Source organism: Streptomyces xiaopingdaonensis (assembly GCF_000262345.1).
Lineage (GTDB): Bacteria > Actinomycetota > Actinomycetes > Streptomycetales > Streptomycetaceae > Streptomyces > Streptomyces xiaopingdaonensis.
This window is the reverse complement of the sequence record NZ_AJTQ01000248.1, coordinates 1-56,137: the sequence shown is the minus strand read 5'-3', so window position 1 is coordinate 56,137 and position 56,137 is coordinate 1. Positions and strand designations below refer to the sequence as shown.

Here is a 56,137-nt window from a genome sequence, read left to right as displayed (position 1 = left end):
TCCACGTCGGCGAAGACCGGAACCGCGTTGACCCCCAGCACGGTCGAGGCCGACGCCGCCCAGGAGAGCGCGGGCACGATCACCTCGTCACCCGCGCCCACCCCGCATGCTTCGAGCGCCGTCATCAGGGAGGCGGTGCCGCTGGCGGTCGGGACGCAGTTGCCGACGCCGAGGTATGCCGCGAACCGGGCCGCGAACCGCTGCTCGTGCGTCGGATTCCCGTCGTACGGGCTCGCGATGGACCAGCGTCCCGAGTGCAGGACCTCCAGCAGAGCCTGCTCGGCTCCCGCCGAGGGACGCGGCCAGCGGGGCCAGGGCCGGCCCGCGCGGAGCGGGGGGCGGCCGTGCGGCGCCCGTGTTGTGCTCATCAGTGGTCTCCTTGCCGGACTGTGGACGGGAGGAAGGGTCAGAGCAGGCCGCGGATGGTGCCGCCGTCCACCCCCCAGACCGAACCGGTGACGAAGGAGGCGGCGTCGGAGGCGAGAAAGGTGATGACCCGGGCGACCTCGTCGGGGGCACCCATCCGCCCGAGCGGCAACTGACGTCTGCTCAGCTCGTGCTCCACCGCCTCGCGTGCGTCGCGGCCGTGGACGTCACCGAGCGTGTCCGCGAAGCCTCCCGGGCGGGTCCACAGCGGGGTCCACACCGGGCCTGGTGCGACGGCGTTGACCCGGACCGCCGGCCCCTCCGAGAGCGCCAGACCCTTGGCGAGGCTGACCAGCGCGACCTTGGAGACCTGGTAGTCGGCCGGTCCGGCCTCCGGCTGGCGGGCCAGGTCGGAGGCGTTGACGACGATGCTTCCCCGGCCGCGCTCCCGCATCCCCGGCAGCACGAGCCTGGTCGCTCGTACCGCGCTCATGAAGTTGATCTCGAAGGTGTCCAGCCAGTCCTGGTCGCTGAGTTCGTCGAAAGTCCGGGCCCGGCACTGGCCGACGTTGTTGACCAGGACGTCCGCACCGCCGCCGAGCTCCACCAGCGCGGCGTCGACCGCCTCCTGGACGCCCCTTCCGGTCGAGAGGTCGCCGGTGACGGCCACGACCTCCGCCGTCCCTTCCAACTCGGCCTGCACACTTTTGAGTTCGGTCTCGTCCCGGTCGAGCAGGGCCAGCCGTGCTCCCTCGGCCGCCAGCGCCCGCGCCGTCCCGGCCCCGATGCCGCCGGCGGCTCCCGTGACGACGACCCGCCGTCCTTCGAGTCCGAGCTTCACCTGACCCCCACCTCCGTGCGAATGACCCTCAGCCGTCGCTGCGCGTGCGTGTTGTCGACGGTGGCGACGTAGCGGGGCGGCACGGCCACCGAGAGCCCGGCCACCCCCCGGTACTCCTCACCGTCGGTGCCGATCGCTGCGCTGCCCTCCAGCACGTGCAGCACTACGGAGCGGTCCTGCGGCACGTCCTCCTCGATCCGTCCGCCCGGCGGGACCTCCAGCAGCCGGAACTCCCTCCAGTCGCCGGTGAAGTGCGGCGTCAGGTCCACGCGGGCGACACGGTTGCCCCCCTGCGGGGCGAGCAGCTCCGGTACCCGCACGACCGCGGGTTCCGCGGCGGGGCCCGTACCGGGGAACACCTCGGTGACGAAGAAGTGCATGTCGGTGTCGCCGCGGTTGGCTATGGCGTGGGCCGCGCCGATCGGGGTGGTGACGAGGTCGCCGGCGGACACCTCGGACTCCTCCCCGTTCATGGTGAGAAGGGCGCGGCCGGAGACGATGTAGTAGATCTCCTCGGTGCGCAGGTGGACGTGTTCACCGACCGAGCCACCGGGCTCGATCACCACGTACTCGACGCAGTTCCACTCGCCCTCCAGGTGCATGCCGTTCATCAGCATCTTCCAGCGGCACACCCCCTCCCCGCCGACCTGGCGGTGGGTGACCGCGGGGCCGGAGACGTCGTTGGCGATCGGGCCGAAGGGGCGGCGCTCGCCGCGTACCACGGTCGCCATCTCAGGCCACCACCAGGGAGCGCTGGTCGTGGAGAACGGACTCGATGCCTGCCCGTACCGTCTCCTCGTCGACCTGGGTGATCATCCGGCCGCCCGGACGGTGTGCCCGGCCCGGCGCCTCCAGCAGGATGTAGTCCAGAGTCCCAGGGGTGCCGGGCAGGTATCCCCGCTTGTTGTCCCGTCGCACCACTTCGACCAAGGCGTCGGTGAGCAGGCCCGGTGGCAACTGCGTCGGTGCTCCGTTGCGTTCGAGGAGCTCGCGGTGGGCGTGCTCGTCGGAGAGGTCGAGGACGCCGAGCCGCCGGGACATGCGGGCGGCGGCGAGCATGCCGACTCCGATCGCGTAGCCGTGTCTGAACCGCCCGCCGGTGAGAAGTTCCGCGGCGTGCCCGGTGGTGTGACCGTACTCCAGGATCAGGGCCTCCCCCTTCTCCTGGTGATCGCTGCGCATGACGGCGGACTTGGCGTCGACGCACAGGTCGATGAAGCGGCCCAGTACCTCCGGGGTGTAGTCGGCGTCGGTACGCAGCAGGGAGGCGACCTCGTCGTAGTGCTCCGGGACGATACCGAGCACGTTTTTGATCGTCTCGCAGAGCGCGGAGCGTATTTCGTCCGCCGGCAGCGTCCGGAGGAAATCGAGGTCGTTCCACACCATCACCGGGGCATGGAAGGTTCCCAAGTGGTTCTTCCCGCAGGACGAGTTGACGGCCTGCTTCAGGGAGAGCACGGAGTCGGACATGCCGAGGAGCGTGGTGGGCATGTGCACCAGCCGTATTCCGCGGAAGAGCAGCGCGGCGAGCAGGCCGGCGAGGTTGCCGACGACTCCGCCGCCGAGTGCGACCACGACGGACCGGCGCGTGATGCCGCTTTCGAGGGCCTGCTCGGCGATACGGTCCAGAGCGGTGAGGTTCTTCTCCGACTCGGCCGCCCGGGCTCTGACGACCGTGGTGGGGGCGACGGTGCCGAGGTTCAGCTCGACCGCCTGCATCAGCTCCTCCGGGAGCCCGGTATCGGCGACGAGCACGAAGCGATCCGCGTCCAGCTCGGTCAGGCGGGTACGCAGGTCGCTCCGTCCCGAGGTGCCGGAGCGGACGTGGAAGTCGTACTGGACCTCTCCGAAGCGGACGGTGCGGTCCAGGCCGACGGCCTGTTCGGACGACCCGTTCATCTCAACTCCAATAGGAAGGACGTTCACGGTCTGGCGACGTGGCACCGGGGCGCTGAACTCCCGCGCCGGGCCGTCGAGTTCGGGTGGTTCTGACGCGCGCGCCGACGGTCCGGGGCGAGGACCCGCCGCGCAGTGGCTGGGGCGACGGTCGCCGCTCCCACGGGGCCGGGGGATCGGACGCCGACCGGCTCCGGGCGTCGGCGCTCAGTCGATGTCACCGGCGACGGCTCCGAAGGCCCGCCCGACGGCAGGCCGGTGCCGGACGGATCGGCGACCAGGAAGGTCAGGGCGCGGGCAACCGACGTCAAAACGGGCCACGACGCGGACGATCATGCTCATTTTCTCTCCGGGCGGAAGTCGTGAAGGGAACGCGCGACAGGTGCGCGCTTCCCCTGCGGCGCCTGCGGCGAAAGGGCCGACGGGAACGGGCTCGTGGGGCAGGTTTCGTGCTGACCGGCGGTCACGCTAGTGCACGGGCATCCTGTTGGCAACAGTTGCCAATGATCGTCAATGTTGAGCTGCTGAGTCGTTCCCTGGGCCTTGCATTCCTGGAGGGGGCGGGCAAGGTGTTGTCGAAATTTGGGTAAGTGGATACCTTCGGGCAGGACCAGAAGCTCCCGTGGGTGCCGAGCCGCGTCGCCTGTGCATCGGCGTGCCGGTGCCGCCCGTCGGCAACTGGGCAGTGCGGCGCGGAGCCGGAGTTGACCTGTGGCAACACGGTCGGCGGCATCCGTGCTGAATCAGGCGGGCGGGATGATGGCTGCCGGGCGCGTCGGCATGTTCCGCGTCTACTGTTCGTCCAGCTTTTGTCCGGTCGGCGTTGACTTACGGCTGGATGCGTTGCTCGGCGGCGTCGAACGCGGGCGCGAGCAGCGCGGCGCGGAATTGGTAGGACAGCGAGCCGGAGGGCGCGACAAGTCCTCCGGCGTCGCCACTCGCGGCGACCCCTGCGTTACCGGTCGGTCTGAGCCGGCCGTCAAGCTCCTCGAAAGGCGCCGGGGGCAGGCCTACCCCGACATGGCACGGGAACCCGAGGCCGCCTTCGCGGCAGTGGCGCAGTGACAGGTCAGCGTTCCCGGCCTCACTGGCCGCGGGCCGGTTGGTCAGCGATGAGCAGGGTGGTACCGGCGGGGCGGAAACCGAGGCGGGCGTAGATGCGGGCGACTGCCTCTTCTGCGTAGGCGAGGAAGACGGTGCGCACGCCGTGGTCGCGGGCGTGGGCGACCAGGGCTGCCATGACGGCGGCGCCGAGACCCTGGCGCCGGGCGACGGCGAGGGTGCCGATCCCGCCGATCTCGGTCGTGTTCTCCGCCGGGTGGTAGTGGCCGGCGGCAAGGGGGGTGCCGTCCGGGGCGAAGGCGGCGACGAGGACTTTGTGGCCGGCGTGGAGAGAGGGCCGCGTCGTCGCCACCGTGCCGTCCGCTGTGAGGTCTGCGGCCGCTGCCGCCAACTCCGCGCGGCCTGTCGCCCCCACCGCCGTGCCCTCGTCCGCGAACGCGAGTCCCGGGAGGGCGAGTACGGCCGGCAGGGCCGGGTCGTCGGCGTCCAGGGCCCGGACATCGACGCCGTAGGGCACGGGCTGCGGGGCGAGTCGGCGGTGCGGGTCGAGGACCATCAGCGGGCGCTCGGCCACGGAGAGGCCCGCCTCCGCGAGGCGGCCGCGCAGCGACGGCGTCGTCTCGGCGAGCCACTCGAAGGATTCCGGCACGCCCAGCTCCCGCTGCCGAGCACGGACCAGGGCGATGTCGTCGGCAGTGGGCGCCACGGCGGCTGCGGTGGGGCGGGCGTGGTTCGGACCGCCGTAGTACGGCCTGCCTGCTCTCCTGCGGACGAAGAGGCGCAGGCTGCCGAACGCCTCGGCCTCGGAGAACAGCAACGGCACGCTCGCGTAGTACCGCTCGATGCGGTCACGCAGAGACGACTCACTCATGCGGCGCGTCCCACCACGAGGGCCGCGGCACTGCCTCGGAGTAAGTGGGCGTCGGGCCTTCTTCGGCTCGTTCGGGACAGGTGGACGGACATGGCGGCCATCCTACGAAGAAGCCAACGACCCACTGTCGCGACCAGTTGACGAAGCCTCCGCGCGGGGCCTCGGTCGTCGAGCCGTTTCGTTGCGCTGCACTTCCAGGTGTCCCGGCCCGCGCCTTCTGCTGAGCGAGACGGTGCGTGGAGAGCGCAGTCGAGGGAATGCGTCGAGTCCTTGCCGGCCCCGGCGGCACCCGATCGAATCGGTTCGCAGCGGTCGGGTGCGAGGCTGAATTTCCTCTCAGGATGGAGTGCGAAAGGAGGGCCTCGTGATCTCGGCACTCAACCACCTCGTGGACCTCGTGGAGGAGCACCTCGCCGAGGAGCTCGACGTCCACGGGCTGGCCCAAGAGCTCGGTACGACCGGGTACCACCTGCGGCGGATGTTCTCGTCGTTGGCCGGCATACCGCTGTCGGAGTACGTGCGCCGTCGCCGGATGACCGTCGCCGCTGCCGAAGTGGTCCGCAGGGAGGGCGACTTGCTGAGCATCGCCGTCCGGTACGGATACGGGTCGACCGAGGCTTTCGGACGGGCGTTCCGTGCCGTCCACGGCACCGGTCCGGGCGACGCGCGCCGCGACGGAGGCCCTCTGCGTACGCAACCGCAACTCAGGTTCCGCCTGACCGTCGAAGGGAGCGTCCCCATGGACACCCGCATCGTCGACCGCCCCGCGTTCCGTCTGATCGGACACGCAGTACGTGTTCCCCTGATCCACCACGGCATCAACCCGCACATCGAGCGGCACGTCAGTGCACTGCCGGAGGAGGAGCACCTCCGGCTGAAGACCCTCAGCGACACCGAGCCCGGGGGCCTGCTGCAAGTCTGCGACGACGTCGATCCCGACGGCACGGAGGGCACCCGGTTGACCTACCTGCACGGGGTCGCCGTCTCGGACACCACGCCGACCCCCGAGGACCTCGACGCGCTCGACGTACCGGCCGGCAGGTGGGTGGTCTTCCGCACCTCAGGACCGCATCCGCAGACCCTGCAGGAGACTTGGGCCGCGACCGCGACCGAGTGGTTCCCCTCCAACCCGTGGCGTCTCCGGCCGGGCCCCTCGATCGTCGCGGTACTCGAGCACGCGGACGACTTCAGTACGGCGACCTGCGACCTCTGGTTCCCCGTCGAGCCGGCGTGACGGGTTGCGACTGGGGCTGAACAGTCTGACGGCGCTCGCGCCCGACGTGCATGTCCCGAGCCTGCAACTGCGAGTGCTTTTCCGGTTGTTGCCCGCACCCACGTCGATGGCCGCTCACCCGCGAAAAGGCGGGCGAGCGGCCATCGACGATTCCTCGCGGTACGGGGAGCGGAATACGTGTCGGCCCGTCCGCTCGCGTACCGCCGTGAACTCCCTAGAGAATCTCGATCGCCTTGACCTTCGGTGGGCGGTTCGGGTAGCTGATGGTCTTGCCTCGATTGATCTTCACCACGTCGCCGTTGGCGTCGTAGTACTTCACGTTGTTGTTTCCGGTGGAGATCTTGTCGACCCACCAGTTTCCGAAGTTGGTCTTTCCTCGGTTTGCGTAGCAGTCCACGCTGTCACGACCGTTCAGATGCGACCAGATCTTCAAGTACCCTGCGCCGGGGTTGCAGGTGACCTTGTTGATTGCGGACGCGGTCGTGGCCGGCCCCGTCATGGTGAAAGCGGCCGCTGCCGCGAGCGCCATCGCCATGGTGCGCGCGACATTCTTCGGTGGTGAGATCACGGTTCTCCTGGAGTCGAATGTGGAACGAGAATCCACGCATTCCACGGAACCCACTTCGCCGACCGTGGGCCCCGCGGTGCTGAACAATCATTGTGCGGGGCGAGTCCCCCGGGCAAGAGCGCCCGGAGGGAATCACCTGAAAGTGCGCTGCCGTCCTTGCCTTCCTCCTGCCGTGCCGCGGAACTCGTACAGTCCGTATACGCGGAGAATCCAGTTCGACTTTTTCGGGAGCACCGTCGGTCGGGTCAACTGCGTGTTTACGCGCGGAAGTTCGCCGCGTCGAAGCCGTCCGGCGCGGGTCGCCCTCGTGCCCGCATCGGGACGGCCGACGGCAGGTGCGGAGTCACCCACGGCACCGAACCGCTGCCTCTCCGTTGTCGCGCACCGCCGCCCCGCGGCCGCCCTCCCTCCGCGTGGCCGAAGCGCGCGGGCCGGGGGACGATGGTCGGGCACCCGCAGGAGGGAGAACCATGACGACCATCGAGACCGTCTCCCTGGAGGACGCCCGCAGGGTGATCGCCGCGGGCGAGAAGCAGGCGTCGGAGAACGGGCAGCCGAGCAACATCGCCGTGGTCGACCACGGCGGCAACCTCGTCGCGCACGTGCGGATGGACGGGGCGTGGATCGGCAGCGTCGACATCTCCATCGACAAGGCGTTCTCCGCCCGGGCCTTCGACACCTCCACCTGGGAGCTGGGCGGGAACGCGCTGCCCGGCGAGCAGTTCTACGGGATCAACGTCTCCAACCGGGGACGCGTGATGACGTTCGCCGGCGGGGTGCCGCTCTACCGCGACGGCGCGGTCGTCGGCGGCGTCGGCGTCAGCGGCGGCTCGGGCGACCAGGACCAGGACGTCGCCCGAGCGGCGGCCGAGGCCCTCTGAGGCGCGTCAACTCGTCACGGTCCGACGCGGGTTGGCGCCGGCGGCAGGGTCCGGTTCACGCCTGCCGGACCGGGACGGCGAGGAAGTCGAGGATCTCGCGTGCGACCCGCTGCGGGGCGTCCTCCATGACGAAGTGTCCTGCGCCCGGGACGACGACGAGTTCGGCGCGGGGGATGTCGCGGCTGAGCCGTTCCGCGTAGCCGACCGGCTGCCAGCGGTCGTGCTCCCCCCACAGGATGCGCACGGGCATGGTGAGTTCGCCGAGCCGGTCGGCGATCTCCTCCGTGTACGTCGCGTCGTAGTGCCGTACCTGGTGCTCGAAGAAGGAGGCGCGTCCCAGCGCCGACCGGTGCGGGGCGAGGTACGCGTCCAGCACCTCGCCCGCCATCAGCCCTTCGGTCTCGACGGTCATGGCGAGTTGCCGGGTGAGCAGCGCTTCGAACTCTTCCTGTGAGAGGCCGGCGTACTCGTCCATCCGCTCGTCGATGATCCTGCGCCACGTCGCGGACGGCCAGGAGTCGTAGCTGACGGTGTCGACGAGCATCAGGCGCCGCACGCGCTCCGGCCGGGCGAGGGCGAACCGCTGGCCGACGGCGCCGCCGATGTCGTGGGCGACGAGGTCGACCTTGTCCAGGCCCATTTCGTCGAGGAGCGACCCGAGGAGTTCCGTCTGCGCGGCGACGGAGGTGTCGCGGTGTGCCGGGCGCTCGGAGAGGCCGTAGCCGAGCAGGTCGTAGGCGAGGGTGCGGTGGCCGGCCGCCTCGATCCGCGGCGCGACGTCCCGCCACTCGCCGGAGTGCGAGGGGGTTCCGTGGAGCAGGACGACGGGGTCGCCCGCGCCGCGGTCTCGGTAGGCGAGGCGCACCCCGTCGACGAGGAGGTTGTCGGTCAGGAACGTCATGATGATCTTCCTCGGGTCCTCGGCTGTTCTCGGTCGGTAGACCGGTCTGTCTACTCGGTTGAGTGTACAGATCGGTTTAGTCGTGAGCGTCGGCGCGTAGGGCCCGGTCGAGGAAGGAGCCGACGGACTCCGCGAACGTCCGCGGTGCGTCGGCGTGAAGCCAGTGGCCGCAGCCGGGGAGTTCGACGAGTTCCGTGCGCGGACGCGTGCGGGCCATCAGGCGGGCCGTCTCTCCGGTGAGGACGAAGCTCTCGCCCGCCCGCAGCAGGAGCGCCGGCTGGCGCGAGGCGGCCCACACCTCCCCGAAGTCCCCGACGAGGGCGCGCTGCGAGGCCATCATGTCCGCGGTGTCGAAGAGCAGCCCCCACCCGTCGTCGAACTCGACCGCGCTGTCGAGGAAGTACGAGGCGTCCGGGACGTCCGCCTCGATCGCCGAGCGGAGCAGCGCACGCGAGCCGGCCCGGTGCGGCCAGGCCGAGACGTCGAGGACGGGACGGGTCTCGGGCTCGTGGTTGCGCGTCGTCATGTCGGCGACGACGAGCGCCGAGACGAGGGCGGGATGGCGGGCCGCGAGGAAGTAGGCGACCGCGCCTCCCATGGAGTGGCCGACGACCGCGGCGGGGGCGCTCTCCAGCCTGCGCAGGAAGGCAGCCGCGTCCTCCGCGTACTCCTCGGGTGCGAAGTCGCCGCCGTTCTCCGAGAGGCCGTGCCCCCGCTGGTCGAGCGCGACGACCCGGTAGCGGCCGTGCAGCGCCTCGGCGAGCGGGTCGAAGAGCGTCGCCCGGCCGAAGTGCCCGTGGAGCGCGAGGAGTACGGGGCCCGGGCCGCCGTGGTCGACGTAGGCGAAGCGGCGCCCGCGCAGGCGGACGAAGGACGGTTCGGGCATGGTCGGGCTCCCGGCGGCGACGGTGCGGAGACGGGAGCGTATCCGCGGAAGCGTTCCGGTGCGGCCCGGTTCTCCGCTCAGCTCCCGGGTGTGTGGGGCGCGAGCCAGAGGCCGACCAGTGCGTCGGTGAGCCAGGTCGCGTACTCGTCCCAGCTCGACCCGGAGGCGTGGCTGTCCTCGGCGAGTTCGCGTTCGCGCTCCGCGAGCGAGTGGGTGAGCAGGAGGCGTGCCATGCTGCTGCGCTGCATGCGCACCGGCAGCGGGAGGTCGGGCAGGCAGCGGTTGAGGCCGTCGACGGTGTGCTGGACGGACGGGCCGAAGGTCTCGTCGATCACGATCTCGCGCAGCCGCGGATCGGTCATCACCTGCGCGGCGAACCGCCCGTACCACGTGGGGCAGCCGAGCGAGGCGAGGTGGTCGACCCCGGGCCGGACGAGGCACGCGACCCAGTCACGGATCTCGCAGGTGTCGCCGATCTCGGCGAGCATCGCGTCCCGACGGTCGTCGATGGGCTTCGCGTGCCTGCCGACGATGGCGCGTACGAGGTCGGACTTGGTGCCGAAGTGGTAGCCGACGGCTGCGTTGTTGCCCTGTCCTGCCGCCAGGCTGATGTGCCGGTTGGAGACGGCGTAGACGCCGTGCTCGGCGAAGAGGCGCTCGGCGACGGCGAGGATGGTCTCCCTGGTGCCGCCCCCGCGTGTGTCGTGTGTCCTGCCGGGCACGGTCAGCACCCCTCGGGCGCGGTGCGCGGGCCGCGGACGACGGGTCCCTCGGTGGGCTCCAACTCTTCCTCCGTTACGGCGAGTTCCAAGCGGCACGTCGGCCGGCGCCGCCCGCGCCCCGGGTTGCATCGCTCCGGCGCGGGTGCCGCCGCGCCGCTCGCGGCGGGCGGAGTCGGCGTCGGCATTCTCTCGCAGGCGGCGAGCGCCGGCGCGGCCGGGCCTGCGTACGCACCGGTTGCGGTGCGGGCCCCGCGTTCAGTGAACGCCCTTCGGTCAACACCGGTCAAGCAAGTGACTTAGCCAGTGGCCGGTCCCGAACTCCGCGCCGGGGTCTCTTGCGGAGGGAAGTCCGGGCGGCGTGCCGCCGGCACGTGGCCGGGCGGTCGGTGCCGCGTCGTGCGCCTCGCCCGACTCCGTCAGTCGAGCACCGAGCGGTAGACGGTGAGGGCCTCGTGGCGCTTGTCGAGGAGCAGCCGCGCGGGTGCCGGTGCCACCTCGCCGTCGTAGGCGAGGTGGGAGCCCTCGGGTATGTCGCTGATCACCAACTGCCGCAGCCGCGCCGTCGTGTGGACGGGGGAGCGGTCGACGGCGCTGGTGAGCGCGGCGACGAGGAGCCGTAGCCGCGGCCAGTTCCCCGCGTCGACGAGGCGCACGTCGAGCTGCCCGTCGGTGAGGTCCCGGCGGCGGACGGGCGCGAGACCGGCGCGGTAGGCGCAGTTGCCGGCGAAGAGCAGCCAGAGGGTGCGGTATTCGCCGCCGAGCCCGGCGTGGACGGGGCTGCCGGTCCGCAGGACGTGGACGGCGGCGAGCACCCCCGCGGGCCACGCGCCGAGCCGCGGCGCCCACCGCTCCCTGGTCCTGACGAGCTCGGGGTAGGTGCCGAGGCTGAACGTGTTGAGGAAGTACCCGTCCCGTGCGCGGTCTTCGCCTTCCGCCGCCCCCAGGTCCCGGAAGCACCCGAGGTCGACGCTGACCGCTTCGCCCGCCTGCACGGCCCGGCAGGTGTCGACCGGCGTCTCGACGCCGAGATCCTGGGTGAAGTGGTTGCGCGTACCGCCCGGCACGACGGCGAGCGGGACGCCGGCGCGCAGCGCGGCACCGGCCGCGGCGTTGAGGGTGCCGTCCCCGCCGTGGACGCCGAGCGCGCCGCCGTGTGCGGCAGCCCGCCGCGCCGCCCGTTCCAGCACCTCGCCGAGGTCCTCCTCCGACGGGTCGCAGACGATGACCTCCGCCTCGGGCAAAAGCTGCCGCACGGCCCCGAGCTCGGTCGGCTCCCCGGGCTGCCCTCCGGCGCGTCCACCGGAGCCGACGTTGCCGACGAGCACCAGCCCCGCTCCCGAGGGCAGCGCCGGGGCCTGCGCCAACGGGCGCCCCGGCGCCGGAAGTTGGGAGCGGGTGGGCGCTATGCCCCGGACGGCGAGCGCCGCGCAGACGCCGATCGCCGAGCCGGCGAGCACGTCGCTCGGGTAGTGCACGCCCGTGTACACGCGCGAGAAGGCGACGGCCGCCGCGAGCGGCGCGACGGCGGCGCCCCACCGCGGGGACTCCAACGCCACCCCGGTGGCGAAGGCGGCGGCCGAGGCCGCGTGCCCCGAGGGGAAGGAGCTGGTGAACGGCTGCCGCTTCAACTGCCGTACGAGCGGCACGGTTTCCAGCACCGGCCGGGCCCTGCCCACGTACCGCTTGCCGAGCGGGGTGACGACGGCCGAGGCGAACCCGATCGAGGCCAGCCCGCGCACGGCGCTCCGTGCTCCGCGCGGCGAGCGGCTCGCCGCGATGCCGGCGGCCACGCCCAGCCACAGCCTGCTGCGGTCGGCGGCGCGGCTGAGACGCGGCAGCGTGCTCTCGGCGCCCGGCCAGTCCCGAGCGGCCACGGCGCGGAAGAGCCGCCGGTCGATCTCGGGGAGCGTCCAACGACGGGCTCTTTCCGGCCGGTTCGCACCGAGCCCGCGTGCTTGCGCGGCCCCGCGCAGCAGCGCGTCGCCCAGCGCCCGCTCGGCCCCGCGCGCGGCCCTGCGCAGCGCTCTCCCGCGCGAGCGTCCCGTCGACGCGGCGGACCCCTGCGGTCCCAGCAGCTCCACTTCGGCTCCCTCCGTGGCGTACGGCCTGGCGCGGCCCACGTGCAGGAGGGGCTGTTACCCAGCCGCCCGCGGGCCACGCCTGCCGAACGCGCCGTGGTGCGCCGGTGTCAGCCGATGGGCTCGGGCATCGGCACGACGTCGTAGGCGAGTTCGATGACCTCGCCCGTCGCCGGGTCCGAGAGGCGCACGCGCCAGGCGGCGGCGAACTGGTCGACGTCGGGGAGCATCGGGATCGTCCCGGAGATCAGGACGGTCCCGGGCTCCAACTCGCCCCGCTCGCGCAGGACTTCGGACCAGTACTCGGGCGTGAGGAGCTCGGCCGCCGTGCCGTCCTGGAGCAGCCGCTCGGCGCCTCCGGCGTCGGTGACCCACGCGCTGAGGCGCAGGTCGTCGATGCGTTCGGCGACGTCGGCGAGGCGCCAGGCCTGCTCGGCGAGGACATCGGGACCCGCGTTCTTGCTCCAGGCCACTCCGTGGGCCTCCAGCTCGCGGTCGGTGTGGTCGCAGGCCGCCGTGAGGAGGAGGTCGCCGGTGTCGTCGACGACGAGCGCCCACTCGGCCTCGCCGGAGGTGCGCGCGTGCTGGACGCGCACGGTGCCGGTCTGCTGCGCGAGGTAGGGGGAGACGGGGTAGAGCGCGGGTGTCGTCGCCGGCGCGGGGACGCCGATCTCGGCGAGCTCGGCGACGTGCGCCGCGACGTCCTCCTGGCTGCGGCCCGCGTACCCGGCGTTGAGGAGCCTGACCGCCGTGGCGGTGCGGCGGCTGCCGTCGGGGAGCGTGAAGGTCAGGCTCGGCATGGGTTCCTCCAGATCAGGCCGGGTTTCGGAGGGGTAAATTCCGCGTCCCTCCGGTTGCGCATACGACCTGTATACAGCAAGTATGCTGCTGTACGACAGCAGGTTCGTGACCGTTAGGGGACCTTCCCGTGGAGCAGAACCAGCCAGTCCGGGCAGCCGCGGATGGCTCGCCGGGACCGGCCGAACCGGACCGCAAAACCCTTGTGCGCGCCTTCACCGCCAGCCTCACCGGCACCTCGCTGGAGTGGTACGACTTCGCGGTCTACTCGGCCGCCTCGGCGCTCGTCTTCGGCAAGCTCTTCTTTCCGTCCGAGGACCCGCTCACCGGGACCCTCCTCGCCTTCTCGACGTACGCGGTCGGCTACGTCTCGCGCCCGCTCGGCGGTTTCGTCTTCGGGCGACTCGGCGACGTCATCGGGCGCAAGCGGGTACTCGTCGCGACGCTCGTGCTCGTCGGTGCCGCGACCTTCCTCATCGGGTGCCTGCCGACGCACGCGGTCGCCGGGCCGATCGCGCCGATCCTGCTGGTGCTGCTGCGGTTCGCACAGGGCGTCGGCGTCGGCGGCGAGTGGGGCGGTGCCGTCCTGCTCACCAGTGAGTTCGGGAACGCGCGGCAACGGGGCTTCTGGGCCTCGGCGGCGCAAATCGGCCCGCCCGCGGGCAACTTGATGGCCAACGGCGCGCTCGCCGCGCTCGGTGCCCTGCTCACCGAGGACCAGTTCCTCTCCTTCGGGTGGCGGATCGCCTTCCTCCTCTCCGGCGTGCTCGTCGCCTTCGGGCTGTGGATACGCGTGCGGCTGGAGGAGACGCCCGTCTTCAAGGGGATGGAGGCCGTCGGGGAGCGCCCCGAGGCGCCGATCCGCGAGGTCTTCACGACGCAGCGCCGCCCGCTCGCCGCCGCCGTGTTCTCCCGGGTGGCGCCCGACGTCCTCTACGCGATGTTCACGGTCTTCGTCCTCACCTACGCCACCGAGGAGCTGGGGATGGCGCGCAGCAAGGCGCTCGGTGCCGTGCTCATCGGCTCCGCGCTCCAGATCTTCCTCATCCCGCTCGCCGGTGCGCTCTCCGACCGCCTCAACCGGCGCCGGCTCTACCTCGGTGCGGCGGTGGCCGCGGGCGTCTGGCCGTTCGTCTTCTTCCCGATGGCCAACACCGGCTCGTGGGGACTGCTCGTGCTCGGTGTGATCGTGGCGCTCGTGATCCACTCCGCGATGTACGGGCCGCAGGCGGCGTTCGTCGCCGAGCAGTTCACGCCGCGGCTGCGGTACACCGGGTCCTCGCTCGCCTACACGCTCGCCGGCGTGATCGGCGGCGCCGTGGCGCCGCTCGTCTTCACTGCGCTGCTCGGGTCGTTCGGGCTGTGGCTGCCGCTCGCCGGGTACATCCTCGTCACCGCGGTGCTGACGGTGATCGGCGTGCTCGTGGGCAGGGACCCCGACCACGGTGAGGACGACAGCTACCGTCGCCTCGTCGAGGGCGCGGGCGCCGAACCGGAGGACCGCGCAGGCGCCGGTCGGCCGTAGGGCCTTCTCCGCGGGCGGGGCGCAGGAACCCGGCCGCACGAGCGAAAGGAGTCGCAGTGACCACGTTGCGTATCGCGCTGTGCCAGTTCACGGCGGGAGGCGACCCGCAGGAGAACCTGCGGGCGGTGGACGAGTTGGCGGGCCGCGCTGCCGCCGAAGGGGCGCAGCTCGCCGTCTTCCCCGAGGCCACCATGGTCTGTTTCGGCGTTCCGCTCGGCCCCGTCGCCGAGCCGCTCGACGGGCCGTGGGCCGAGGGCCTCAGGGAGCTCGCCCGGCGCCACGGACTCACCGTCGTCGCAGGGATGTTCACGCCCGCCGAGGACGACCGGGTGGCCAATACGCTGCTCGCCACCGGTCCCGACGCCGAGGTCTTCTACGACAAGATCCACCTCTACGACGCCTTCGGCTTCCGGGAGTCCGACACCGTGGCGCCGGGGCAGCGGGTGGTGACGCTCGACGTCGCAGGCGTCCGGACGGGCCTCGCCACCTGCTACGACGTGCGCTTCCCCGAGCTCTTCCGCGCGCACGCCGACGCGGGCGCCCAGCTCAGCGTGGTCCCGGCCTCCTGGGGCGCGGGCCCCGGGAAGCTCGACCACTGGTCGCTCCTGGCGAGGGCCCGCGCGCTCGACGCGACGGTCTGGGTCGCCGCCGTCGACCAGGCGCCGCCGGACCCGGAGGCCGACATCGAGGAGCGCACCGAGGCACCGACGGGCATCGGCCACAGCCTGCTCGTCGCCCCCGACGGAAGCGTGCGGCAGGAAGCGGGGACGGCGCCCGAACTGCTCGTCGCCGACGTGGACGTCGACGAGGTGGAGCGGGTGCGCCGGGCGGTCGCGGTGCTCGACAACCGGAGGTTGTGACGGGTGCCGTGGCGTACGGCCGGTGCGGGGCGCCGGCCGTACGGGTCAGCCGTCGGTGAGGATGCGGCGGGTGGCGGCGATGTGCTCGTCGATGGCGGTGCACGCCTTCGCCGCGTCTCCCTCGCCGAGCGCCTCGACGATGCGCCGGTGCTCGGTGAGGACCTCGTCCTGCCGTCCGCCGGAGCGGTAGAGCGCGTCGACGCCGGCGCGGATCTGCCGGCTGCGGAGCGCGTCGTACTGCTTCGCCATCAGCTCGTTGCCCACGGCGCCGATGAGCGTGGCGTGGAACCGGTGGTCGGCGGCGATGAACTCGCGGGCGCTGTGCTCGCCCCGCAGCGACTTCTGCTCGCGCAGGACGCGCTCCATCCCCTCCACGGGCGTGGTGTCGCGCTCGACCGTGCACCGCGCCGCGTGCCGCTCCAACACGGCGCGCATCTCCATGAGTTCGGCGATCTCGCGGCCGGAGAGGGGCGCGATGTAGGCGCCGCGCTTGGGGACGAGGCTGACGAGTTCCTCGGCGGCGAGGAGCAGGAGCGCCTCGCGGATCGGGGTCCGCGAGACGCCGATGCTGTCGGCGATCGTCTGCTCGGAGAGGAACTCGCCCTGCATCGCCGGGTCGGTGAGCACCGTCTCCTTGAGGTACGTGTACGCCTTCTGCCTACCGGACTGCACAGCCAGTTCTCCCACCGACGCTTCTGCATACGTGCTGTATACAGAAGCTAGCACGCGGCCCGCCGCGGCGCCGGGCGGTACCGCGGCCGCCGTCAACTCGTCCGCGGGGCAGGGGAGTCGGCGACGGACTCAGCCCCACGCCGCCGAGGCCGCCGCGTCGCCGAGGAGCACCGCGCCGAACCCCGCGAGGACGCTCACGCCCACGTTGGCGGCGGCCTGGAGGGCGGCGCCGCTCTCGGCGAGGCGGAGCGTCTCGTAGGAGAACGTCGAGTAGGTCGTGAGGGCGCCGCACAGGCCGGTGCCGAGGAGGAGTCGGAGCTCCGACGGGGCCGCGCCGGCGAGCACGGCGCCGGTGAGGAGGCCGATGCCGAGGCAGCCCAGCACGTTGACCGTGAGCGTGCCCCAGGGGAACGCGCTCTCGTGCCGCGACTGCACGGCGCGGTCGGTGAGGTACCGCAGCGGGGCGCCGAGCGCGCCCCCGACGAGGACGAGGAGCCAGTTCACCGCGCCCCCTCGGCGTTCCGTATCCGCGCGACGCACGCCCGCGTCACCCGCGCCGACACCGCGACGGCGGCGAGCGCCAGGAGCGGTACCGCCGCGAGGTCCGCCAGCGCGACGAGGGGGCGTCCTGCGGCGAGGAGGGTGCGGGTGTCGGCGGCGTAGGTGGAGAAGGTGGTGAACCCGCCGAGGACGCCGACCCCGACGAACGGGCGCAGCAGCCGGTGCGGGGAGCCCAACTCCTCATGGAGCACCATGAAGACGCCGATCAGCGCGCACCCCGCCGTATTGACGCAGGCGACGGCCCAGGGGAAGCCGCCGTGCGGCGTCGGCCACAGCAGCGTGACGCCGTACCGCGCGCCCGCGCCGAGCGCTCCGCCCAGCGCGACGGCGCCGAGCAGGGAGGCGCGGCCGCTGCGCAGCTCCGCACGGTGGGCCGGCAGGTGGAGGTCGACGTCCGGGTCTTCGGCGGGGGGCGGTTCCGGCACGGGGATCTCCTACTCGCACGGCGCCCTGGCGGGCGGGGACTGCTGCAAGCAGGGACCGTCGGCGGCGGTGCCGCGGTTGGGGGCGGCGGGCCCCACCGCCGCGCGGCACACGTCGGTGCCGCGTCTCCAGGCTACCGCGGAGCGCGCGCTCCTCTCCTGCCGCGGCCGGTCGGTCCCAACCGGTCCGTCCGCCGGGTCCGTTGGTGGCCCGGTCAGCGGACGAGCGGGCTGCGGCGCTCGACGAGGATCACGTCGCCGGCGCCCGCCCATCCGTTCGCGGCGCCCGACCATGCGGAAGCCGGCGCGTGCGTGGCAGGCGGGGCTCGCGGTGTTCTCCGGGAAGGTGCCGGACTGCGCCGTCCGGACGTCGGCCGCCTTCGTCGGGGTGGCGAGCGCGCTCGCGGCGCCGGGCTTCGCCGCGGACGTGGACCGGGTGCTCGACGACGCCCGCGTACGCGGCGCGCTGTGAGACCGACCCGGCCGAGGAGCCGCCCGCTCCTCGTCGGCGGCGACGTGGCGGTGGCCGGCGAGCTTCGCCGCGCCGGACTCGGCGCCGCCGTCTCGAAGGCGGCGCCGCCCCCGTCGATGCCCGCCCGGTGGAGGGCGCGCCGCGGGGCCGTCGTCGGGGCGTGCAGCGCGGAGGCGGACACCGGGAGGGGGCGCGCGGTACTCGGTCGGCGGGGGCACGCCTCGCCTGCGGTGCGTCGGCTCGCGGGTCAGCGGAGCATGAGGGTGCCGCCGTCGGCCATCAGCGTCTGGCCTGTCATGTAGGCGCTGTCCTCGCTGGCGAGGAAGACGGCGACGGGGGCGATCTCCGTCTCCGGGTCGCCCATGTGCCCGAGCGGAATCTTGCGGACGACCTGCTCGTACTGCTCGGGGCGCTGCTTCGCCCACGCGTCGACGCCCGCGGTGCGCGCGATCGGGGAGATGAGGTTGACGTTGATCCCGTCGGCCGCCCACTCGTTGGCGACGACGCGGCTCAGACCGCGGATCGCCTCCTTCGCCGCGGCGTACGACGCCTGGTTGGGCTGGCCGTCGAGCCCGGCGCCCGAGGCGAAGTTGATCACCGAGCCGCGGCGCTCGCGCAGGTGCGGGTAGCAGGACTGCATCAGGCGGGCCGTGGCGTGGAAGCCCGTGTCGAAGGAGAGGGCGAACATCTCCTGGGTGTGCTCGGCGAAGGGCGCCTGGCGGGAGGCGTGTGCGTTGTTGACGAGGACGTCGATGCCGCCGAAGCGGCCGACGGCGGCTGCGCGGATCTCCTCGGCGGCCGACGGGTCCGCGAGGTCGCACCGCAGGGTGCGCAGCGCGTCGCCGGCGTCCAGCTCCGACTCGGCGGTGCGCAGCGCCTCCTCGTCGCGGTCGACGACGAGGACCGATGCGCCCTCGCGGAGGAACGCCGCCGTGATGCCGCGGCCGATGCCGCCGGCGCCGCCCGTGACGACGGCGCTCTTCCCCTGAAGTCTCATGCGTGCTCCCTCTGTTCTCTCGCCGACGGACCGGTCGGTGCGCCGCGCTTCGGCGTCCGTGCCGGACGGCGCCGGGACGAGGGCGTCGACGACGTGCGGCGATGCCGCGTGCACGGTACCCCGGTGCGGGGAGGGAGGTTCAGCGCCGCTGCCTTCGGGCGGCGTCGGCGCGCAACTCGGCGACCTTGGAGCGGAGTTCGGGGAGGCGGTCGTAGAGCTCCTTGCCGGGGCAGTCCGTCTCGTACGCGTCCCGGTGGCCCGCGATCGTGTGGAATTTCGCGGTGTCGCCCTTCTCCACGCGGCTGCTGTCGCTCTCCGAGCGGAGCTTCGCCCAGCCCTTTGGATCGGCGCCCGGCTTGAGCTTCCAGGCGATGAGGCGGGCTGCGGCGGCGAGCGCCTTGTCCGGGACCTTCTGGCCCTCGTCGAAGGTGCCGAGGAAGGCGATGCCCGCGGTGTCGTCGTTGAAGCCGCCGGTGTGCGCGCCCTTCACGGCGCGGGACGCGCCGCCCGAGCGGCCCTCGTAGATGGTGCCGCAGCGGTCGATCACGAAGTTGTAGCCCACGTCGTCCCAACCGCGCTGGACGTGCTGTGTCTGGAGGATGCGCAGCAGGCGGGGCACGTCGGCGCAGTCGTAGTCGTTGTCGTGGTCGGTGTGGTGGAGGAAGACGGCCCGTACCGCGTGGGTGTACGTGGGCCGCTCGCGGACCGAGTGCTCGTCCGCGCCCCAGGTGTGCCTCGTCATGATCGTCGGCCGCGCCGCGGTCACGGGGCGGTGGTGTTCGACGGCGCGCTGCGGGGGCTGGGGAGCGGCGCTGCGGACGGATGCCTCGCAGGTGATCAACAGCACCGGGGGCAGCGCGGCGGCGAGCGCGAGTTTCGAGAGCCGCATGCCCTTCACCGTGCGCCGGGCGGGGCGGGGGTGCGTTGCGGGGAGCGGCCTTTCGGGTGGTGGCCGAGGGTGCCGGGGCGCGTGCGCTGCGTGTGGTGCGGTCAACTCGCGGTCGTGTCAGGGGCGTTGACCCGTGCGTTCAGCTGAGGTGCGCGGCGATCGTGCGGGCGCACACGGCGGCTTCGGTGTGCGTGGTGTCCACCTCCATGTCGTAGACGACGCCCTCGTGCACCGTGTACGCCTGCTTGGCGGCCATCCCGCGGAGCCGGTCGCCCCGCGTGGCCTCGCGCGCGGAGGCGACCCGGGCCTCGCACCGTACGCCGACCCAGAGCACCGCGAGCCCGTCGAGCGGCCTCCGCCAGCGCAGCTGGGACTCCCCGCCGCCGAGGAAGACGTCGTCGACGAGGAGCCTGGCGCCCGCCCGGGCCATCTCGCCGACGCCCCGCTGCCACGCGGCTTCCAGCGCCCGGAAGTCACCGCCGATGTGCACCCCGCCGCCCGGCGCGAAACCGATCCCCGCCTCCGAGTGCTGCATCTCGCCGGGCATCGCCTCGATGAGCGAGTCGATGCCGAACGCCAGCCATGGGTTGGGCAGTTCGTCCTGGAGGCACCGCACGATCCGGGTCTTTCCCGAGCTGGAGCCGCCGTTGAGGAGGACCACCTGTGCTGCCATGGTGCGTCACGTTAGCGCTTCGGCCCGCCGGAGGGCTGCTTCTCCTCCGCTTCGGGCACGAGGTACGCGCGGAGGCCGCTGCGGGCGAACCGCCCCGGTGTGGTGCCGAGGAGCCGGGTGAAGTGGCGGTGCAGATGGGACTGGTCGTGGAAGCCGGCCGAGGCGGCGGCCGTGCTCGCCGGTGCGCCGGCGACGAGGAGCCGGCGGGCGAGGTCGACGCGGCGGGAGGTGAGGTACTCGTGCGGCGGCATCCCGAACTCCCGCCGGAAGACGCGGATCAGGTGGGCGGGGTGCGCGTGGAGCACGTCGCCGGCCTCGTGGAGCGGGCAGCCCTCGACGATCCGCGAGTCGAGGAGCTCGCGGAGGCGGTGCGCGAGGGAGGGATCGTGCGGGCGCGTGCGCCGGGCGCGCAGGTGGCCCTCGAGCCGGTCGGTGACGAGCGCGAGGGCGCACTCGGCGGCGTCCTCGGCGCCGGGCGAGGAGAGCGCCGTGTGCAGGCGGTCGACCCCGCGCCGCAGTCCGGGGTCGCGGAAGACCGGACGGTCCACGGCCCGGCCGATGAGGGAGGGGTCGAGCTGCCCCGGCTCCAGGTAGAGGACGTGCTTGCGGAAGCCGTTCCCCGTGGCCGAGCGGCCGTTGTGCGGGACCTGCGGCGGCAGGAGCGTGACGAGGCCGTCGAGGGCGCCGTGCTCGTGGCGGTGGAGCTCGTACCTGACGGCACCGGTGTCCACGAGGAGCAGCGTCCAGCAGGCGTGGGCGTGCATCGGGTAGACGTGGTCGGTGAAGCGGGCGTGGAACACCTCGGCCACGCCGCCGACTCGAGGCCGCCACGCCCTGATCCGGGGGCGGTCGTCCGGGCGAGCAGCCATGTTCGGATCGTACAAGACCCGCAGGTGGCGCCCGGTCGAGCATCGTCCGCATGGAGAACGGCAACGGGCCCGTCAGGGCCGAGACCAAGACCGCGGTGCTGCTCAGGGACGACCTGCTCGGCTGGCAGCGCGTGAACGTGACCGCCTTCCTCGCCGGCGGAGTCGGCACCGCGGTACCGGAGTTGGTGGGGGAGGCGTACGCGGACGCGGACGGCAACGACTACCTGCCGACCTTCGGGCAGCCCGTCCTCGTCCTGGAGGGCGGCAAGGAGGTACTCACGGCGGCCCACGAACGGGCGCTGCGACGGGCGTTGGCGATCGGCGTCTTCACTTCCGACCTCTTCGCCACCGGCGACGACGAGGCGAACCGGGCGGCCGTCCGCGCGGTGCCGGCGGCCCGGCTCGACCTCGTGGGGCTGGCGTTCCACGGGCCGCGCAGGGACGTCGACCGGGTGCTGAAAGGCGCCCGCATGCACCCGTGAGCCGCCCCGCTAGCGGGGCCCTCCTGCCAAGTGCCGCGCCAGCCACCGCAGATGGCCGCCGGTGGCCCGGAGCCTGCGCCCCAACGGGTCGGCGGCCGGCGGCCCCACGGTGTGCCGTACGCGTCCCTCGCCTCGCAGCACCTCGGCGGCGCAGGCGGCGAGGTAGCGGTGGCCGCGCCGGTTGGGGTGGAGGCGGTCGACGCTCAGCATGCCGGCCCCGCGGAACGCCACGGCCTCCCGCGCTTCGAGGAGCCAGGCACCGTGGGCGGCGGCGACCTCCTCGATCACCTTGTTCGCCGCCGCCGTTCGGCTCCGCAGGGAGGTGCGGGCGCGGCGGGTGAGGGGGAGCCCTTCGGACAGGTCGTGGAGCGTCATGGCGAGCACGCCGACGTGCGCCGCCTCGCGGAGGCCGCCGACGAGCGCCTCGTACTCCACGGCGAAGCGCGCCACGTCGAACCGGCGGTCGAGGACGTCGTTGACGCCGACGACGCAAGTGGCCACGGCCGGGGCGAGCGCCACGGCCGTGGCGAGCTGTTCGCGCCGGACGTGGGCGGCGCGGGCGCCCGTCCGCGCGAGTTCGCGCTGAGCCGCCACGGTGCCGGCGGCTGCGTCAAGTGGTGTATCCAGCCGTGGAGTCGACGGCCGTGCGGGTCGCCGACGCCCTCGGTGAGGCTGTCGCCGAGGGCGACCAGCTCCACGGTGCCGGGGGCGTGCCCGCTCGTCGCGTCCATGTACGGCAAGGTAGTCGAGCAGCGGCCCGGCGGGAACAGGACCGGGCCGCGGGGGCCGCGTCCAACATGCCCCGCGCGTACGGTGGTTGGTGCGGCTTCAGACCAGGCGGCGGGCGGCGGCCCAGCGCGTCAGCTCGTGCCGGTTGGAGAGCTGGAGCTTCCGCAGGACCGCCGAGACGTGCGACTCCACCGTCTTCACCGAGATGAAGAGCTGCTTCGCCACCTCCTTGTACGCGTACCCCCGCGCTATGAGCCGCAGCACCTCGCGCTCGCGCTGGGTGAGGCGGTCGAGGTCCTCGTCGACCGGGGGCGCGTCGGTGGAGGCGAAGGCGTCGAGGACGAAGCCGGCGAGGCGGGGCGAGAAGACCGCGTCCCCCTCGGCTACCTGGAAGACGGCGTCGACGAGGTCGGCCCCGGTGATCGTCTTGGTGACGTATCCGCGCGCGCCTCCGCGGATGACGCCGATGACGTCCTCGGCCGCGTCCGACACGGAGAGCGCGAGGAACCGCACCGGCTCCTCCGCCTCGCCCATGAGCGCGGCGCACCTGCGCAGCACCTCGACCCCGCCGCCGCCCGGCAGGTGCACGTCGAGGAGGACGACGTCCGGGCGGGTCGCCGCGATCACGGAGACGGCCTGGTCGACGTCGCCGGCCTCGCCGACGACCTCCACGCCCGTCTCCTCGGTACGGCCGATCTCCGCCTGCACGCCCGCGCGGAACATGCGGTGGTCGTCGACGAGCACGACCCTCGCCCCGCGTTCGTCCTCCGGCTGCGCCTCTGCCTCGGTCACGACTCCGCCGCCCTCTCCATCTCCAGCTCCACCTCGGTCCCCTCGCCCGGCACCGACCTGATGCGCGCGGTGCCGCCGTTGCGTCGCATACGGCCGACGATCGACTCGCGGACGCCCATGCGGTCCTCCGGCACGGCCTCGGGATCGAAGCCGGGCCCCCGGTCGCGGACCGAGACGAAGACCGTCCGCCCCTCGACCTCCGCGAAGACCTGCACGGTCCCGCCGTTGCCACCGTACTTGGCCGCGTTCACCATCGCCTCGCGTGCCGCCTGGACCTGCGCACCCAGCCGCTCGTCGAGCGGGCAGTCCCCGACGGTCACCACCTCGACCGGCACCCCGTGGTCGTCCTCGACCTCGGCCGCGGTCGCGCGGACCGCCTCCGCGAGTGTCCCCGGCTCCTCCTTGTCCTCCTCGCCCCCGGCCTGCGGCTTGTAGAGCCACTGCCGCAGCTCGCGCTCCTGCGCGCGGGCGAGCTTCGCCACCTCGCGCGGCCGGTCGGCGTTGCGCTGGATCAGCGTGAGCGTGTGCAGCACCGAGTCGTGGACGTGCGCGGCGACTTCGGCGCGCTCCTGGGCGCGGATGCGCATCAGCCGCTCCTCCGAGAGGTCCCGGACCATCCGCACCAGATAGGGCCCCGCGATCAGCGCGACGCCGACGAGCACCGCGAGCGCCGCCTGGAGGACGGAGCCCAACTGCCGCACGGAGCCCTGCATCACGACGATGGCGCTGACGCCGACGGCGACGAGCACCACGCCCACGGCGCCCCGCGCCAGCGGCAGCAACCTCTTGCGCCGGGTGACGGCCGCCCAGTGGGCGCGTCGGGTGTCGTCCGCCTGCCGCCACACCAGCGCGACGCCGACGCCGATCAGCAGGACCGGCCACAGATAGGTGTTGGCCCGCCCGAACTGGAGGTTGTCGATCGCCACCCCCACGGCGACGCAGAACGCGACCCCGGTGAGGAGGAAGTTCTTGTCCGGCTTGCGCAGCAGCCGCCCGAGACCGCGCCGCCCCTCGGCGCGCGCCTTCTCCGGCTCGACACCGCCGGCGCCGAGCGGGACGACGAACCAGTAGGCGGCGTAGAGCAGGATGCCGAGCGAGTTGGCCGCGCACAGCGCGAGGAAGACGATGCGCACCCAGGAGACGGGCAGCCCCAGGTGCCCGGCGAGGCCCCGCGCGACGCCGCCGAGCATCCGCCCTTCCGCGCTGCGGTACAGCTTGCGCGACGGCTCCTCGCGCCCGCCGGGCCCCGGAGCGGACCGGGGCCCGGCGGGCGGGTCCTGCGCGGGCGGGGAGGGGGCGGTCATGGAGGAGATGGTCACACGGATGTGCCGGTGGTACATCAGGGTCGGTCCCTGATACGTCCCCCACCGTTCCCGTGCGCGCGCCGACTCTGCGGTGCCGGGTCGCTTCCGGATCTCAGGGTCGGTTCCGGGTGGGCCCCCGATGTCAGGGCGGCCGCTCGGGCCAAGAATGTACGCATGACCGAGGAGCAGCAGCCGGCGCACGACGGCGGCCCGAGCGCGGGCGCGGGCCCCCGCACCCCGCGCACGGGCACGCAGCCCGGGCCGTGGGTCGACGACTGGCGGCGGACGATCGGCGGCGAGGCACCGCCGGGCGGGCAGCAGCGGGAGCGGCTCCGGCGCGGGCGGAAGCACAAGGTGGTCGGCGGCGTCTGCGCCGGGCTCGGCCGGTACTTCGACGTCGACCCGATCGTCTTCCGGGTGCCGCTCGCCGTGGTCTCCGTGATCGGCGGGCTGGGGCTCGTCTGCTACGGCGTCGCCTGGCTGGTGATCCCCGCGGAGGGCGAGACGCAGAACGAGGCGCGGCGGCTCCTCTCCGGCCGGGTCGAGCCGTCCTCGCTCTCGGCGATCCTCGTCGCGCTCGTCGGGTGCGGCCTCTTCCTCGCCGCCCTCGGGAGCCGCGGGACGCTCTCCTCGCTCGTCCTCATCGGAGTGGTGGTGGGCGGTGCCCTCTGGTCGCGCAACCGCAGGGAGGAGCAGGAGGCCGGCGTGCAGCGGTCGGCCGATCCGGCGCTGGCGCAGGCGGTCGCCGAGGCGCCGCCCGAGACGGCGCCGCCCCCCTCGCCTTCCACGCCGTCCTGGTGGCGCGAGGGCACCTCGACCGAGTCGGGCACCGGCTACCTGTGGGGTCCCGACGACGGGCGGACCACGGAGCCCCCGGCCGCCGCCCCTCCGCGGCAGAAGCCGGCGGGCAGCCGCGGCGCCGACCGCCGGCCGAGGTCGATCGGTGCCCTCGTGCAGCTCCTCGCCGTGTGCGCCGCGGTGGTGGGCGCGCTCGCGGGTTGGGGGGAGCGTCCGCTGGGCACGGTGCTCGCCGTCGGCTTCGGCTGCGCCCTCGCGGTGCTCGGGATCGGGCTGGCGGTCAGCGCCTTCCTCGGCCGGGTCGGCGGCGGGACGATCGCCGCGCTGCTGCTCACCGCGGCGCTGCTCGCGGGCGCCGCGGCGATCCCGAAGGAGATCACCACCGAGTGGACGGAGGCGAGCTGGCGCCCGCAGGCGGTCTCGCACGTGCGCGGCGAGTACCGCGTGGGCAGCGGGCAAGCACACCTGGATCTCGGGGAGTTGAAGCTGCGAAAGGACGACACGGCCGCGACGCGCGTCCGGATGGGCGCGGGCGAAATCCGCGTCCGTGTGCCGGAGAACGCGACGGTCCGCGCCGAACTCGGGGTGGGCCTCGGCGATCTGCGCTGGCCCGAGTCGACCGACGAAGCGGGCGAGGTCGTCTACGGGAACTCGGGCGGCGTCAACCAGCAACGGCACCTCACGCTCCACCCCTTCGACGGCGCCGCCGCGCGCGGCACCGTCCGCCTCGACCTCTCGGCGCGGTTCGGCCATGTCGAGGTGGTGCGCGACACGACGGACGCCGCCTCGAAGAGCGAGGCGGCGGAGAGCCGGCCGGCCGGCACGGTACGGGCGCTTCCCGCGGGGCGGCCGGAGGGTGCGGGCGAGGAGCGGGCGGAGGTCCCGGGATGAGGCACCGCTTCGAGCCGGCCAGGCTGCTGCTCGGGCTGCTGATGCTCGGGGTGGCGGTGGTGGCGCTCGTCCAGGCGCACGGCGGTTGGGACGTGCCGGCGTGGGCGCCCGCCGCGATGGTTCCGGCGGGCGTGGTTCTCGTAGGGGTGCTCGGGGGCGTCGCCCGGCTGGCGCGGCGGGCCGTGCGAGCGCGTAGGGGGAGCGGCGACGAGGGCTGAGCGCTCCCCGTTGCGGGACGGCGTCGCGACTGGGGCCGCGGCGGGCGGAGTTGCGCGGCGCGCGGTCAGCTGAAGATCATGCGGCCCCGGCGCCTGCGACGGAAGTGCAGCGCGGCGTCGGCGGAGAGGTACGGGGCGCCCGCGAGGACGAGGGGCAGCCAGGCCATCAGGTAGGCGAGGTCGTTGCCGTAGTAGTACGGCGTGGCCGCCCAGCTCACCGTGAGCCAGAGGCAGAGCGAGATCAACGCGCCCCCGGCGGCGGCGACTCGGGCCCACAGGCCGAGGAGGGTGCCCACCCCGACGGCGATTTCCCCGATGCACAGGGCGAGCCCGAAGCCGTACGGGCTCTGCTCGACGAGCGAGACGAGCCAGGGGGCGCTGGCGCTGCTGTGCACCGGGTCGAGCAGGTGCGCGAGGGAGCCGGGGCCGCTGCCGCTGAGGAAGCGGGAGTCGAAGAGCTTGTCGAACCCGGCGTAGACGAAGGTGATCCCGAGGAAGAGGCGCAGCGGCAGCAGTGCGTACCGTGCGGCGGTGGAGCGTGCTCCGTGCGGTGCTCCGCCGACGGGCCCTTCGAACCCGCTCAACGACTGCGACGCTCCCCCTTCGCCGCCGCGAGGTCCCGACAGGGGCATGGACTGACCGCCTTCCGCATGAGAGTTCGGTGTGCGTGGGCGATTCTTCCCCCACGGCCTCGGGAGGTGGCAAGCCGGGCCCGTGGCAGCGCGTCGAGGCCGCCCGGCGTAGGCGTGTGCGGCGTCAACGCCGTGCTCAATCGACCACGTCGATCGGGTACTTGTTGGTCTCCACACCGGCCGCCGTGACCACCTGCACCTCGACGCGCCCCGGTTCGACCTCGACGGGTACGGGGACCGTGAGCGCCGTGTCCGTCGGGCTCCTGAACCCGCCCGTCTCGGGGATCATCGGCACGTGCACGTGGACGGCGCCGATGCGCACCACCATCCGCGCGAGCCGGTCGGCCTCCTTGGCGCCGGGCGGCACGAAGCCGCTGCCGCGGATCTCCAGGTCGTCGCCTGTGCGGATCGGCGCGTGGAGGTCGCCGATCTCCCGTGCCCGTACGACGGAGAGGACGACGGGGCGCCCGCCCTCCGTGTACTTGCCCGCGAGGTAGGTGGCGGTGGAGACGACGACGAGAAGGGCGAGTCCCCAGGGCAGGTCGGGGAGTCGGTCGGGCTGGCGTGCGAGGCGCACGGCGGTGAAGGCGAGCGCCACCGTGTTGACGAGCACGTACTGGACGTCGGTGAAGGTGCCGTGCCCCGAGTCGTCGGTGAGCAGGTCGGCTCCGCGGGGGCGGTCGGCCGGCACCTTCTGGAGGCGCTGGGCCCGCGTCCGCACGCTGACCGTGCGGCGCACGAGGACGGCGATGGCGCAGGTGAGCGCCAGCACGGTGAGGATGCCGGCGCCGCGCGCCAACTCCAGCCCCGCGAGGAGCTCTTCGCGTGCGCCGGCGCCCGTCGTCCCCGCGAGTACGAAGGCGAGGACGAGGATGTCGAGGCAGACGAGCAACAGCCAGCCGGCCGCCACGGCGCGGGAGGTGGAGAGGCGGTTGTCCTCGCCGATGAGCGGGGCGAGGGCGCCGCCACGCGCCCGGTGGAAGTAGGCGGCGGCGGAGAGCGCCGCCGCACCGACGAGCGCGGCCGCGAGTCCGGCGGTCCTGCCGAGCGTCCAGCCCGGGCCGAGCGCGGTGAGCGACTGCCCGAGGAGGAGAGCGGCGACGGCGGCCCAGACCGCGACGAGGGTGTGGCGCCACAGGCGCGTCCTCACCAGATCGCCCTCGCGGCGGCTGCGGGCGGCCATCTCCTGCGCCGCGCCCGTGAGTTCGTCGGAGATCCACTGCCGGGAGGCGCTCGAGGAGTGCGCGAGCGCCGCGGGTACGCCTTCACCGGCGGCCAGTTGGTCACGACGGCGCACGAAGGCGGAAACGGCGCGTTGCCGCGCGTTGCGCGCCCCCTGGGGGCATCCGTCGCACAGGCATCCGGTGGGGTGCTCGGGGGTTGCGCCCCCGTCGCCGCGCACCTTGTCGAGCAGGGTGGTGCGCTGGCTCGGAACACCTTCCGACGTGCCGGTCTGCGCAGCCGCGCGCGGCTCCGCCTCGCCCCGTGGGCCTCCGCTCCCGCCGCCCTCCGCGTCCGCGTCGTCCCGCGCCGTTCCGACGGCCACTGTGCCACCCCGCCTCTCGCAGTAAGATCCACGCCCGGGGCTCGCCCGCACCGCGCGATCCGGCGCGCGGGGGCGGCAGTCAACTACCGGGCAGTGGAAGGGGATTGTGCCTCATCCGCGGCCCGCCGCGGGCGGCAGGGGCGCCCCGCGCGGAGCGCTCCCGTGGGCCGTCGGCGTCGTCGCACCTCACGGGCCCGACCCGAGGACGGAGCGACACGCGGCCTCACCCGGGCCGCACCGCCCCCGCGTACGGCATCTCGCTGATGGGGGCGACCTTCACCGACGTCCCGGGGCGCGGGGCGTGGATCATCCTGCCGCCGCCGACGTAGAGCCCGACGTGGGTGACGCCCCGGTAGAAGAAGACCAGGTCGCCCGGCGCGAGTTGGCTGCGCTCCACCCGGCGTCCGGCCTTGATCTGCGCGTAGGTGGTCCGGGGCAGCGAGACGCCCGCGGACTTCCACGCCGCCTGCGTCAGACCCGAACAGTCGTACCCGGAGGGGCCGCTCGCGCCCCAGACGTACGGCTTGCCGAGCGCGCCCCTGGCGAACGAGACGGCGCGCTTCGCACGGGGTCCCGAAGCGGCGGCCGCCTGCGCGCCCTTACCGCGGGCGGTGGCGCGGGCGGCATGCGCCGGCGCGGCGCCGGCCGACGGGGAGTCCGCCGGCTCGTCCGGCTGTTCGTCGAGGACGCGGGCGCGCTGCGCGGCGGTGAGGCGGTCGAGCAGCGTGCGGGCCGAGTCGAGCTTGCGCTGGACGGACTGCTTGCGCCGGTGCGCCTCGGCGCGCGACGCGTCGAGCGACTCCGCCGTCCGTGCCGCCTCCGTACGCAGTTGGCGGACGCCGCGCAGTTGCCGCCCGATCCGGTCGACGGCGCTCGCCTGCTGCGCGCCGACACGCTCGGCGAGCGCCGCGCGGTCGAGGAACTCGTCCGGCTTCGAGGAGAGAGCGAGTTGGAACCCCGGGGCGATGGCACCCCGCCGGTACTGGGCCGCGGCGAAGGCGCCGAGCGAGTCCCTGGTGCGGTTGAGCTGCTGCGTCCTGCGGGCCGCCTGGTCGCGCAGGTCGTCGAGGCGGCGCTCGGCCGAATCGGCGCGCTCGCGGGCTCCGTTGTACTCCTGGGTGGCGCGTTCGGCGTCCCGGTGGAGCGCGTCGACACGTGACTTGACCTGGGCGGTGCTCGGCTGCGGGTCCGCGTTGCCGGTGCCCTGGAGGACGGTGACCGCGGTGAGCGAGGCGAGCGCGAGGGTCGCGGCGGTCGTCCCCCGGGGGAGGGCGCCGGGTGCGGCGCGGTGTCCGGGGGAGCGCGGGGCTTCGGAAGAGCGGCGCGGGAGGAGGGAGTTGAGCGTGCTGCCTGGTCTGCGGTGCGAGGCCATGAGCCGGCCGTCACTCCTTACGTCGTGCGTACACATACGTACAAATCGGTGCAAGGCGGTGTGACGGTACTGCTTCGGGCCCTCGCCGCCCGGCAGCCGTGCCGCCATCGCCGTGGTGCGTCCGTCGAGCGGAGGCACCCGGCGGCGAGTTCGCACGGGGGAACGTTCCCCGCCGCCGGGCGTTCGTCGCGGACCCGGTCGGGGTCCGCTTGAGCAAGGACGGTAGACGGAGCCCGGGCGGGCAGGGGTGGTTGACCGGTACTTTTCGCAACCGACCGCTTACTGTGCGCGCGCGACAGGGGTGGTGAGGGTGGCGTGTCCGGCAGACGCGAAGTGATGATCAAGGTGCGGAAGATGTACACCCGCGCGGCCCCGGCGTGCTAAGCCCACGGCTAGGCTCACGCCATGGATGTTCTGATCAATATCTTTGTCGGCCTGCACGTCATCGGCATCGCCGCGCTGCTCGGCGGCTTCCTCTTCCAGATGAAGGCGATGGGCGAGGGCACGGCACGCATGCTGCCCGGCATGCTCCACGGCGCCCTGACGATGCTGGTGACCGGCGTGCTCCTCGTCGGCTTCCACGAGATGGACGGGGGAAGCGTCAACAACATCAAGATCGCGGTGAAGTTGGCGATCCTGGTGGTGATCCTCGGCCTCGTCTACGTCAAGCGCGACGAGGAGGCGGTCTCCTCGAAGGTGCTCGGGGCGGTCGGCGCGCTGACCATGGCCAACATCTTCATCGCGGTGCTCTGGGTGTGACCCCCGCGAGCGTGCCCCGCGGGACGGCGAACCGGCGCCCGGCGTACAGAGCTTCGTACGCCGGGCGCAGTCGTGCGCGTCAGGCCGGGCGCACCGCGGAGTGGAACGGCATGTAGTCGATCGCCTCGTACTTGACGTCGTCGCCCGGCTTCGACGCGTGGATCATCCGGCCGTCGCCGACGTAGATCCCGACGTGGCTGACGTCGTCGTAGAAGAAGATCAGGTCGCCCGGCCGCATCTCCGACTTCGCCACCTGCGTCCCGACCTTGACCTGGTCGTAGGTGGTGCGCGGGAGGGAGATGCCGGCGGTCTTCCAGGCCTCCTGGGGCAGCCCCGAGCAGTCGTAGGAGTTCGGGCCGGTGGCGCCCCAGACGTACGGCTTGCCCAACTGCTGCTCGGCGTAGGAGAGCACCTTCTCCGCCTTCGCCGCGTAGCCGTCGGAGGACGAGCCCGAGTCGCCCTGCGAGGAGCCCGAGCCGCTCTCCGAGCCGCCCGAACCCTCGTTCTGCTGCTCCTGTGCGGCCTTGCGGCGCTCCGCCTCGGCACGCTCCTTCGCCTTGCGCTGCGCCTCGGCCCGCTTCTCCTTCTCGATCTGCGCGAGCCGCGCCTTCTCCTGCGCGGTGAGCTCCGAGAGCAGCTCGCGGGCCTCGCTCAGCTTCGACTGGACGTTCTGCTTGCGTTCCTTGAGCGAGCGCTGCGCGGTGTCGAGCGACTCGAGCTGTTCGGTGGCCTCGGCTCGCTGGGTGTTGGCCGACTTCTGCCGCTGCTGGAACTCGGTGACCGCGTCCTTCTGCTGGGAGGTCATCCGGTCCATCAGGTGCGACTGCTTGAAAAAGCCCTGCGGGTCCTTGGTGAGCAGCAGCGTGGCCGTCTCCGACATGCCGCCCGTGCGGTACTGGGCGGCCGCGTAGTTGCCGAGGACGCGGCGTGCGTCGTTGAGCTTGTCGGTGCGCTTGGCGACCCGGTCGAGGAGTCCGTCGACCTTCTCGCGCTGCCGCTCGCTGCGCTCCTTGGCCGCGTTGTATTTCTGTGTCTCGGCGCCGGCCTGCTGGTAGAGGCCGTCGACCTTCTTCTTGACCTCTTCGAGCGAGGGCTTCTCCTCGCTGTCGTCCGACGGCGTAGCGCTCGCGCTCTGGCTGAGCAGCGTGACGGAGGCGAGCGCTGCGGTGGTGACACCGACGGCCCCGCGCCTGCCGGTGGCAGACTGGAGTATTCGGGTGCGCGGCTTGCGGTGCGACGCCAACTCCGGCGACTCCTTCCGTGAACCGCCTACCGGGTTAGCTGTCGGGTTCGGGCCGGAAAGGCGCCCTACGGATCCTGCCGTGTGCCCAACTGGCGCGTGCGTGGCTCCGATTCACCCCTGGTGGTGCGTGCGGGTCCCCGGTTCCGATGGGACCGGACTCGGCGGAGGCGGCCCGTGCCGACGCTTTCGTCGGCAGACGATGCGGGCTGCCTGACAGGGCACCGTAGCCACTCTGTGGTGCCCCTGTGAAGGCTGGTGTGCGATTCGTCCGCTATCCCTCCGTAATCGGCTCGTGATCGCGTACTGCGTTGTCGGCGGAGCGTCCTAGACTCGGTCGACGATGAGCAGCCTCTTCGACGACAGCTTCCTCGCCGGCCTCGCCGAGCCCGCGGCGGGCCCGGCCACCTCCCCGGCGCGCGCCGGCCTGCCCGCACCGGAGGAGGAGCCTCCTGAACCGGCGTACGGCGTCGAGCACCCCGAAGAGGAGATCCCCGACGACCTCTTCACCGGCTCCTTCGCGGGCGCCGCTCCCGCCCGCGAGACCCACTACCGCGACGGCGCTGCCCGCCCCGCGATCGATCCGGCGGCCCTGTTGGAGGGCATGAACGAGCAGCAGCGCGCGGCGGTTGTGCACTCGGGCGGCCCGCTGCTCATCGTCGCGGGGGCCGGTTCGGGCAAGACCCGCGTCCTGACGCACCGCATCGCACACCTCCTCGGCGCCCGCGGGGTGCACCCGGGGCAGATCCTCGCCATCACCTTCACCAACAAGGCGGCGGGCGAGATGAAGGAGCGCGTGGAGGAGCTCGTCGGGCCGCGTGCCGGGGCGATGTGGGTCTCCACCTTCCACAGCGCCTGCGTGCGCATCCTGCGGAGGGAGAGCAAGAAGCTCGGGTTCACCTCGTCCTTCTCCATCTACGACGCCGCCGACTCCAAGCGGTTGATGGCGCTCGTCTGCAAGGACCTCGAACTCGACCCGAAGCGCTTCCCCCCGAAGTCCTTCAGCGCCAAGGTCTCCAACCTCAAGAACGAACTCGTCGACGAGGAGGACTACGCGGCCCAGGTCTCGGGCGAGGCGGGCGGTTTCGAGAAGTCCCTCTCCGAGGCGTACACGATGTACCAGGCGCGCCTGCGCGAGGCCAACGCGCTCGACTTCGACGACATCATCATGACGACGGTCCACCTGCTCCAGGCGTTCCCCGACGTCGCCGAGCACTACCGCCGCCGCTTCCGCCACGTCCTCGTCGACGAGTACCAGGACACCAACCACGCGCAGTACACCCTCGTGCGCGAACTCGTCGGCCCCGGCCGGACGGAGGAGCGCCTCGCCGCAGAACCGCACGCCCCGGAGCAGGCCGAACTCTGCGTCGTCGGCGACGCGGACCAGTCGATCTACGCCTTCCGCGGCGCCACGATCCGCAACATCCTCCAGTTCGAGGAGGACTACCCGCAGGCCACGACGATCCTGCTGGAGCAGAACTACCGCTCCACCCAGACGATCCTCGACGCGGCCAACGCCGTCATCGAGCGGAACGAGGGCCGCCGTCCCAAGAACCTCTGGACGCAGGCGGGTTCGGGCTCCTCCATCACCGGCTACGTCGCCGACACCGAGCACGACGAGGCGCAGTTCGTCGCCGACGAGATCGACCGCCTCACCGACGCGGGCGAGGCGAAGCCGGGCGACGTCGCCGTCTTCTACCGCACCAACGCGCAGTCCCGTGTCTTCGAAGAGGTCTTCATCCGCACGGGCCTCCCGTACAAGGTCGTCGGCGGTGTCCGCTTCTACGAGCGCCGCGAGGTCCGCGACATCCTGGCGTACCTGCGCGTCCTCGCCAACCCGGAGGACGCGGTGCCGCTGCGCCGCATCCTCAACGTCCCCAAGCGCGGCATCGGCGACCGCGCCGAGGCGATGATCGACGCGCTCGCGCAGCGCGAGCGGGTCACCTTCCCGCAGGCACTCGTCCGCGTCGACGAGGCGTACGGCATGGCCGCGCGGTCGGCGAACGCCGTCCGCCGGTTCAACGCGCTCATGGAGGAGCTGCGGAACATCGTGGAGTCGGGGGCGGGCCCGGCGACCGTCCTGGAGGCGGTCCTGGAGCGGACGGGCTACCTCGCCGAACTCCAGTCCTCCACCGATCCGCAGGACGAGACCCGGGTCGAGAACCTCCAGGAACTCGCCGCCGTCGCCCTCGAGTTCGAGCAGGAGCGGGGCGAGGAGGAGTCCGGCACCCTCGCCGACTTCCTCGAACAGGTCGCGCTCGTCGCCGACTCCGACCAGATCCCGGACGAGGAGGGCGCGGAGCAGGGCGTGGTCACACTCATGACACTGCACACCGCCAAGGGCCTGGAGTTCCCCGTCGTCTTCCTCACCGGCATGGAGGACGGCGTCTTCCCGCACATGCGGGCGCTCGGCGACACCAAGGAGCTGGAGGAGGAGCGCCGTCTCGCCTACGTCGGCATCACCCGCGCCCGCGAGCGGCTCCACCTGACCCGCGCCACCCTGCGCAGCGTGTGGGGCCAGCCGTCCTACAACCCGCCCTCGCGCTTCCTCGAAGAGATCCCCGACGAGTACGTCGAGTGGAAGCGGACGGGAGCGGCAGCCGGTGCGGCGGCGCCGATCTCGTCCGCGGGCGCCTCGCTCTCCTCCTCGGCCGCCGCGTCGTCCCGGCGCGGCCCCTCCGGCTTCGCGACGCGGCGGACGCAGGACCGCCCCGTCGTCTCGCTCGCCGTGGGGGATCGGGTCACGCACGACAGCTTCGGGCTCGGTACCGTCGTCGGAGTCAAGGGAAGCGGTGACAAGGCGGAGGCGAGCGTCGACTTCGGCGGGGAGAAGCCGAAGCGGCTGCTGCTGCGGTACGCGCCCGTGGAGAAGCTCTGACGCTGCCGGTGACGGTGCCGCGTCCGTGGGCTATGTTCACCGGTCATGGAAGCGGCGTCTCTCCTCGGCCATCTCCGCGCCGAACTCGTCAGGTTCCGCGCGTGCCTCGACGGCGACCTCTCCGCCCCGGTGGTGCACTGCGGCGAGTGGACGCTGCGCGATCTCGCCGCGCACCTGGGCAGTGAGAACCTCTGGGCCGCGGCGGCCGTGACCGAACAGCACGGCCGGCACAGGAAAGTTCGGGCTCCCCCCGGAGCGGGCGGAGCTGCTCCGGTGGTTCGAGGAGACCTCGACGACGTTGCTCACGGCGCTCCGCGCCGACCCGGCCACGAGCGCCTGGACGTTCCATCCGCCCCACACCGTGGGCTTCCGGCAGCGGCGCCGCGCTCTGGAGACGCTCGTCCACCGGTGGGACGCCGAGCACGCCCTGGGGAGGGCGCCGGTGCTCGACCCCGAACTCGCGGGCGAGGGCGTGGCCGAGGTCCTCGACACGATGGCACCCCGGCAGGTCGCACGCGGTCGAGCGCACCCGCCCGGCAGCGCACTGCGACTCCGGGCCACCGACCTCCACGCCTCCTGGACCTACGGTCCTGGCGCTCCCGTTGCGACGCTCTCCGGACCGGTGGGACACCTCCTGCTCCTGCTGTGGGGCCGAGTGCCGCGCGCACACGAGGTCTTCCAGTGGACCGGCGACCGTGAGGCCGGTGCGGCTGTCCTGGCCGGGATCACGACGCCCTGAAGCCCCGGACACGGAGGGGCGTCGGGGCGACGGCTCAGCCCGCTTCCTCCGGACGCGTCTCTATCTCCCGGAGGGTGACCTGGAGGTGGTCCTCCATCGCCGCGACCGCGCACGCAGGGTCGCCCGTGAGGACGGCGTCGAGGAGTTCTTCGTGCTCGGTGGCCGACCCGGCGGGGTCGGCGCCGGTGGCGAGGTAGCGCCGGTGGCTCTCCTCGCGGCTCTCGGCGAGCGAGTGCTCCAGGGCGTCGAGGATCTGCGTCAGGCTCGTGTTGCCCGCAGCCGCCACGAGTGCCCGGTGGAAGGCGACGTCGGTGCGTATGCGGGTGGGCATGTCGAGCGGGGCGGCGCGCTGTTCGGCGATCGCCTCTCTGGCCCTGGCGATGTGCGCGCGGGTCTCCGGCTCCTCCGGGCCCGCTATGCGCTGCGCGGCGAGCCGCGCGCCGTGCACCTCGAGCGCCTTGCGGATCTCGGTGAACTCCATGAGCGCGCGCTTGTCCCGCAGCACCGCGAGGGCGACGAACTTCTCCACGGGGAGCGCGTTCGGCGAGGCGACGACGGCCGGTTTGCCCTGCCGGCGCTGGACGAGCCCGCGTGCCTCGAGGGCCTTCATCGCCTCCCTGAGCACGACCCGGCTGACGCCGAACCGCGCCGCCAACTCGCCCTCCGGGGGCAGTTGATCGCCCGGCGTGACGCCGGGTCCGACGCACAGCTCCTCGATGAACTCGACGACCTGGGCGGTGAGCGACCGCGGCTGGGCGCGCATGGTGCCGCGCCGCTCCGACGAGCCCCCCTCCGTCGTCTCTCCCAACGCGTCCGCCCCTCCGTCGAATCGGCCGTCCCCGCGCGAGCTTACTGAGCGGCCGGCGGTGTCCGGCACGCGCCCGATGCTTCTCGCTTTCTGAGAACTCTTGACCACTTAGTAGCTTGTATTACAGGCTACGTCCGATCGGCGGCGCACAGGAAGACGCCGCCGCCGACGCACGCGAGGGCAAGGGAAGGCGCCAGGTGAACAGCACCGACCGGCAGATCTGTACGGACGCGTGGGACGGTCCGGGGGCCGGGCCCGGCGCCGTGGCGCCCCCGATCTACCAGACCAGTCTCTTCGCCAAGGCGTCCTTCGAGGAGTTCGTCCGCCAACAGGCAGCCGAGCACGAGAACTTCGTCTACAGCAGGGGGACCAACCCCACGGTCGCCTTCCTCGAGGAGCGCCTCGCGCTGCTGGAGCGCGGCGAGGCCGCGAAGTGCTTCGCCTCGGGGATGGGGGCGATCGGCGCGGTCCTCGGCGGCCTGCTCCGCAGCGGCGACCACGTGCTCTTCGTCAACACCGTCTACGGACCGACGCTCGAACTGGCGGAGCACCTGGAGCGATTCGGGGTCGAGCACACGGTCCTGACCGCGCCGGACGCGGACGTCGAGGAGCACATCCGGGACAACACAGCGCTCATCTACGTCGAGAGCCCGGGCACCATGCTGATGAAGGTCCTCGACCTTCGTGCCCTGACCGCGATCGCCCGACGCCGCGGCGTCCGCACGGTCATGGACAACACCTGGTCGACGCCGCTCTTCCAGAAGCCCCTGACGGCCGGCGTGGACCTCGTCGTCCACTCGCTGACCAAGTACATCGGCGGCCACAGCGACGTGGTCGGCGGTGCGGTGGTCGGCTCCTCGGAGACGATCCGGGAGATCTTCTACCGGGGGCACCAGCTCTTCGGCGCGGCCATGTCCGCCATGGAGGCCGCGCTCGTGCTCCGCGGGCTGCGGACCTTGCCGGTGCGCATGGAGCAGCACCAGCGCAACGCGCTCGCCGTCGTCGACCACCTGCTCGCGCACCCCGAGGTCGACGCCGTCCACCATCCGCACGCCGACCACGGTCCGGCGGCCGACGTGATCAGCTCCCAGTTCAGCGGCCTCTCCGGGCTCCTCAGCTTCGAGCTGCGCGAGGGCACCTTCGCCCGCGTCTCCCGGTTCGTCGACGCGCTCGAGGTCTTCCGGATCGGCGTGAGCTGGGGCGGTTACGAAAGCCTCGTGACCTCCCCCGTGCGCCCCTGGGACGACCCGGCCGGTCCCGGCCTCATTCGGCTCTCCGTCGGGTTGGAGGACGTGCAGAGCCAACTCGACGACCTCGACGGGGCCTTCGAGGCACTCAGCCGCAGCACGGCTCCCTGACCACACCTTGCCCGAGAGGAAACGATGAAGTTCCGACAGGACACGACGTCCACCGAGGAGGCCGAGGGACGCACCGTCCCCGAACCGAGGCCCGCCGTCGCGCTCATCCCGGTGGTGGTCGTCGTCGCGATCCTCGCGGGCGGCATCGGGGTGCTGGAGTTCCCCGCCGAGCTCATGCTCATATGCTCGGCCGTCGTCTTCATGATCTTCGGCGCCTGCTACGGCGTCGGCCTCGACCAGGTCCTCACGGACATGGGCGAGAAGATCAAGCGGGCCCTTCCCGGCATCCTCATCCTGCTGAGCATCGGGATGCTGATCGGCACCTGGATGGCCGCGGGCACGATCCCGCTGATGGTCGACTACGGGCTCGAACTCATCAACCCTTCCTACCTGTACGTCCTCTCCTTCGTCGTCACCGCCATCGTGTCGACCTTCACCGGGACGTCGTGGGGCGCCGCCGGAACCATCGGCGTCGCGCTGATCGGCGTCGCCTCGACGATGGACGTCTCGCTCGCGATCACCGCGGGCGCCGTCGTCTCGGGGGCCTACTTCGGCGACAAGCTCTCGCCGCTCTCCGACACCACCAACATGAGCGCCCTGGCGGTCGGTGCCAACATCTACGAGCACATCCGGCACATGCTCTACACGGCCGTGCCGTCGTCGATCGTGGCGCTCGTCGTCTTCCTGATCGCGGGGCGCTCCCTCGACGCGAGCTCCGTCGACCTCGGCGTCATCGACGGGACCATCGCGGAGGTGCAGCAACTCTTCACGCTCAACCCGGTGTTGCTGATCCCGCCGGCCGTCGTCCTCGTCGGCTCCGTCCTGCGCAAGCCGCCGCTGATCGTCCTGCTCGTCTCCTCGGTCTCCGCCGTCGTGCTCGCGGTGCTCGTGCAGGGGTTCAGCGTCGGTGACGCGTTCACGGCCGCCGTTTCCGGCTTCACCACCGACCTGCTCCCCGGCGACGTCTCGGAGACCGTCACCGAACTGGTCGACCGCGGCGGGCTCCACTCGATGTACGAGCCGGCGTTCTTCGTCTTCTGCGCGTTCCTCTTCGCAGCGGCGCTGGAGAACTCCAACGTGCTGCGCGTCCTGCTCAGCGGGCTGATCGACAGGCTGCGCTCGACCGGCAGCCTGGTGCTGACGACGCTGCTCTCCGGTTTCGCGATCATCAACAGCACCTCGAACGCGCTGGTCACCTACTTCCTCATCAACGACCTCTACGGCAAGGCGTACAAGAAGCGCGGGCTCCACCCGGTCAACCTGTCGCGGAGCATGGAGGACTCGATCACCATCACCGAGGTCCTGATGCCGTGGACCGTATCCGGTGCCTTCTTCGCGTCGACGCTCGGCGTGGCGAACTTCGACTTCCTGCCGTGGGCGGTCTTCTCCTGGACGGGGCTCGTCTTCTCCGCGCTGCTGGCCTTCCTCGCGCCCGTCACCCGCGGGTTCGGGGTGCGGAAGAGCGCGGAGCCGGCGGAGTGACCCGGCGTAGCCGGCGCCGAACACCCCGAAGCGGAGGGCGCGTTCACGGGGCGCGTCCGGCTCCGGCGCGTTGCTCGCTCGCGGAGTGCGTCCCCGGCACCGTGTCCGCCGGCGTGCCTCCGTCGAGCAGGGCGTAGAGCGCGAGGACGGCGGTCCGGAACGGGTCGTAGGAGCCGAAGACGTCGCGTGCGAGGCCGCCGAGTGTCCGGTGACGGCGGCGCCGAGCCGGTGCACGGCGCCGGCCCAGGCGAGGACGACGGGCGTGTGCGTGCCGAAGTGGGCGCGGCACAGGGCGGCGCCGTCGCCGTGCCGAGCAGTCCGAAGAGGACGGCGAAGGCGGCGAGCGGCGGGAGCACCGCCGGCCCGAGAAGGAACGGCAGCGCCAGCAGCGGGAGTCCGCGGAGCGCGAAGCAGACGGCGAGGAGTCGGCGCGGGCCGACCCGGTCGGTGAGCCAGCCGGAGGCGGCCGAGCCGACGGCGTTGCAGAGGCCGACGACGGCGAGGAGCGCGGAGGCGGAGGCCGCCGGCATGCCGTGGTCGTGCGCGGCCGGCGTGAGTGCGTCCACGGCACGCCGTTGGTGGAGGCGCCGCAGACGGCGAAGGCCGCGGCGGGCAGCCGGAAGCCGCGGCTGCGGACGGCCGTGGGCAGGGCGCGCACGGTGTTCCGGGCGGCGTCGGGAGCGGGCGGCGGGCGCGGGACGAACGCCCGTGCGCCGTAGGGGCGTTCGCCCAGCTCGGCGGGGTGGCTGCGGAGGAGCAGCAGCGCCGGCGGCGTCGCGGCGAGCGCGAGCGTGACGGAGGCGGGGCGCCAGCCGTGCGCCTCGGCGAGCGCGGCGAGGACCAACGCCATCTGCCCGAAGGCGCTCGCCGCACTGAGGACGCCGCTGACGAGCCCGCGCCTGGCGACCGAACCGCCGCTCCGTCAGCGTCGCGGCGAAGGCGAGTGCGAGCGCCCCCGAGCCGGTCCCGATGAGCAGCACCCAGTAGAGGACGAACTGCCGGGGAGCGGTGAGCGTCGTGGTCAGGGCGCCGCCCGCGGCGAGTGTGAGGAGGGCGGCCGCCGCGACGCCGCTGCGGTGGTTGACGCGTGAACGCGTCGAGCGGGCACGTCGGTTGCTGGAGGAGAGCGACCTGCCCGTCGAACGGATCGCGGAGGAGTGCGGCTCCTGGACGGCCGCCTCGCTGCGCGGCCGCTTCCGCTCCGCGCTGCGGGGCTCGCCGAGTGCGTATCGGCGGACGTTCCGGGGGAGCGCGGTTGCGGGCTGAGCGCCTGGTCAGCTGATGTTGAGGCCCTTCGACTGCAGCCAGCCCAGCGGATCGACGGCCGAGCCGCCGCCGGGACGTGTCTCGAAGTGGAGGTGCGGGCCCGTGGAGTTGCCCGAGCTGCCGCTGTAGGCGATCGTGTCGCCCGCCTTGACCTCGCCGGAGCGGATCTTGGTGCTGCTCAGATGGCAGTACCAGGTCTCGGTGCCGTCTTCGGCCGTGACGATCGCCATGTTGCCGTAGGAGAGGTCGTACTTGGTGGTCACCGTGCCGTCGGTCGCCGCCATCACCGGCGTTCCGTAGCTGACGGGGAAGTCGATTCCGGTGTGCACCGACATCCAGTTGACGCCGGCCTGCCCGTAGTACGCGCTCAGCGTCTTGTCCTCGACGGGGATGAAGAACTTCGGCCGCATCGCCTCCTTGCGTGCGGCCTCGCGCTCCTTCCGCTTCCGCTCGGCCTCCTGCCGCTCCTTCAGGTCGATCCGCTCCTGGGTGCGGCTGGCGCGCCCTGCGAAGTCGTCGGCGTCGGCCGAGACGTCCGCGAGCTGGGTGTCGAGCTTCTTGTTCGCCGAAGGGGGCTGCGCGTTGGCCGGGTCGGGGGCGGCCTGGGTCGTCGGCTCGGGGTCGTCGCCGCCCATGACGGTCGCGGCTGCCGCACCGGCGACGCCCACCACGGCGACGGACGGCACCGCGACGGTGAGCAGCGCCGAACGCCGGGGCTTCGGTGAGCGGCGGCGCCCGCGGCCTTGCGGGACGGCCGGGGGGTGCTCGTCGTCGGGCGGGGCGCCACCGGTGTGCGCAGAGGCGGCGTACGGATCGTGCGCGTCGTCCGTGTGTTCCTCGGGGGAGTGGGTGGCGACGTCCGAGGTCGTCAGGTGTGCGGTGTCGGTGGGTGCGTCGGCGAACTGCCGGGCGGTGTCGGCCTGCTCGCCGGCGCGACCCTCGGAGGGGTGCGGGGCGGCCTGCTGCTGGGGCGCCCAGTGCTGGGTCGGCCACTCGGTGCCGGTCTCCCACTCGGAGGTGGTGTCCCAACTCGCCGTGGACCAACTCCCGGTGTCCCACGCCGCGGTCGACCAGGTTTCGGTGGCTTGTCCCCACTCGCTTCCGGTGTCGGTGAGCGGGTCGACGCCTTGGCCGAAGGTGCCGTGTCCGGTCTCGTGCGCCTGCGTCGCCCAGCCGCCCGTCTGCCATTCGGTGCCGGTGTCGCCGGGGTTCCAGGAGTCGAAGTGGCCGTAGCCCGCGGTGGTTCCGTAGGCGCCGGTGTCGTGGGCGTGGTCCGATGCGGACGGGTGCGCGGGGTAGCCGGCGGTGTCGAAGGCGCCGGTGGTGTAGGCGGTGCCGTGGCCGTCCGTGGCCTCGCCGTAGCCCCAGGTGCCGGTGTCCCAGGTGCCGGTGTCCCAACCGGTCGTCGAGAAGGTCCCGGTCTCCGGGCCCCACTGCATCGAGTCGTACTCGTGGCCGAAGCCGTTGCCCGCGGGCACTCCGTAGGCGAAGTCGGTTTCGTGGGGCGGGAGTTGGGAACCGTGGCCGTAGGCGTAGCTCTGCTGCTCGTAGGTCGGCTGCTGGTACGGGTCGTACTGCTGGGCGTACGGCTCGTAGGGACGGCTGTATGCGTCGTAGCCGGCCTGCTCGGCGTGGCCGTACGAGGCATAGGCGTACGGATCGTGCGGGGCGACTCCGTACGGCGTGCCGTAAGAGGCATGAGCGAAGTCGGAAGCGGGATCTGCCGGAACGTGCGGATGATCCGGCGGGTGACGGTCGTTCACCAACTTCACTTTCGCCTCGACAGCAGGGGCGGAGCAGGTGCCGTGACTGTACCCGGCGGTATGCGACGCCGACAATCTTCGGGCTGTTTCAGCCGGTCAGGAAACGGGCATTCGCTCGCCTTTCCGTGGAGGTCGCCCTTACGAAATGCCTGTTCCGCCCGAAAGTCCGTCGCTGAGCGGTCGCGGATTCCTCCGGCTCGCGCTCCGGAGCGCGCCGCGCGAGGGCCGCTCCGGGAGGGCGCCTCGTAGCGCTATCTGCTCCCAACTCCGGTCGGATGCTCCGGAGTACGGCGTCGACCGTCGGAAGGGAGAGAAATCCGGATCTACGAGCGCGTGCTTCGCTCGACTCCCGGAGGCGTGCCGTCTCCGTCGGAGGTGTCGCCTTGTCGAAGTCGCTCCGGAAACTGGCTCATTGTGTCGGGTATTCGCCTCCGGCCGGTCGTGTCGGTTCGGTCGTGTTCGCGGGGCGAAGTGCGGGTGGCGGCGGCCGCGTCGGTGCGGGGCGCGGCGTGGCGCGTGACGAGGGTGCGTACGCGTGTGCCCTCGTCCGGGCATGCACGGGGTACTGGGCGGCTGCGCCGCCTCGTCCCTCCGCCTGTACGGGGAGACGAGCTGCGACGGTGCGTGCGTCGGCAAATCGGCGCCGCGGAACCGGTGAGGGCCGCGAACGGGCGGTCGCCGTCGGCGGGTTCGGGGAGGAACGGCGGCGGAGTGTGCGGTCCGCCGCCCGGCGGCGGGAGGTTCACTGCGGTGGCAGGGTGCGGTGGACGGCCGTTACCGGGGCTGCGTGTCTCGGAGGTCGCTCGGGTTGAGCAGCAGGTGCCGGGCGAGGTGAGTGCTTCACGCACGGTGTTGCCCGAATCCGCAGCCCTCGTGAGCCGATGGTTTCCTCGGTGCGCATGTGCGTCGACGACTCGGGAGGCGCCGGGAGTTGGTGCGGGAGGCTGCGTGGAACCGCAAGGGCCGCGGCAAAACATCGCCGGTGTCGCCAGGGGGCGTGCGAGTGACGGGTCCGCCGCGGCGGACGGAGGGAGGTGCCCGCGCGCAGTCGCGCTGCCTGGGTCGCTCATGTGATTTCCCCCTCGGTTGCGCGCGGGAGCCGGTTCCCTGGGGGATGCTGTGGATAACGTTCGTTCACCGCCGGAACCGGCCGGGCGCACGGCGTCAGGGCCGGGCGGAGACAGCAGCGGAAGCAGCATCGGACGCGGCCGGGAGGTCCGACCGATCGGTGCCGGGACCGCCGGGCCGCCGTCGGCGCGTGTCGCAATAGGGAGGCAGAGATGGGTGTGTCCGGACCGATCCGCGTGGTCGTCGCCAAGCCCGGGCTCGACGGTCATGACCGCGGCGCCAAGGTCATCGCGCGGGCGTTGCGCGATGCCGGCATGGAGGTCATCTACACCGGGCTGCACCAGACACCGGAGCAGATCGTCGACACGGCGATCCAGGAGGACGCCGACGCCGTCGGTCTCTCGGTGCTCTCGGGAGCGCACAACACCCTCTTCGCGCGTGTGATCGAACTCCTCGAGGAGCGGGACGCGGCCGACATCAAGGTGTTCGGCGGGGGGATCATCCCGGAAGGGGACATCGCCCCGCTCAAGAGCCAGGGCGTTGCGGAGATCTTCACGCCCGGGGCCACGACCAACGAGGTCGTGGAGTGGATCAGGACGCACGTGGGCCCCGTCGCCGCCTGAGCACGCGGGGCCGGTATCGGGCACGGCGTCCGGGCGGGGCACGGGGGCTCCGGGGTGCTCGGACGTCGGGTTGCTGGGGCGCTGGGGCGGTAGGAGGCCGAGCTTCCGGCCGGCTCGGCATGTGCCGCAACAGCCGGCGTCGGCCGAGGCGTTGGGGTGTCGTCGGCCCGCCTCCGTCCGCCAGAATCGGCGCATGCTCAGAGTCGGCTCGGTAGTGCTGGGTGTCTCGGACGTGTCGCGAGCGGCAACCTTCTGGAGGGAGGCACTGGGATACGTCCCGCGGGAAGAGGCGGAAGACGATTGGGTGGTGCTCGTCCCGGCGGAAGGGACCGGGACGCAGTTGGCGCTCGGCCTCAGTGAGACACCGCTCGAAGAGCACCCGCGCATCCACCTGGACCTGTACGCCGGAGACGCGGCCGACCAGGCAGCCGAGGTCGAGCGGCTGCTGTCCCTGGGCGCCCGGCACGTTGACTGGGACCGGTACCCGGAAGACCCCGACTTCGTCGTACTCGCCGATACCGAGGGAAACCGCTTCTGCGTCATCGACACCGGCCGCCCCTGACGAAGGCCGCGCGCGCGACGACGGTACAGGCGCGGCACGCAAGAGTGACGACGACGAAGGACGGCGGCTCCCGCCCCTCGTCCGTCGGAACGCGAGACGGTGACCCGTCGGCGGGCCCGGACACCACTGCTTCGCGAGCAGAACACGACCGTGGCGAACACCGCCGAGGAGACGTTCCCCCGCGACGACCGGGTCCGGGAGGGCCCAGCACACCGATGGTTCCGACTGCTCCGTCGAGGGGAGCCCCCAGACGGAGCCTGGCAAGTTCCGTCGTTCCGAGGGATAGTGACGAGCCGTCGGTGTCCCGGCCGCGAACTCGTGCAGCGCCGTCACGTCTGTGCCCTCGATACGGTGCGCGACAGGCGGGCAGGGCGCCCGTACGGCTCCGCGGTCGGCTGTACCGGACTGCGCTGCTTCCACCGGCGCCCGTCCCTCGGCGGGACAGGGCGCAGCGAGACGTACGTGACCGGGTGGGCGCCTCCGTGAGGCACTCCCGTACGCCAGGTCCCATGACGGACCGTTTCGAAGTCTGCAAGCGGAACCGGCTCCGTCGTACCCGTCGTGCACCAGGGCCTTTTGGGTCTTGATCCCGGAGGGCCGGTCTCAACGCGTGCGCCGCGCAGGCGGCCCCTGCCGTTACCGCGGTGAGAGGCGCCGATCCTTCCGCCGTCAACCCCCGGAGTGCAATCCCCTTCGCAGGAACGTATGCGGGTGGGAAGACGTGCAGGTGAGGACGGTACTGTGGGGGTTCTGTGGGGAGCACGTGAGGAGGGCGCTTTGCGGCGCATGCTGGTTCCCGTCGCACTGGTGGGGCTGGTGCTGATCGGGGCCTTTGGGGGCACCGCTACCTTTGCGAGCGCGGACGAGGCCAGGATGGACGTGACGGAGTCCGATCTCCATCCGTGGCCGTTCACCGTCACCAGTGGAACGCTCCGCTGCCACGAGGGCGGGAAGGTGACCTTCACGGCCGATCGGACGGAGTACGCGGTGAACCCGTCGGCCGAGGTCGAGTACCCGCGGATCGACCCGTTGCGCAGGTCCGCGGACAGCGTCAGACAGGTCGACATCCGCGACGCCGTCGAGCGGGGGCTCGAACTCTGCCGCTAGCGGTTCAGGGGGCGAACTCGCCCGGCAGCCTGCGGGGTTGATGCGCCGAGCGGACGAGCGGGGCGTGCCCGGACGAGTCGTCCGGCGTGGAGCCCGCCCGACGACGACCCGGTGTGCACAGGTGCACGCCGCCTCCGCGGCGCGTGCGCACCGGCAGGGCGGGCTGCCGCGCCGCGGTGCGCCCGTCACTGTTCCACCTCCAGCTCTGCGTACATCTCGGCGCGTACGCGGAGGGTCGTCACAAGGCGCTGGAACGCCTCGGCCCAGTACGCGCCTGCGCCCGGCGCGCTGTCCTCCGACTCGTCGGGAACGGCCGTGAGCGGGGTGAGGCGCTCGGCCGCCGAAGGGCGCAGGCAGCGTTCTGCGAGCCCCAGGACCCCGCTGAAGCTCCACGGGTAACTGCCCTGCTCGCGGGCGATTTCCAGTGCGTCGACGACGGCTGTGCCGATCTTCGGCGACCAGGGGACCGGGCAGGCGCCGAGTATGCGGAACGCTTCCGAGAGACCGTGCACGGCGATGAATCTCGCCGCCCAGTCCGCACGTTCCTCCTCGGGGAGCACGGTGAGGAGCTTCGCCGGATCGCCAGGTCCGTGGGTCGGAGGCGCCGTCGGCGGGCCGATGAGCGCCCGCGCCCACTCGGGAGCCTGCTGGCGTACGGCCGCACGGCACCAGGCGGCGTGGAGTTCGCGCTCCCAGCCGTCCGCGACGGGCAGCGCGACGATCTCCGCGGGAGAGCGCCCGCCCAGCCGGTCGCGCCAGCCGCCGAGCGGGGCCGAATCGACCAACTGCGAAAGCCACCAGGCGCGTTGGCCCTGGCCCCGGGGTGGCGCGGAGGCGACGCCGTCCCGCCTCATCGCCGCGTCGACCTCGTGCGGCGCCTCGACGGTGATCCGCGCCGCACCGTCGCATCGGTCGAGGCCGACGTGCGTGCGGGCACGCTTCGCCATCCGCGCGGCGTACGCCGACTCGGGGAGCGTGGCGAGGAGTTCGGCGGCGGTGGCGCGTACGTTCCTGCTCCTGTCGGTGAGGGCCTGTTCGAGGAACTCCTCGTCGGCCGTGGAGAGGCCGTGGCGCAGAGTGTCGAGGAAGATCAACCGGTCCTCCGCGCGCTCGGCGCCCCACTCGGCGGCCAGCAGCTCCAGAGCTGCCCGGGGGTTGCGTGCTCGTATCTCCGTGAGGACCGCGACCCGTTCGGCGAAGAGGCCCTCGCTCCAGAGGAGTTGCTCCGCGTCCGTCGGCGCCGGGCCGGCCGCGACGGCGCCGGTGGCGCGGACGGTGGACGGTGGCGTGCTGCGAAGCACGAACCGCCACTCCGGGTTGAGCCCGGCGAGCCAGCGACCGCGCGGGCCCGCGAGCGAGAGGGCGTGGCGGCGGAGGTCGGTGCGCCCCCGCGCGGCCTCCAGGAGCGTCGGTACCTGCTCGGCCGGGGCGGCGTACCCGGCCTCGTCGGCTGCCGCCAACCACTGGGGGAGGAGTTCGGCCAGGTCGGGGTCTGCGGCCCGGCGCTCCGTGCCGCCGCCGGGGCGGTGGCGCCCGGCGAGGAGCCAGGCGAGCCGCCGGGCAGCGGCCTCGGGCATCGCGGGGCGCGGGTCCTCCGGCGCCGGCGCAGGCGCGGGGCGTGCGGTGGCCGGTTGCGCGCCTGCGCGCCGACGTACCGTCTGTGCGGCGGCCGCGTCGAGGAGCGCGGTGGCGCTGCCGCCCGGTGGACGGCGTCGGACGGCACCGAGCAGAGCCGCGTCCACCAACTCCTGCCACGGTGGGAGCACGGGGCCGGCCGACGGTCGTGTGCCGGCGCGCGACGGACCGGCCGCTGCGGACGGAGCGGAGCGGAGACCGCTGGTGGTCGTCGTCTCGGACATGTGCGTCCTCCTGCCGCGTGCGCGGCGCTGTGCGTCCCGTCGGCCCGGGGAAAGACCGACGCATACCGATAGTTGGGGCGCGCACCCCGACCGCGCATGAACGAGGCAGCGTGCGCATCCGCGTCCGTGCGCTAGAGAGCGACCACCTCCTCGCCGCTCCACACCGTGTACGGCACGAAGCCCTGGTGTCCGCACTCTCCGAAGACCTTCACCGGTCGCCCGCCCGAGACCGCGGTCAGCCGCCAGAGCTCCGAGGCGCCGGCCCGGGAGGCGACCGGGAGCGCCGACTCGCCCGACTCCGCCGCCAGTTGCCACCGCTCGCTGCTCCCCGGGGCCGGCGGTACCGGAACAACGGATTCCAGAACCGCGGGCCACCGCTCCAGCCACGGGTCCGCGCGGACGGCCTCGCCGTACGCACGCAGGGCGCCCAGGGGCGACGTCCCCGGCGGCCCCGCTCCACCCGCAGCGGGCCGCTGCGGCGCGGAGCCCTCGCCCCGGGCGGCACGGAGCGGCGCCGCACCCGGATGGAAGACCAGCTCCTCCTCCAGAAGCCAGCCGCACGGCAGGCGGGGCTCCGGCGGACGCCCCGGCGCCCGGAAGGAGAGCAGGAGCGCGGTGCGCCCCGATGCGCAGCCCCGTAGCCAGGTGCGCCGTGCCGTCAACCGCTCTTCCTCGGTGTCCCGTTGGGCGAGGACCAGCCAGCGGTCGTGCAGCCGGTCCGTGCCCTCGGAGAGGAGCCGCGCCGTCTCCACCGTCAGACCCACTCTGCTGCGGACCGTCTCGGCGAGTGGGGGCGGTATCGCGGCGGAGCCCGCGTGCGTCGCGAGGAAGGCGCGGTCGAGAAGGTGGAGCAGGGCGCACTCGGAGAGGAGCCGTTCCGGCCAGCGCTCTCCCGAGCCGGGGACCGACGTCAACTCGCGGACGCGGGAGGCGAGTCCGGGAGCCTGCGCGTCGACCATCCGTGCCGCCGTCTCCTCCCAGGAGGCACCGCCCCGTTCCGAAGCGGAGAGCCCTTCGCCGAGGAGGTCGGCCAGCCGTTGCTCCAACTCCTCGGCGCCCGCGGCGATACGTGCCTCGCGGCGTGCGCGGCGCGCGGCGGTGTCGGAGCGGCCGCTCCCCTGCGACGGCCGCTCCGTCTCCCCGCCCGCTCCGCGCGCCGCACGCCGGCGCCGCTCCGCGAGCCACGTGCCCGCCCACTCCGGCGGCTCGACCCCCGCGAGGGGCTCGCGCACGCGCCGCAGGAGGAGGGCGAGCGCGTGCTTGCACGGCAACTTGCGGCTCGGGCACGTGCAGTGGGCGGTGCCGGAGGCGAGGTCGACGACGGTGCGGTAGGGGCGGCTCCCGCTGCCCTTGCACGCGCCCCACACGGCGTCCTGCCCCGCGCCCTCCTCCGACCACGTCGGCTGCTGCGCGAGCCGGTCGGCCGCGGTGTGCGACGCGGTGTCCGGGGCGAGTGCGCGGACCCGCTCCTCGTCCCAGCCGACCGCTTCGGCGACCCGGTTCCCATCCATGTGCAAGACGGTATGCGGCACCACTGACAATCGGTCCCGCTCGCCGCTGCCGCTCAAGTAAGCGCAGGTCAGGGGCGATTGTCAGTGGCGGGGTCCATCGTGGTGGACGTTCGACCCGCCGCGTCCCCGAGGAGAGCCGTGATCGACACCCAGCGTCCGGATGCCACCGCGTCCGCGCACCCCGTCCTGCGCTCGCACGCGGAGGACGCCTTCGCCGAGGAGCTCGAAGCCCTCGCCGCGGCGGACGACCACCCCCGCCCCGCCGGGTGGCGCCTCTCACCGAGGGCGGTCAGCACCTATCTGCTCGGCGGCGAAGCGCCGGGCGCACAACAGGTGATCACGCCGAAGTACGTGGGCCCGCGCCGCGTCGTCGAGGTGGCGATCGCCACCCTGGCGACCGACCGCGCGCTCCTCCTCCTCGGCGTCCCCGGCACCGCCAAGACCTGGCTCTCAGAGCACCTCGCCGCCGCCGTCAGCGGGGACTCCACCCTGCTCGTCCAGGGAACGGCGGGCACGGCGGAGGAGGCGATGAGGTACGGCTGGAACTACGCCAGGCTCCTGTCCGAGGGCCCCGGCCGCGCCGCGCTGGTGCCGAGTCCGGTGATGCGCGCGATGGGGGAGGGGATGACCGCCCGCGTCGAGGAGCTCACCCGCATGCCCGCCGACGTCCAGGACACCCTGATCACCGTCCTCTCCGAAAAGACCCTCCCGATACCGGAGTTGGGCGAGGAAGTGCAGGCATCTCCCGGCTTCAACCTCATCGCGACCGCCAACGACAGGGACCGCGGGGTCAACGAGCTCTCCAGCGCCCTCCGTCGGCGGTTCAACACCGTGGTGCTCCCGCTCCCGGAGACGGAAGAGGCCGAGGTCGAGATCGTCAGCCGGCGCGTGGAGCAGCTCGGCTCCTCCCTGGGACTGCCGGCGCCGAAGGGCGCGGAGGAGATCCACCGAGTCGTCCGCGTCTTCCGGGAGCTGCGCCAGGGCGTCACGGCCGACGGCTCCACCAAGCTCAAGTCCCCCTCGGCGACGCTCTCCACAGCCGAGGCGATCTCCGTCGTCACCGGTGGCCTGGCCCTGTGCGCCCACTTCTCCGACGGAGTCCTCCGCGCCGGCGACGTCGCCGCCGGCATCAGGGGTGCGGTCGTGAAGGACCCGTCGGCGGACGCGCAGGTCTGGCGGGAGTACCTGGAGTCCGTGGTGCGCGAGCGGGACGGCTGGAAGGACTTCTACCGTGCGTGCAGGGAGACCGAGTGACCGGGCCGCTGCTCCTCGGCGTCCGACACCACGGCCCGGGCTCGGCCCGCGCGGTCCGGTGCGCGTTGGAGGCCGCCGAGCCCCGAGTGCTGCTCGTGGAGGGCCCGCCGGAGGCGGACGCGGTCGTGGGGCTGGCGGCCCACGAGGAGATGCGCCCGCCGGTGGCGCTCCTCGCGCACGCGGGTGGTTCCGGGAGCCGGGGGAACGGAAGGGAGCGGAGCCTCGCCGCCTTCTGGCCCCTGGCCGGGTTCTCGCCGGAGTGGGTGGCGATCCGCTGGGCGCTCGCGCGAGGGGTCCCGGTCCGCTTCATCGACCTGCCTGCTGCCAACTCCCTCGCCCTGGCGGCCGAGCAGGCGTCCGGGGCCTCCGCGGCGGCGGATCCGGAGGAGTTCACCTCCGACCCCTTGGCGGCCCTCGCCGAGGCCGCCGGCCACGAGGACGCGGAGCGCTGGTGGGAGGACGCCGTCGAGCACCTCGACGGTCCGGAGACCGACCAACCCCTGCGACTCTTCGCCGAGTTGGAAGAGGCGATGGCTGCCCTGCGAGCGGACGCCGGCCGCGTCGCACAGCGGGACGCGCTGCGCGAGGCGCACATGCGGCTGAGGATCCGCGAAGCCCGCAGGGAGTTCGCGCCGGAGAGGACGGCGGTCGTCTGCGGCGCCTGGCACGTCCCGGCGCTCCGCGAGCGCGCCACGGCCACCGCGGACCGCTCCCTGCTCAAGGGACTCCCCAAGGTGAAGGCAGAGGTCACCTGGGTGCCCTGGACACACCGCCGCCTCACCCGCCGCAGCGGCTACGGCGCCGGCATCTCCTCCCCCGGCTGGTACGCGCACCTCCACGCCGTCCCCGACCGCCCGGTCGAGCGGTGGCTCACGCGGGTCGCGGCGCTGTTGCGCGAGGAGGACGTCGGAGCCGTCTCCCCGGCGCACGTGATCGAGGCCGTCCGGCTCGCGCAGGCACTCGCCGCCCTGCGCGGCCGCCCGCTCGCCGGCCTCGACGAGACGACGGAGGCGGTCCGCTCGGTGCTGTGCGGCGGCTCCGACGTCCCGCTCGCACTCGTCCACGACCGCCTCACGGTCGGCGACGTCCTCGGCGAGGTCCCGCAGGGCGCACCGGCCGTCCCCCTCCAACGCGACCTGGAGCGCAGCCAGCGCACCCTGCGCCTCAAACCGTCCCCCGAGAGCCGGGAGCACGAGTTCGACCTGCGTCGCGAGACCGACGCCGAACGCAGCCGCCTGCTCCACAGGCTCGGCCTCCTCGGCATCGAGTGGGGCAGACCACGCACCCCGCGCGCCGGTACGGGCACCTTCCGCGAGAGCTGGGTGCTGCGATGGGAGCCCGAACTCTCCGTACGGACGGCGGAGGCGGGCATGTGGGGCACCACGGTGCGCGAGGCCGCGGAGGCCAGGGCCTCCGCACGCGCCGCCGAGGCGGACGGCCTCGCCGAACTGACGGAGCTGGCCGAGCGTGTGCTCCGCGCCGCGCTCCCCGGGGCGCTGCCACGGGTCACGCGAGCGCTCGCCGACCGCGCCGCGCTCGAGTCGGAGGTCGGACGGCTGGCGAGCGCCCTGCCCGCGCTCGTCCGAACCGTCCGCTACGGCGACGTTCGCGGGAGCGACCCCGCCTCCCTCGCCGCGGTGGCGTACGCCGTGGCCGACCGCGTCCGCACCGGCCTCCCGTCCGCCTGCTCCGGCCTGGACGCGGAGGGCGCCGCCCAACTCCGCACCCACCTGGACGCCGCGCACCGGGCCGTGCACCTGCTGGACCAGCCCTCCGTCGAGGCGGCCCCGCCGACCGCCCTCCGGCACGGCGCCGAGCAGCCGCAGGCCCCGGCCGCCGAGTCGCAGGCCCCTGCCGGGGAACTGCTGGCGCGCTGGCGATCGATGCTGCGCCTGCTCGGCGAACGCCCTTCCGTGCCGGGCCTGCTGCGCGGCCGCTGCAGCCGACTCCTCCTTGACGACGGCGAGTTGTCGGCGGCAGGGGCGGCCCGCCACCTGGGCCTCGGGCTCTCCCCGACGGAGGAGCCGACCGAGGCGGCGGCATGGGCCGAGGGCTTCCTCTCGGGCGGCGGCCTGCTTCTCGCCCACGACGAACGCCTCCTCGCCCTCTTCGACGACTGGCTCACCGCCCTCGGCCCCGACGCGTTCACGGCCGTACTCCCGGTGCTCCGCCGCGCCTTCGCGGAGTTCGAGCCGGGAGTCCGGCGCACCCTCGGCGAGTTGGTACGCCGAGGCCCAGGAGGCACCCCCTCTCCGGAGACGACCACCGCGGACGGCCTCCCCGGCTTCGCAGACACCCTCGACACCACTCGCGCCGACGCCGCGCTGGAGACCCTCCGCCTCCTCCTCGCGGCGCCGGTCCCGTCGGAGGAGGCGAACCGATGAGCCACGGGTCGACGAGCGGTGTGCACGGGCTCGACACCGCACGCCGCGCCACCGAAAGGACCCAGGAGTTGAACGCCACCCCCGCGACGCCCCACGCCCCCGCCGACCAGGAGCGCCTCCGGCGCTGGCGGCTCGTTCTCGGCGACGACGCCGCTTCCGCCGCGTCGGAAGGCTGGGCGCTGCGTGGTGAGGACACCGCGATCGATGGCGCGTTGGAGGCCCTCTACGGCAGCGGCGCGGAGACCTCGACCGGCCGGGGCTCCCGCCGGTCGGCCGGGCTCGGAGCCTCCGCGCCCGATGTGGCCCGCTGGCTCGGCGACGTCCGCCGGTACTTCCCGTCTTCCGTGGTGCAGTTGATGCAGCGCGACGCCATAGGCCGGATCGGCCTCGCCGCGATGCTCACCGAGCCGGAGCTCTTGGAGGCGGTGGAGCCGGACGTGCACCTCGTCGGCACTCTGCTGTCCCTCCGCGAGGCGCTTCCGGAGCAGAGCCGCGAGACGGCCCGCGCCGTCGTCCGCACGGTCGTCGCCGAGTTGGAACGCCGACTGGCACAGCGCACCCGCTCCACGCTCAAGGGCGCCCTGGACCGCTCCGCGCGCTCCCACCGCCCCCGCCACGCCGACATCGACTGGAACCGCACGATCCGCGCCAACCTCGCCCACTACCTACCGGAGCACCGCACGATCGTGCCCGAGCGTCTCGTCGGGTACGCCCGCGCCCAACGGGGCGTGCAAAAGGAGGTGTTGCTCTGCCTCGACCACTCCGGCTCGATGGCCGATTCGATCGTCTACGCGTCGGTCTTCGGCGCCGTCCTCTCCTCCCTCCGGAGCCTCACGACGCGCCTCGTCGCCTTCGACACCCAGGTCGTCGACCTCACCGAGGAGCTCGAAGAGCCCGTCGACGTGCTCTTCGGTATCCAGTTGGGCGGCGGCACCGACATCAACCGCGCCATGGCCTACTGCGAGTCGCGGATCTCCCGCCCCTCGGAGACGGTCGTCGTCCTCGTCAGCGACCTCTACGAGGGCGGTATCAAGGGCGAACTCCTCGCCCGCGTCGCGCGGTTGCTGGCGCAGGGCGTCCAGGTGCTCGTCCTGCTCGCGCTCTCCGACGAGGGCGCGCCCGCCTACGACAGGGAGCACGCGGCGGCCCTGGCCGAGCTCGGTGTCCCGGCCTTCGCCTGCACCCCCGACCTCTTCCCCGAGGTGATGGCCGCGGCGCTGGAGCGGCGTCCGCTCCCCGTTCCGGAGTGAGGAGCGCGAAGAGTAGCCGAACGGTCCGCCGTCGTGCAGGGGTTCGTGAGCGGCACTCTCCGTGCGGATGCTCCTGCGTTCCGTGAAAGCCCCAGTTCATGGCCGGTTGTGATGGTTGTCACCGCGCCGGTGTGAGCTGGGATTTATGAAGCGCTCAACCTCGGAGCTAACCTGCAAGGCGGACATGCCGCGTACCAGGGTCGGCTGAGACGGACCGTGTGCGCTTCCCGAACCGCAGTGACGGTGGTGTCACGCCTGTCACGCTGCCCTCAGCGGCACGCCCACGCTGACAACGACCGCGATACCACTGATTAAGGGGACGGACGCGCGTGGACCTGTTCGAGTACCAGGCGAGGGATCTCTTCGCCAAGCATGACGTACCGGTGCTGGCCGGTGAAGTCATCGACACGCCTGAGGCGGCGCGCGAGGTGACCGAGCGCCTGGGTGGCCGCGCGGTCGTCAAGGCGCAGGTCAAGACCGGCGGTCGAGGCAAGGCCGGTGGCGTGAAGCTCGCCACCGACACCGCGGACGCCGTCGAGAAGGCCGGCCAGATTCTGGGCATGGACATCAAGGGCCACACGGTCCACAAGGTGATGCTCGCCCAGACCGCAGACATTCAGGACGAGTACTACGTCTCCTTCCTCCTCGACCGCACCAACCGGACTTTCCTGGCGATGGCTTCGGTCGAGGGCGGCATGGAGATCGAGGAGGTCGCGGCGACCAAGCCCGAGGCTCTCGCCAGGATCCCGGTGAGCGCCATCGAGGGCGTCACCCCGGAGAAGGCCCGCGAGATCGCCGAGGCTGCCAAGTTCCCCGCCGAGCTCGTCGACCAGATCGCCGCGGCGCTGGTGAAGCTCTGGGACGTCTTCGTCAAGGAGGACGCCCTCCTCGTCGAGGTCAACCCGCTGGTGAAGACCGCCGAGGGCAAGATCATCGCGCTCGACGGCAAGGTCTCACTCGACGCCAACGCCGAGTTCCGCCAGCCCGACCACGCCGCGCTCGAGGACAAGGCCGCCGCCAACCCGCTGGAGGCGGCGGCGAAGGCGAAGGACCTCAACTACGTCAAGCTCGACGGCGAGGTCGGCATCATCGGCAACGGCGCGGGTCTGGTCATGTCCACCCTCGACGTCGTCGCCTACGCGGGCGAGGCGCACAAGAACGTCAAGCCGGCGAACTTCCTCGACATCGGTGGCGGCGCCTCGGCCGAGATCATGGCGAACGGCCTGGAGATCATCCTCGGCGACCCCGACGTCAAGTCGGTCTTCGTCAACGTCTTCGGCGGCATCACCGCCTGCGACGAAGTCGCCAACGGCATCGTGCAGGCCCTGGAGTTGCTGAAGTCCAAGGGCGAGGACGTCGACAAGCCGCTGGTGGTGCGCCTCGACGGCAACAACGCGGAGCTGGGCCGGAAGATCCTCAGCGACGCCAACCACCCGCTGGTGCAGCGCGTGGACACGATGGACGGCGCAGCCGACAAGGCCGCCGAGCTGGCTGCGAAGTAAGGGAAGAGGAACCGACAACCCATGGCTATCTTCCTCGACAAGGACAGCAAGGTCATCGTCCAGGGGATGACCGGCGCGACCGGCATGAAGCACACCAAGCTCATGCTCGGCGACGGCACCAACGTCGTCGGCGGGGTCAACCCGCGCAAGGCCGGTACCCAGGTCGACTTCGACGGCGCGGAGGTCCCCGTCTTCGGCTCCGTCAAGGAGGCGATGGCGGAGACGGGCGCCAACGTGTCCGTCATCTTCGTGCCGGAGAAGTTCACCAAGGACGCGGTGGTCGAGGCGATCGACGCCGAGATCCCGCTCGCCGTGGTGATCACCGAGGGCATCGCCGTCCACGACTCCGCCTACTTCTGGGCGTACGCCACCGAGAAGGGCAACAAGACCCGGATCATCGGCCCGAACTGCCCCGGCATCATCACCCCGGGCCAGTCGAACGTGGGCATCATCCCCGGCGACATCACCCAGCCCGGCCGCATCGGTCTCGTCTCCAAGTCCGGCACGCTGACGTACCAGATGATGTACGAGCTGCGGGACATCGGCTTCTCCACCGCGGTCGGCATCGGCGGTGACCCGGTCATCGGCACCACGCACATCGACGCGCTCAAGGCGTTCGAGGCGGACCCGGAGACCGACCTCATCGTGATGATCGGCGAGATCGGCGGCGACGCCGAGGAGCGCGCTGCCGACTTCATCAAGGAGAACGTCGGCAAGCCGGTCGTCGGCTACGTCGCGGGCTTCACCGCGCCCGAGGGCAAGACGATGGGCCACGCAGGCGCGATCGTCTCCGGCTCCTCCGGTACGGCCCAGGCGAAGAAGGAGGCCCTCGAGGCCGCCGGTGTCAAGGTCGGCAAGACCCCGTCCGAGACCGCCCGCCTCGCCCGCGAGGTGCTCGGCGGCTGAGTCCGGCGCA

51 protein-coding genes, 3 pseudogenes and 1 riboswitch (1 of these 55 cut by a window edge) are annotated in these 56,137 nt (G+C 72.7%); of the genes and pseudogenes, 24 read left to right on the top strand and 30 right to left on the bottom strand.

Annotated features, from left to right (window positions below):
• The 4 genes in view from UWG_RS0119665 to UWG_RS30525 are tightly spaced (at most 38 nt apart) and all read right to left on the bottom strand, a layout consistent with a single transcriptional unit that may run on beyond the window.
• Positions 1-368, bottom strand: the beginning of a protein-coding gene (locus UWG_RS0119665; RefSeq protein ID WP_016908917.1) for a DegT/DnrJ/EryC1/StrS aminotransferase family protein. The gene continues 910 nt to the left of window position 1, outside the view; the window shows 368 of its 1,278 coding nt (coding positions 1-368); its start codon is at positions 366-368; its stop codon lies beyond the left edge, outside the window.
• Between the two features lie 38 nt (positions 369-406).
• The gene (locus UWG_RS0119660; protein ID WP_016908916.1) at positions 407-1,207 is read right to left on the bottom strand and encodes an SDR family NAD(P)-dependent oxidoreductase; all 801 of its coding nucleotides are present in this window, start codon (positions 1,205-1,207) and stop codon (positions 407-409) included.
• Complete coding sequence (locus tag UWG_RS31780) at positions 1,204-1,938, bottom strand: cupin domain-containing protein (RefSeq protein WP_016908915.1); 735 nt, start codon at positions 1,936-1,938, stop codon at positions 1,204-1,206. The genes UWG_RS0119660 and UWG_RS31780 overlap by 4 nt, the downstream gene beginning before the upstream one ends.
• A 1-nt stretch (position 1,939) precedes the next feature.
• A complete protein-coding gene (locus tag UWG_RS30525) occupies positions 1,940-3,106 on the bottom strand; it encodes a 2-deoxy-scyllo-inosose synthase (RefSeq protein ID WP_016908914.1) in 1,167 nt (388 codons plus the stop codon).
• A 732-nt stretch (positions 3,107-3,838) separates the two neighbouring features.
• On the opposite strand from UWG_RS30525, the gene UWG_RS33120 reads away from it, so the two are divergent.
• Positions 3,839-4,168, top strand: a complete 330-nt coding sequence (locus UWG_RS33120) for a hypothetical protein (RefSeq protein ID WP_016908913.1) — start codon at positions 3,839-3,841, stop codon at positions 4,166-4,168.
• Positions 4,169-4,187: 19 nt separating this feature from the next.
• Here the strand turns inward: UWG_RS33120 and UWG_RS0119640 are convergent, their stop codons facing one another.
• Positions 4,188-5,036, bottom strand: a complete 849-nt coding sequence (locus UWG_RS0119640; protein WP_016908912.1) for a GNAT family N-acetyltransferase — start codon at positions 5,034-5,036, stop codon at positions 4,188-4,190.
• Between the two features lie 364 nt (positions 5,037-5,400).
• Between UWG_RS0119640 and UWG_RS0119635 the strand changes: the two genes are divergently transcribed.
• Entirely contained in the window at positions 5,401-6,270 is an 870-nt protein-coding gene (locus UWG_RS0119635) for an AraC family transcriptional regulator (RefSeq protein WP_016908911.1), read from the top strand.
• A gap of 214 nt (positions 6,271-6,484) precedes the next feature.
• Here UWG_RS0119635 and UWG_RS0119630 read toward each other — a convergent pair whose 3' ends face one another.
• A complete protein-coding gene (locus UWG_RS0119630) occupies positions 6,485-6,799 on the bottom strand; it encodes a beta/gamma crystallin domain-containing protein (RefSeq protein ID WP_193386465.1) in 315 nt (104 codons plus the stop codon).
• A gap of 509 nt (positions 6,800-7,308) precedes the next feature.
• Between UWG_RS0119630 and UWG_RS0119620 the strand changes: the two genes are divergently transcribed.
• Positions 7,309-7,719, top strand: a complete 411-nt coding sequence (locus UWG_RS0119620; RefSeq protein ID WP_016908909.1) for a GlcG/HbpS family heme-binding protein — start codon at positions 7,309-7,311, stop codon at positions 7,717-7,719.
• Positions 7,720-7,774: 55 nt separating this feature from the next.
• Here the strand turns inward: UWG_RS0119620 and UWG_RS0119615 are convergent, their stop codons facing one another.
• The 5 genes from UWG_RS0119615 to UWG_RS0119595 form a co-directional block, all read right to left on the bottom strand.
• Positions 7,775-8,620 carry an alpha/beta fold hydrolase gene (locus UWG_RS0119615; protein ID WP_016908908.1) on the bottom strand — a complete coding sequence of 282 codons (846 nt, stop codon included), beginning with the start codon at positions 8,618-8,620 and terminating at the stop codon, positions 7,775-7,777.
• Positions 8,621-8,696: 76 nt separating this feature from the next.
• The gene (locus UWG_RS0119610) at positions 8,697-9,506 is read right to left on the bottom strand and encodes an alpha/beta fold hydrolase (RefSeq protein ID WP_016908907.1); all 810 of its coding nucleotides are present in this window, start codon (positions 9,504-9,506) and stop codon (positions 8,697-8,699) included.
• 77 nt (positions 9,507-9,583) lie between these two features.
• On the bottom strand, positions 9,584-10,237 hold the full coding sequence (locus UWG_RS0119605) for a TetR/AcrR family transcriptional regulator (RefSeq protein ID WP_016908906.1): 654 nt from the start codon (positions 10,235-10,237) through the stop codon (positions 9,584-9,586).
• A gap of 407 nt (positions 10,238-10,644) precedes the next feature.
• Positions 10,645-12,309 carry a bifunctional phosphatase PAP2/diacylglycerol kinase family protein gene (locus UWG_RS0119600; RefSeq protein WP_016908905.1) on the bottom strand — a complete coding sequence of 555 codons (1,665 nt, stop codon included), beginning with the start codon at positions 12,307-12,309 and terminating at the stop codon, positions 10,645-10,647.
• Between the two features lie 107 nt (positions 12,310-12,416).
• Positions 12,417-13,106 (bottom strand): DUF2848 domain-containing protein, encoded by a 690-nt coding sequence (locus UWG_RS0119595; protein ID WP_016908904.1) that lies wholly within the window; start codon positions 13,104-13,106, stop codon positions 12,417-12,419.
• 203 nt (positions 13,107-13,309) lie between these two features.
• Between UWG_RS0119595 and UWG_RS0119590 the strand changes: the two genes are divergently transcribed.
• Together UWG_RS0119590 and UWG_RS0119585 are read left to right on the top strand one after the other, a co-directional pair.
• Entirely contained in the window at positions 13,310-14,629 is a 1,320-nt protein-coding gene (locus UWG_RS0119590; protein WP_016908903.1) for an MFS transporter, read from the top strand.
• 65 nt (positions 14,630-14,694) lie between these two features.
• Positions 14,695-15,489 (top strand): carbon-nitrogen hydrolase family protein, encoded by a 795-nt coding sequence (locus tag UWG_RS0119585; protein WP_029391598.1) that lies wholly within the window; start codon positions 14,695-14,697, stop codon positions 15,487-15,489.
• 45 nt (positions 15,490-15,534) lie between these two features.
• Here UWG_RS0119585 and UWG_RS0119580 read toward each other — a convergent pair whose 3' ends face one another.
• From UWG_RS0119580 to UWG_RS0119570, 3 genes are all read right to left on the bottom strand, one after another.
• Positions 15,535-16,161, bottom strand: a complete 627-nt coding sequence (locus UWG_RS0119580; RefSeq protein WP_016908901.1) for a GntR family transcriptional regulator — start codon at positions 16,159-16,161, stop codon at positions 15,535-15,537.
• 129 nt (positions 16,162-16,290) lie between these two features.
• Entirely contained in the window at positions 16,291-16,665 is a 375-nt protein-coding gene (gene crcB / locus UWG_RS0119575) for a fluoride efflux transporter CrcB (RefSeq protein WP_016908900.1), read from the bottom strand.
• The gene (locus tag UWG_RS0119570; RefSeq protein ID WP_016908899.1) at positions 16,662-17,147 is read right to left on the bottom strand and encodes a fluoride efflux transporter FluC; all 486 of its coding nucleotides are present in this window, start codon (positions 17,145-17,147) and stop codon (positions 16,662-16,664) included. The genes crcB and UWG_RS0119570 overlap by 4 nt, the downstream gene beginning before the upstream one ends.
• A gap of 289 nt (positions 17,148-17,436) precedes the next feature.
• Between UWG_RS0119570 and UWG_RS33115 the strand changes: the two genes are divergently transcribed.
• On the top strand, positions 17,437-17,616 hold the full coding sequence (locus UWG_RS33115) for a hypothetical protein (RefSeq protein ID WP_016908898.1): 180 nt from the start codon (positions 17,437-17,439) through the stop codon (positions 17,614-17,616).
• Between the two features lie 247 nt (positions 17,617-17,863).
• Here UWG_RS33115 and UWG_RS0119560 read toward each other — a convergent pair whose 3' ends face one another.
• The 4 genes from UWG_RS0119560 to UWG_RS30515 form a co-directional block, all read right to left on the bottom strand.
• Positions 17,864-18,613 carry an SDR family NAD(P)-dependent oxidoreductase gene (locus UWG_RS0119560; protein WP_029391597.1) on the bottom strand — a complete coding sequence of 250 codons (750 nt, stop codon included), beginning with the start codon at positions 18,611-18,613 and terminating at the stop codon, positions 17,864-17,866.
• Between the two features lie 139 nt (positions 18,614-18,752).
• On the bottom strand, positions 18,753-19,502 hold the full coding sequence (locus UWG_RS0119555; protein WP_016908896.1) for an N-acetylmuramoyl-L-alanine amidase: 750 nt from the start codon (positions 19,500-19,502) through the stop codon (positions 18,753-18,755).
• 139 nt (positions 19,503-19,641) lie between these two features.
• Positions 19,642-20,175 carry a chloramphenicol phosphotransferase CPT gene (gene cpt / locus UWG_RS0119550; protein WP_016908895.1) on the bottom strand — a complete coding sequence of 178 codons (534 nt, stop codon included), beginning with the start codon at positions 20,173-20,175 and terminating at the stop codon, positions 19,642-19,644.
• Between the two features lie 11 nt (positions 20,176-20,186).
• On the bottom strand, positions 20,187-21,044 hold the full coding sequence (locus tag UWG_RS30515) for a helix-turn-helix domain-containing protein (protein ID WP_050988620.1): 858 nt from the start codon (positions 21,042-21,044) through the stop codon (positions 20,187-20,189).
• 50 nt (positions 21,045-21,094) lie between these two features.
• On the opposite strand from UWG_RS30515, the gene UWG_RS0119540 reads away from it, so the two are divergent.
• A complete protein-coding gene (locus UWG_RS0119540; protein WP_016908893.1) occupies positions 21,095-21,526 on the top strand; it encodes a DUF2000 domain-containing protein in 432 nt (143 codons plus the stop codon).
• Between the two features lie 9 nt (positions 21,527-21,535).
• Here UWG_RS0119540 and UWG_RS0119535 read toward each other — a convergent pair whose 3' ends face one another.
• The 3 genes from UWG_RS0119535 to UWG_RS0119525 all read right to left on the bottom strand — a co-directional run bounded on the left by UWG_RS0119535 (position 21,536) and on the right by UWG_RS0119525 (position 24,351).
• The gene (locus UWG_RS0119535; protein ID WP_016908892.1) at positions 21,536-22,120 is read right to left on the bottom strand and encodes a GDSL-type esterase/lipase family protein; all 585 of its coding nucleotides are present in this window, start codon (positions 22,118-22,120) and stop codon (positions 21,536-21,538) included.
• 234 nt (positions 22,121-22,354) lie between these two features.
• A complete protein-coding gene (locus UWG_RS0119530) occupies positions 22,355-23,047 on the bottom strand; it encodes a LuxR C-terminal-related transcriptional regulator (RefSeq protein ID WP_016908891.1) in 693 nt (230 codons plus the stop codon).
• Positions 23,044-24,351, bottom strand: coding sequence for an ATP-binding protein (locus UWG_RS0119525; RefSeq protein WP_237720174.1), 1,308 nt, complete (start codon positions 24,349-24,351; stop codon positions 23,044-23,046). Before UWG_RS0119525 ends, UWG_RS0119530 begins: the two co-directional genes overlap by 4 nt.
• A gap of 174 nt (positions 24,352-24,525) precedes the next feature.
• Between UWG_RS0119525 and UWG_RS0119520 the strand changes: the two genes are divergently transcribed.
• Positions 24,526-26,040, top strand: a complete 1,515-nt coding sequence (locus UWG_RS0119520; protein WP_016908889.1) for a PspC domain-containing protein — start codon at positions 24,526-24,528, stop codon at positions 26,038-26,040.
• Entirely contained in the window at positions 26,037-26,258 is a 222-nt protein-coding gene (locus UWG_RS0119515; protein WP_016908888.1) for a hypothetical protein, read from the top strand. Before UWG_RS0119520 ends, UWG_RS0119515 begins: the two co-directional genes overlap by 4 nt.
• A gap of 65 nt (positions 26,259-26,323) precedes the next feature.
• On the opposite strand, the gene UWG_RS0119510 is transcribed toward UWG_RS0119515, so the two are convergent.
• From UWG_RS0119510 to UWG_RS0119500, 3 genes are all read right to left on the bottom strand, one after another.
• Positions 26,324-26,890 carry a DoxX family protein gene (locus UWG_RS0119510; protein ID WP_420235638.1) on the bottom strand — a complete coding sequence of 189 codons (567 nt, stop codon included), beginning with the start codon at positions 26,888-26,890 and terminating at the stop codon, positions 26,324-26,326.
• Between the two features lie 136 nt (positions 26,891-27,026).
• Positions 27,027-28,304 carry a hypothetical protein gene (locus tag UWG_RS0119505; RefSeq protein WP_420235639.1) on the bottom strand — a complete coding sequence of 426 codons (1,278 nt, stop codon included), beginning with the start codon at positions 28,302-28,304 and terminating at the stop codon, positions 27,027-27,029.
• 355 nt (positions 28,305-28,659) lie between these two features.
• Positions 28,660-29,808: a C40 family peptidase gene (locus UWG_RS0119500; RefSeq protein ID WP_016908885.1), complete on the bottom strand. Its 1,149-nt coding sequence runs from the start codon at positions 29,806-29,808 to the stop codon at positions 28,660-28,662.
• Between the two features lie 405 nt (positions 29,809-30,213).
• Here UWG_RS0119500 and UWG_RS0119495 point away from each other — a divergent pair, with 405 nt between their 5' ends.
• On the top strand, positions 30,214-30,567 hold the full coding sequence (locus UWG_RS0119495; protein ID WP_016908884.1) for a hypothetical protein: 354 nt from the start codon (positions 30,214-30,216) through the stop codon (positions 30,565-30,567).
• Between the two features lie 79 nt (positions 30,568-30,646).
• Here the strand turns inward: UWG_RS0119495 and UWG_RS0119490 are convergent, their stop codons facing one another.
• Entirely contained in the window at positions 30,647-31,810 is a 1,164-nt protein-coding gene (locus UWG_RS0119490) for a C40 family peptidase (protein ID WP_016908883.1), read from the bottom strand.
• A gap of 8 nt (positions 31,811-31,818) precedes the next feature.
• Positions 31,819-31,984, bottom strand: a riboswitch (cyclic di-AMP (ydaO/yuaA leader).
• A gap of 166 nt (positions 31,985-32,150) precedes the next feature.
• Between UWG_RS0119490 and pcrA the strand changes: the two genes are divergently transcribed.
• The 3 genes and pseudogenes from pcrA (at position 32,151) to UWG_RS33755 (ending at position 35,424) form a co-directional block, all read left to right on the top strand.
• Complete coding sequence (gene pcrA / locus UWG_RS0119485; protein WP_016908882.1) at positions 32,151-34,685, top strand: DNA helicase PcrA; 2,535 nt, start codon at positions 32,151-32,153, stop codon at positions 34,683-34,685.
• Between the two features lie 45 nt (positions 34,686-34,730).
• A pseudogene (locus UWG_RS34290) lies at positions 34,731-35,063 on the top strand (maleylpyruvate isomerase N-terminal domain-containing protein); the annotation flags it as partial.
• Positions 34,984-35,424 carry a maleylpyruvate isomerase family mycothiol-dependent enzyme gene (locus tag UWG_RS33755; protein ID WP_237720170.1) on the top strand — a complete coding sequence of 147 codons (441 nt, stop codon included), beginning with the start codon at positions 34,984-34,986 and terminating at the stop codon, positions 35,422-35,424. The pseudogene UWG_RS34290 and the gene UWG_RS33755, both read left to right, overlap by 80 nt.
• Positions 35,425-35,458: 34 nt before the next feature.
• On the opposite strand, the gene UWG_RS0119475 is transcribed toward UWG_RS33755, so the two are convergent.
• Positions 35,459-36,232, bottom strand: a complete 774-nt coding sequence (locus UWG_RS0119475; protein WP_016908879.1) for a FadR/GntR family transcriptional regulator — start codon at positions 36,230-36,232, stop codon at positions 35,459-35,461.
• 197 nt (positions 36,233-36,429) lie between these two features.
• On the opposite strand from UWG_RS0119475, the gene UWG_RS0119470 reads away from it, so the two are divergent.
• The gene (locus UWG_RS0119470) at positions 36,430-37,590 is read left to right on the top strand and encodes a trans-sulfuration enzyme family protein (protein WP_016908878.1); all 1,161 of its coding nucleotides are present in this window, start codon (positions 36,430-36,432) and stop codon (positions 37,588-37,590) included.
• Between the two features lie 24 nt (positions 37,591-37,614).
• Positions 37,615-39,072: a Na+/H+ antiporter NhaC gene (gene nhaC / locus UWG_RS0119465; RefSeq protein ID WP_016908877.1), complete on the top strand. Its 1,458-nt coding sequence runs from the start codon at positions 37,615-37,617 to the stop codon at positions 39,070-39,072.
• A 329-nt stretch (positions 39,073-39,401) separates the two neighbouring features.
• On the opposite strand, the pseudogene UWG_RS34285 reads toward nhaC, so the two are convergent.
• Positions 39,402-39,602 (bottom strand): annotated as a pseudogene (locus UWG_RS34285) (MFS transporter); the annotation flags it as partial.
• Between the two features lie 535 nt (positions 39,603-40,137).
• On the opposite strand from UWG_RS34285, the pseudogene UWG_RS0119455 reads away from it, so the two are divergent.
• A pseudogene (locus UWG_RS0119455) lies at positions 40,138-40,338 on the top strand (helix-turn-helix domain-containing protein); the annotation flags it as partial.
• 8 nt (positions 40,339-40,346) lie between these two features.
• Here the strand turns inward: UWG_RS0119455 and UWG_RS0119450 are convergent.
• Positions 40,347-42,110 carry a M23 family metallopeptidase gene (locus tag UWG_RS0119450; RefSeq protein WP_016908875.1) on the bottom strand — a complete coding sequence of 588 codons (1,764 nt, stop codon included), beginning with the start codon at positions 42,108-42,110 and terminating at the stop codon, positions 40,347-40,349.
• Between the two features lie 1,271 nt (positions 42,111-43,381).
• Between UWG_RS0119450 and UWG_RS0119445 the strand changes: the two genes are divergently transcribed.
• From UWG_RS0119445 to UWG_RS0119435, 3 genes are all read left to right on the top strand, one after another.
• Entirely contained in the window at positions 43,382-43,792 is a 411-nt protein-coding gene (locus tag UWG_RS0119445; protein WP_016908874.1) for a coenzyme B12-dependent isobutyryl CoA mutase small subunit, read from the top strand.
• A 193-nt stretch (positions 43,793-43,985) separates the two neighbouring features.
• Complete coding sequence (locus tag UWG_RS0119440; RefSeq protein WP_029391594.1) at positions 43,986-44,354, top strand: VOC family protein; 369 nt, start codon at positions 43,986-43,988, stop codon at positions 44,352-44,354.
• A gap of 786 nt (positions 44,355-45,140) precedes the next feature.
• Positions 45,141-45,461 (top strand): YebY family protein, encoded by a 321-nt coding sequence (locus UWG_RS0119435; protein ID WP_016908872.1) that lies wholly within the window; start codon positions 45,141-45,143, stop codon positions 45,459-45,461.
• A 185-nt stretch (positions 45,462-45,646) separates the two neighbouring features.
• Here UWG_RS0119435 and UWG_RS0119430 read toward each other — a convergent pair whose 3' ends face one another.
• Positions 45,647-47,320, bottom strand: coding sequence for a DUF5691 domain-containing protein (locus tag UWG_RS0119430; protein ID WP_016908871.1), 1,674 nt, complete (start codon positions 47,318-47,320; stop codon positions 45,647-45,649).
• A 131-nt stretch (positions 47,321-47,451) separates the two neighbouring features.
• Complete coding sequence (locus UWG_RS0119425) at positions 47,452-48,831, bottom strand: SWIM zinc finger family protein (protein WP_016908870.1); 1,380 nt, start codon at positions 48,829-48,831, stop codon at positions 47,452-47,454.
• A gap of 138 nt (positions 48,832-48,969) precedes the next feature.
• On the opposite strand from UWG_RS0119425, the gene UWG_RS0119420 reads away from it, so the two are divergent.
• The 5 genes from UWG_RS0119420 (at position 48,970) to sucD (ending at position 56,127) form a co-directional block, all read left to right on the top strand.
• Entirely contained in the window at positions 48,970-50,085 is a 1,116-nt protein-coding gene (locus UWG_RS0119420) for an ATP-binding protein (protein ID WP_016908869.1), read from the top strand.
• Positions 50,082-52,469 carry a DUF5682 family protein gene (locus UWG_RS0119415; protein ID WP_016908868.1) on the top strand — a complete coding sequence of 796 codons (2,388 nt, stop codon included), beginning with the start codon at positions 50,082-50,084 and terminating at the stop codon, positions 52,467-52,469. The genes UWG_RS0119420 and UWG_RS0119415 overlap by 4 nt, the downstream gene beginning before the upstream one ends.
• The gene (locus tag UWG_RS0119410) at positions 52,466-53,719 is read left to right on the top strand and encodes a VWA domain-containing protein (RefSeq protein ID WP_016908867.1); all 1,254 of its coding nucleotides are present in this window, start codon (positions 52,466-52,468) and stop codon (positions 53,717-53,719) included. Before UWG_RS0119415 ends, UWG_RS0119410 begins: the two co-directional genes overlap by 4 nt.
• Positions 53,720-54,048: 329 nt before the next feature.
• Positions 54,049-55,221 (top strand): ADP-forming succinate--CoA ligase subunit beta, encoded by a 1,173-nt coding sequence (gene sucC / locus UWG_RS0119405; protein ID WP_016908866.1) that lies wholly within the window; start codon positions 54,049-54,051, stop codon positions 55,219-55,221.
• A 21-nt stretch (positions 55,222-55,242) separates the two neighbouring features.
• The gene (gene sucD / locus UWG_RS0119400; RefSeq protein ID WP_016908865.1) at positions 55,243-56,127 is read left to right on the top strand and encodes a succinate--CoA ligase subunit alpha; all 885 of its coding nucleotides are present in this window, start codon (positions 55,243-55,245) and stop codon (positions 56,125-56,127) included.
• Positions 56,128-56,137 lie beyond the last annotated feature (10 nt).

Coding starts and splice junctions, on each gene's coding strand:
- UWG_RS0119445 (WP_016908874.1), top strand. CDS start 43,382: ATGGGTGTGTCCGGACCGATCCGCGTGGTCGTCGCCAAGCCCGGGCTC.
- UWG_RS31780 (WP_016908915.1), bottom strand. CDS start 1,938: ATGGCGACCGTGGTACGCGGCGAGCGCCGCCCCTTCGGCCCGATCGCC.
- pcrA (WP_016908882.1), top strand. CDS start 32,151: ATGAGCAGCCTCTTCGACGACAGCTTCCTCGCCGGCCTCGCCGAGCCC.
- UWG_RS30515 (WP_050988620.1), bottom strand. CDS start 21,044: ATGGCTGCTCGCCCGGACGACCGCCCCCGGATCAGGGCGTGGCGGCCT.
- UWG_RS0119495 (WP_016908884.1), top strand. CDS start 30,214: ATGGATGTTCTGATCAATATCTTTGTCGGCCTGCACGTCATCGGCATC.
- UWG_RS0119410 (WP_016908867.1), top strand. CDS start 52,466: ATGAGCCACGGGTCGACGAGCGGTGTGCACGGGCTCGACACCGCACGC.
- UWG_RS0119425 (WP_016908870.1), bottom strand. CDS start 48,831: ATGGATGGGAACCGGGTCGCCGAAGCGGTCGGCTGGGACGAGGAGCGG.
- UWG_RS0119440 (WP_029391594.1), top strand. CDS start 43,986: ATGCTCAGAGTCGGCTCGGTAGTGCTGGGTGTCTCGGACGTGTCGCGA.
- UWG_RS0119520 (WP_016908889.1), top strand. CDS start 24,526: ATGACCGAGGAGCAGCAGCCGGCGCACGACGGCGGCCCGAGCGCGGGC.
- UWG_RS0119610 (WP_016908907.1), bottom strand. CDS start 9,506: ATGCCCGAACCGTCCTTCGTCCGCCTGCGCGGGCGCCGCTTCGCCTAC.
- UWG_RS0119615 (WP_016908908.1), bottom strand. CDS start 8,620: ATGACGTTCCTGACCGACAACCTCCTCGTCGACGGGGTGCGCCTCGCC.
- nhaC (WP_016908877.1), top strand. CDS start 37,615: ATGAAGTTCCGACAGGACACGACGTCCACCGAGGAGGCCGAGGGACGC.
- UWG_RS0119525 (WP_237720174.1), bottom strand. CDS start 24,351: ATGACCGCCCCCTCCCCGCCCGCGCAGGACCCGCCCGCCGGGCCCCGG.
- UWG_RS0119640 (WP_016908912.1), bottom strand. CDS start 5,036: ATGAGTGAGTCGTCTCTGCGTGACCGCATCGAGCGGTACTACGCGAGC.
- UWG_RS0119435 (WP_016908872.1), top strand. CDS start 45,141: ATGCTGGTTCCCGTCGCACTGGTGGGGCTGGTGCTGATCGGGGCCTTT.
- UWG_RS0119510 (WP_420235638.1), bottom strand. CDS start 26,890: ATGCCCCTGTCGGGACCTCGCGGCGGCGAAGGGGGAGCGTCGCAGTCG.
- UWG_RS30525 (WP_016908914.1), bottom strand. CDS start 3,106: ATGAACGGGTCGTCCGAACAGGCCGTCGGCCTGGACCGCACCGTCCGC.
- UWG_RS0119430 (WP_016908871.1), bottom strand. CDS start 47,320: ATGTCCGAGACGACGACCACCAGCGGTCTCCGCTCCGCTCCGTCCGCA.
- UWG_RS0119560 (WP_029391597.1), bottom strand. CDS start 18,613: ATGAGACTTCAGGGGAAGAGCGCCGTCGTCACGGGCGGCGCCGGCGGC.
- UWG_RS0119620 (WP_016908909.1), top strand. CDS start 7,309: ATGACGACCATCGAGACCGTCTCCCTGGAGGACGCCCGCAGGGTGATC.
- UWG_RS0119555 (WP_016908896.1), bottom strand. CDS start 19,502: ATGCGGCTCTCGAAACTCGCGCTCGCCGCCGCGCTGCCCCCGGTGCTG.
- UWG_RS0119630 (WP_193386465.1), bottom strand. CDS start 6,799: ATGGCGCTCGCGGCAGCGGCCGCTTTCACCATGACGGGGCCGGCCACG.
- cpt (WP_016908895.1), bottom strand. CDS start 20,175: ATGGCAGCACAGGTGGTCCTCCTCAACGGCGGCTCCAGCTCGGGAAAG.
- UWG_RS0119540 (WP_016908893.1), top strand. CDS start 21,095: ATGGAGAACGGCAACGGGCCCGTCAGGGCCGAGACCAAGACCGCGGTG.
- UWG_RS33115 (WP_016908898.1), top strand. CDS start 17,437: ATGCGGAAGCCGGCGCGTGCGTGGCAGGCGGGGCTCGCGGTGTTCTCC.
- sucD (WP_016908865.1), top strand. CDS start 55,243: ATGGCTATCTTCCTCGACAAGGACAGCAAGGTCATCGTCCAGGGGATG.
- UWG_RS0119500 (WP_016908885.1), bottom strand. CDS start 29,808: ATGGCCTCGCACCGCAGACCAGGCAGCACGCTCAACTCCCTCCTCCCG.
- UWG_RS0119595 (WP_016908904.1), bottom strand. CDS start 13,106: ATGCCGAGCCTGACCTTCACGCTCCCCGACGGCAGCCGCCGCACCGCC.
- UWG_RS0119515 (WP_016908888.1), top strand. CDS start 26,037: ATGAGGCACCGCTTCGAGCCGGCCAGGCTGCTGCTCGGGCTGCTGATG.